We start from the raw sequence: 57,671 nt of genomic DNA on the forward strand, positions 1-57,671 counted from the left end.
TGCTCGGTTTGCATCAAACCGAATTCGACGGTAAACCAGTATAAGCGTGCAAGGTATACGCGATCTTTCTTCTCAGCGGCATAGCCTAGCTGACCATACTTGTGTGTAAACTCGGCGAATGCTGGATTCGTTAGCATTGCACAATGGCCAAAAATCTCATGGAAGATATCTGGTTCTTGCAAGTAATCAAATTCTTCTCTTGAGCGAATAAAGGTCGCTACAGGAAACTGTTTGTTGGCAAGTAATCGAAAGAACTCGTCAAAATCAATCAGTGCCGGCACTGGTGCTACCTGCCAACCCGTTTCTCTCGCCAGTGCTTCGTTTAACTCACTTAGTTGTGGAATGCGGTCTTTTGGTAAGTTAATTTTCTCAAGGCCCGCCAAATATTCATCACAGGCTTTGCCTTCGATACACGCTAGCTGACGTGCAACTAACTCCGACCAAATTTGATTCTCTTCATCTGTCCAAGCAATAACGCCATTTTCATCTGGCTGCTTAGATACATATTTACTTGCTTTAGCCATTTTACATTCTCACTTACTTCACCCCGAGTTTATGATCTTGCAATTTCAATTGCCGTCCTGTTGATGGTTCGGAGCGCTTCAACTTGTGACTTTGATACTAAGTAAAAGTGAAGGAAAGTTTAATAGTGAGCACGTTTATCACATTTCGCACAACAAGCATTTTCGTAAACTATAAAATACACATATGTAAAACAAAAATTACACACATAATAAAAAGGGGCTAAACTCAGCCCCTTTGTAAAAATTAACTTACAGCTATATTTTATCAAACGCCTGCTTAAGATCGTCAATAATGTCTTCTACGTCTTCAAGCCCCACTGAAATCCGAATTAGTCCATCAGAAATTCCCGCAGCTAACCTTTCCTCTTGTGTATAAGGAGAGTGTGTCATTGATGCCGGATGTTGAATAAGCGTTTCCGGATCACCTAGACTTACCGCTAACGTACACAGCTCAGTCGCATTGATAAATTGTTCACCCTGCTCTAGCGAGCCGTTGATTTCAAAAGCAATTACCCCACCAGCCCCTTTCATTTGTTCACCAAGAAATTGGTAACCAGGATGCGAAGGTAAACCAGGGTAGTAGACTTTATTCACTTTAGGGTGCGCTTCTAGGAACTCTGCTACCGTTTGTGCGCTTTGACAGTGGCGTTGTACACGCAAAGCTAAGGTTTTCAACCCTCGATTGATTAACCAAGCATCATGCGGACTGATTGTAGCGCCAATGTCTTTTAACACGGTTAATTTGATAAGTTCTATGTGCTCTTTTGAACCGCACACGAGCCCTGCTACCACATCCCCATGACCATTTAGGTACTTGGTTGCACTATGCACAATAAGATCAGCACCATAATTCACAGGCTTTTGTAAAAGCGGCGTCATAAAGGTATTGTCAACGACAAACAAGAGCTCGTGCTGTTTAGCGATCTCCCCTAACATTTTCAGATCTAATACCGTCATGTTGGGGTTGATCGGCGTTTCGGCAAACAATAGTTTTGTATTTTCCTGTACCGCATCACGTAACGCTTGCTCATCGGTTAAGTCAACAAATGACACCTCAATACCGAATTTAGGCAACATATGCGCAAATAGTGCGAAGCTACAGCCATACAATGCGCTTGATGCAATCATATGGTCGCCTTGCTGCAAAAAGCTCAGCACCGATGCAGACACGGCCCCCATACCAGTGGCGGTCGCCGCAGCATCTTCCATTCCCTCAAGTCGGGCTACTTTTTCTTCTAGCTCTCGCGTCGTGGGGTTGCCTAAGCGAGTATAGATATAGCCGGGCTCTTCACCGGCGAACCGTGCGGCTCCTTGCGCTGCGTCTTTAAAGTGGAATGTTGAAGTTTGATACAAAGGAGCGGTTAACGCCCCATGTGGGTCGTCAAAATGATTGGGTCCGTGAATACACTGACTGTCATCTCTTAATTTTTTCATACTTGCCTGCTGATTTTATTATTGCCAACCAAATAAACATGGTAGTGAATTGATTAGCGTCGTTTTTGTGTAATAACCAATATGTAGGGCAGTTTAGAAAAATAGACAAGCATGCCAGATGGGGAGACGGCTAGTTCACTTGTTGTGACTAGCCTGTTTTACTTAAAGAGGTGTATAAAATTGTTGCCGTTTAATCTTTTTTGCTACGCTTTAGTAGCACATCAACGACTGAGCTAATCGCACTTTTCAAAAGGCTTTGTTTGTGCTCCAAACGTGGCAATGGTCGACAAAGTTCCATCGCCTTGTAGCCCAAACGGGCTGTGAATATCCCGGCACTTAGGCCCTGTGCCGAACGGGTAGAAAGCTTGCCAAGTAATTCAGCCCCCACACTGGTCGCAGCAAGGTCGCTTACCAGTTCACTTGCGCCAACAAATACCATTTGCTTCAACAACATTTTATATAAGGTGATGCGGCTGCGATACGCTAATCGAATACCATAATGTTTGCTGATCTTTTCTACCAGCACGACTCCGCGCCAAAGCACCGCCAGCATATCCACAAGTGCAAGTGGACTTAAAGCAACTAAGAGCGCCGATGTTGTCGCATGCTCTTGAATTAGCTTTTTAGCTTCAGCATCTTGGCCTCGGAGCAAGGTTTTTTCATATAAAGTGATGACTTCTTTGTCTGTGTGGTGAGGCTGTAATGCCTCTTCAAATGCGGCAACCTTTTGCTCTGGATGCGCTTTTAATAGTGGTGCAAGCCAAGCTCGCGCCTCGCCAATTTGGTCACTCTGTAATAAGCGCTGGGCATCATGCTTAATTTGCTGATGTTGTTTAAGCTTGCTAAGTGCGATGACTTCTGAAAATAAGAATTTAAATAGCGCCAATAAACCAAGAGACAACACGGTGGTGTATAGACTAAACAGCAGAATATTTTGCTCATAGCTCTCTATCAAGGTCAGTGCTGCTTCCACAATGATAAGTATTAATAGCGCAAGCAAAAAGCTCTGCTTAAACCCAAATCGCCAAGGCGATTCGTAAATACGTTCAATTTTCGGTAACTCGGGTTCTGGCACAGTATCAAGGCTTTCACTCACAACCAGCTCATTGCCGAGAACTTTGCCTTCACCACCCAAATGTTGAGACTCATTTTGGCTTTCAGCGTCGATGTTTAAGCGCCTACCCGAACCTTGGTAAGATTTTGTCTGATCTGTCATCTTAATTTATCTCCAATTAAGAACTGCAAAGCATGATCAAGCCTGATATGCGATAAGTTTCCTTGCCTCGCAGGTAGCGGCTCAAACGCTAAAAACTCAAATCCATTTTGGGGCCAAGCCTGCGCTTTTGGAACGTGATCAGGCGGGTTTGGTGGCACATAATTAATAAACTGCTGCTCGCCGACTGGCTTGCCGTAGATACATTGCACATGTTGCATCTCCTCTTTCACCGCCCTTGACTCAACACTTCTCACCGAAGAAAGAGACATCGTATCCACAGTGACCCCGTTGAAGCGCAGCTCATTGGCACTGTCCACCAGCATTTCATTTAACAACCTTGTCAAATTGGTCTGCTGCTCGTTCAAGACCCCATCACATTTGTTGGCGGCAAATAGCACCTTATCTATTTTTGGGTTAAATAAACGAGACAAAAAGCCACTTTTACCATGAGAAAACATGGCGAGGATCTGCTTTAACGCAACTTCTTGCTCTTTCAGTGTGTCGTAGCCATCACTTAAGCTACCCAATAGATCAACTAACACGACTTGGCGGTCAAACTGGCAAAAGTAATCTTTGTAAAATGGCGCGATTACTTGCTTTTTATAGGCTTCAAAACGCTCCACAAGCTGTTGATATTGTGAATGCTCGGTAATGTCGTTTGGGTGAACTTGTACCGGGAAAAACAGCAATATTGGCGCTCCCTCAAGGTCACCCGGGATCAACGCTCGGCCAGGTTGCAAGTTAGATAAACGAGTGTCCCGCTGCAGCTGCGCTAAAAGCGCATGGTAACTTTGTGCAAGCATTTTCAGCTTACTTTCATCCACCGCTTCCGTCCCATCAAACTGCTCGAGGAGCTGTAAAAACGTTTGTGCAAATGGCTGATATTTTGGCTTATTTAATAATGCAAATTGCTGTTCACACCACTCGGGAAAAGTCATTTTAAGTAGCGGTAAGTCCATTAACCATTCACCTGGATAATCATATAGTTCAAGGTATAGTGTATGGGTTTGCGCTAAGTGCTGTTTGAGTCCACGTTCACTATGATACCTAAACGCTAGGGTTAAGGTATTGATACGTTTGGTCGACGCAGGCCATGTTGGCGGCTCTTCCAACAAACAAGTTATTGCTTGTTGATAGTCAAAAGTTGGTACCGCCAGCGCCTTCTGGGGCTCAGGGCGACACGCAACAAGACGACCTTCACTCACGACATCTAAAAACGGTAAGTTGTCGGTGCTCGTTTGAGTAGTCAGATGTTTGATAAGAGCCGTGATAAATGCGGTTTTTCCGCTGCCACTAAACCCGGTTACGGCAAGCTTGATATGCTTATCAAAAGAGCGGTGGAGCGTTTTTTTGGCTTGTTGTTTTAACTTATCTAAGGAAGATGGGGTTCGAAAACGTGACGTAGTCATAAGTAGAAAAGTGCCCCTCAAGAAAATGCCAAGGCGGCCAATACCGCCTTATAGCTTGTCAATTTCTCTGCTAACCGTAAATTCAGGGGAAGTTACGTAGCGTTCCATGTTCTGAATGCGACCATCAAGTCGTGATAATCTGTCTTTTAGGTCGTAAAGTGCCTGTCTTGGCGGCTCGCCTTTTTGCCACACCTTAAACTTCACCGATACTTTATCTTCATCTTTTGCATCAGGCGAACGGTTTGGTGTCACTTCACGTTTATCTAAAATAAACCAGCATGCCACATACACGACGATAAATAATGGACCACCTGATAATAGCACGGCCGTGATGAATAAGATCCTAACAAGCCATAACTCCATGTTGAAATAATCGCTAAGACCTGCGCATACTCCGGCTACCTTGCCGCGACTTGGGTCACGATATAGCTCTCGCTTTAGTCTACTCATAACTTGCGCCTCCATTGTGGTGACTCTTGATCAAGTAAAGCTTCTAACGTTTCAACACGATCTGCCATTTTTTCTGCCTTGCTGGCTAATTCGATAAGCTGACGATGCTCGTGTTCACTTAACCCTTGGCTTACTTGCTTTTTGCTACGGTAGTGCAAAATTAACCAAAGTGGTGCCACGATGACCATAAAAATAATCAACGGAGCCATCAAAACTTCTGCGTCAAACATAATCTTCTCCTGCCTTCAACCTAGCTGTTATTATTGTAGTTGGTTAGCACCTACCCTGACAGTAGGTGCGACTATTTTCACTTTTCAGCCATTTTCTTTTTCAGCTGTTCAAGCTCATCGTCAATCTTTTCGTTCTTTTGCAGATCAGCAATCTCATCCGCTAAAGATTTCTTACCTAGATCGTAAGATTCGATTTGTGACTCTAGGCCATCGATTTTGCTCTCATAACGCTCAAAGCGATTTAGGGCATCATCTACTTTACTGCTGTCTAGTGCCTTTTTCACCTCTAAACGAGATTCTGCTGAGCGCTGGCGTAGTACAATCGCTTTTTGGCGCGCTTTTGCGTCGGCCAGTTTATCTTGTAATGTACTGACTTCTTGCTGCAGCTTTTCAATGTGCGTGTCTACATGCTCTAGCTCTTTTTCAAGGGCTGCAACATCCTCCGCAGACTTTTGCTTTTCAAGTAAAGCAGCACGTGCTAAATCTTCACGTTCTTTACTTAGTGCAAGCTCTGCTTTGGTTTGCCAATCATCTACCTGTGCTTTTAGCTGATCTAGACGGCGTGTTAACTCCTTTTTCTCAGCGAGTGTTTTTGCTGAGGTCGATCTTACTTCGACTAGTGTATCTTCCATTTCTTGGATAATTAGGCGAACCATTTTTTCTGGATCTTCGGCTTTATCCAAAATAGCATTGATATTAGAATTCACTATGTCTGCAAAACGAGAAAAAATTCCCATAGTGGGTACCTCTTTGGTTAATAGCTAAATTGCTTACTTCTATGTATCAAATAGCTTGCCAACTTTAACAAAATTAAAAACACAATAAAATCATAAGGTTATTTTATTTTTAAAAAGCCTTTAGTTATCCCTTTTTTTGAAATACACTAGTTATTAGTAAAAACCACTAAGAGTTAGGCAATATGAGCCGTTTTCGCCAACAGGATAATTTATTAGGCCAATCTGACAGCTTTTTAGCTGTGCTAGACAAGGTTTCACAGCTCGCTCCTTTAGAAAAGCCCGTGCTTATTATTGGCGAACGTGGCACAGGTAAAGAGTTAATTGCGGCACGTTTGCATTATCTCTCAGAGCGGTGGGATCAGGAATACGTCAAACTTAACTGCGCAGCCCTAAACGAAAACCTCTTAGAGAGTGAGTTATTTGGTCATGAGAGCGGTGCCTTTACTGGTGCAAGCAAGCGCCATGAAGGTCGATTTGAACGCGCTAACAGTGGCACACTGTTTTTGGATGAGTTAGCCAATACTTCTGCAATGGTGCAAGAAAAGCTCTTGCGTGTAATTGAATACGGCGAGTTCGAGCGAGTTGGCGGCAAGCAAACTGTAAAAGTAGATACTCGACTGGTATGCGCTACCAATGAAGATCTTCCCTCTCTTGCCGATGCTGGAGAGTTCAGACACGACTTATTGGACCGCCTCGCATTTGATGTCATCACCTTACCGCCATTAAGAGCGAGAAAAGAAGACATCTTATTATTGGCCGAACATTTTGCGATAAATATGGCTCGGGATTTAGGATGGGAGTTATTTAGCGGCTTTACCCGTAAAGCCATCGAGAAACTGCTTGATTACCCGTGGCCCGGTAATGTACGAGAGCTCAAAAATGTGGTGGAGCGTAGTTTATATCGTCATGGCAATGACCAAATTCCGGTTCATGATATTGTGTTTGACCCCTTTGCTAGCCCATTTAGGCCGAGTCAACGGATCAAAGCGCCAAATGCCCAGCCAACAACTTCAACCACTCATAAAGTTGAGCCTTTGCCTGCTGCGCAACCGAGTAACGAACAGCGGGTAGATCCAACCCTCGAATTCGACTTCCCTTGTGATTTAAAATCGCTTTCCAACGACTATGAAATCACAATGCTGCAAAAAGCACTTGAATTTAGTCAATTTAATCAAAAGAAAACTGCACAAAACCTTGGTTTGACGTATCATCAACTAAGAGGTTATTTGAAAAAATACAACCTACTGGACCAAAACCAAAAACAAGAGGCATAGTGGTGCGTAAATTGTTTTTTGGTGTGCTGTGTACCGCTTTATTTGGCTGTACAGATCAGGCGCCAAATAAAGTGAATGATAAGTCACAAGGCTTAGTATATTGTGCAGAGGCGAACCCTGTGTCATTTAATCCACAAGTGACCACAACAGGGTCTACGATTGATATTATTGCCAATCAGCTTTATGACACCTTGATCAGTATTGATCCTGAAAGCGGCGAATTCTTACCAGAGTTGGCAACGTCTTGGCAGGTCAGCGAAGACGGTAAATCTTTCACTTTTACCCTGAGGGATGATGTTCAATTTCACGATACCCTCTATTTCACCCCTACAAGAAAAATGAATGCCGATGATGTGGTATTCTCATTTAACCGTTTATTTGATGTTTACAATCCGTACCACTTTGTTGGTGATGCAAATTATCCTTATTTTCAAAGTATTGGACTCGACCAACTGATCCGCCAAGTAAAAAAAGTGGATGAACATACCGTTCGCTTTGATCTGTTCAACGCGGAAAGTAGCTTTTTATCCAATATCGCCACTGACTTCGCCGTCATTCTTTCTAAAGAATATGCCGATAAGCTTATAGAGCTTGAACATAAGCAAGATTTTGATCAAAAGCCCGTCGGCACAGGTCCGTATAAGTACCGTGAATTTTTACGTGATAACCTGATCCGATATTATCGCCATGAGCATTACTGGAAACACCCGGTATACATGGAACAATTGGTCTACGATATCACCACCAATGGCACTAGCCGCATCGCGAAAATGCTAACTAAAGAATGTGATATTACGGCGCACCCCAGTGCTACCCAGCTCACCGTGCTTGAGCAAAGAAAAGACATAGAGGTTGAAAAGGCTGCAAATCTGAATATAGGTTACTGGGCATTCAACACCGAAAAACCACCATTTGATAATCCGCTAGTCCGCAAAGCGCTTGCGCACAGCATAGATTTTGAAAAAATCATGCAAGCGGTATTTTACAACAATGGGATTTTAGCCCGCTCAATGCTTCCCCCTTCTTCATGGGCATTTGAAGCGCAACAAAAAATGCCAACATATGACCCTGAAAAAGCCAAAGAGTATTTGAAACAAGCGGGTCTTGAGGATGGTTTTTCCATGACCTTATGGGCCATGCCGGTGTCGCGAATTTACAATCCTAACGCGCGGAAAATGGCAGAGCTTATTCAACGTGATTTACGTGATATTGGCGTTAATGCCAGGATCGTTGAGTACGAATGGAATACCTTTATAGAACGCGTTGGCCGCCATGAGCACGATAGCGTGTTACTAGGCTGGGCAGCAGATACGCCTGATCCAGACAATTTCTTCAGCCCATTACTGAGCTGCACTGCGACATTTAGTGGCAAAAACCCTTCCAACTGGTGTAATCCGGAGTTTGACTTATTGCTCACCCAAGCGTTAGACACCAACGATATGGAAGAAAGAAAATACTATTATCAGCAAGCACAAAAAATGGTCATTGAGCAGCTGCCTCTCGTTCCAATTGCGCACGGGCTAAGGTTCCAAGCAACTAGCTCTGATATCAAGGGCGTCTCACTACGTCCATTTGGTGGTATTTCGCTCGCTGAGGCAAGGAGAGACTAACATGTTCGCAAAATATGCTTATCGACGACTGAGCTTGCTTTGCTTTATGTTGTTTACCCTAACTATTTTTACTTTCGCCCTCAATTATCTGTTTCCAGGTGAGTTGATCACTAACTTCAGTGGCGAAGTCAACTCAAGTTATGCCCAAACGCAGGCGCTAGTTGAAAAATACCGTATTGAAGAAAATATCTTTGTGCAATATGGCGCGTTTATGGCTCGTATGTTTGAAGGCGACTGGGGTTTATCCTTATCATCGGGCCAGCCCGTGCTTTCTCATGTGAAACATCTATTTCCAGCAACGCTTGAGCTGTGTTTATATGCTTTGACGGTTGCTGTCGTGATTGGTGTACCAAGTGGAGTAATAGCCAGCGCTTATCATAAAAAGTGGCCAGATAAGCTCATTAACTCATTAAGCTTGATGGGATTTTCCATTCCAGTTTTTTGGTTAGCCCTGCTGCTCATTATGGCATTTTGTCTGGGTCTAGGGCTTTTTCCCATGTCCGGTAGAATTGGCTTACTTTATGAAATACAGCCCGTTACTCATTTTATTCTGATTGATATTTACCTTGAAGGTTTCCCCTATGGCGGTGCCGCATTTGGGGATGCACTTCATCATTTAGCGCTACCAACCGTTGTGCTGGCTATGTACCCAACGACAGTTTTGATCCGCTTTACTCGCGATTCTATGCTCGAAGTCCTCGACCAGAACTATATTAAAACGGCTAGAGCAAAAGGCCTTAATCGCAGCCAGCTTATCATTCACCACGCGCTGAGAAATGCGCTGCTACCAGTGATAAAACAAATTGGTCTCCAATTTAGCACGCTCATCACACTTGCGATGATCACTGAGGTGATATTCTCTTGGCCTGGGATCGGTCGATGGTTGATTGAAAGCATCTATCAACGTGATTTCCCAGCTATTCAAGGGGGACTGCTCGCGGTGTCTTTCTTCGTTATCATTGCCAACATGTTGTCTGATTTTATTCACTCGATACTCGACCCGCTCGCAAGGAATCAGGCTCATGGCAAAGTTTAATCTATTTACCGAAGAGTCTAATCGCTCACCTTTATTTAGGTTATGGCGTAAATTCCGCTCAAATCACGTTGCGCTAGTGGGTTTGTGGCTGTTTGTTGCCTTAACGGTATTGGCGTTAACAGCTCCGCTGATCGCGCCCTATGGTGTTAACCAGCAGCATGCTGATGCCCTGTTACTGCCACCTTCTTGGCATGATGATGGCGATGTGCGCTTTATACTTGGTACAGATGATTTGGGGCGAGACATCTTGTCGCGCTTAATGAACGGAGCAACATACACGTTTGGTTTATCTATCATTGCGGCCTTGGTTACCACGGCACTCGGCGTCGTACTTGGTACGCTTGCTGGCGCCAGCCGAGGCTTGAAATCTAGCTTTCTTAATCATTTATTGGATATTACGCTCGCCATTCCTTCGTTACTGCTGGCCATTATCATCATTGCTATACTGGGGCCAGGTTTGATGAATACGGTGTGGGCGATCATCTTCGCGCTATTGCCACAATACATCCACTCGATTAGAAACTTAGTGGTCACTGAGCTGAGTAAAGACTATATCATTGCCTTTAAGCTTGATGGTGCAACACGCTGGAAATTGCTCGTCCGTGGCATATTGCCTAACATTTACGAGCATATCGTGGTTATCTTCACCATGGCGCTGTCGACTGCTATTTTGGATATTGCCGCACTTGGTTTCTTAAAGCTCGGTGCGCAGCCTCCATCTACCGAATGGGGTGCTATCTTACAAGAAAACTTAAGTTTAATTTATCTCGCGCCTTGGACTGTAGGCCTCCCAGGTGTATTGCTCTTTTTGGCAGTACTGTCTACCAACTTAGTTGGCGATGGACTGCGTGAAGCGCTGAAACAACGTAAGGCAGATTAATGCAATTACTAGACATTAAGAACCTCACCATTGAACTACGTACCGAAGACGGTGTTATTCGCGCGGTTGATAAGGTCAACCTTAGCCTTAAAGAAGGCGAAGTGCATGCGCTTGTCGGTGAGTCTGGCTCTGGTAAAAGTCTAATCGCCAAGGCCATTGTGGGGGTGCTCAATCAGCGCTGGACAGTAACCGCAGATCGCATGCACTGGCGTGGTGTTGACCTGATGCGTTTATCTTCAGAAAAGCGCAGAAAGCTAGTCAGCCAAGACATTGCGATGATTTACCAAGAGCCAAGTCGAAGCCTTGACCCGACCGCCACTATTTTCGACCAAGTCGCGGAGTCTATTCCCGATAGCGTCTTAAAAGGTGGCTTTTTTGGTCGTAGAAAAGCACGAAAAGAAAAGGTTCGAGCACTATTGCACAAAGCTGGGATCCGAGACGATAAAAAGATCTGCAGCAGTTACCCACATGAGCTTTCTGAGGGAATGTGCCAAAAAATCATGATTGCGATGGCCATCGCCAGAAGCCCTAAACTACTTATTGCCGATGAGCCAACCACTGCACTTGAGAGCACCGCCCGCGCGCAAGTATTTCGATTGCTCAAGGCATTAAACCAACTTAAAAACATGTCGATATTAATGATTTCGCATGAGCTGGAAGAGATCTCCGACTGGTCCCATGCAATGCATGTGCTCTACTGCGGACAGATGGTTGAAGCAGGCCCTACTCAGGCTATTTTTAAACAGCCATTGCATCCCTACACCCAGGCGCTGGTTAAGAGTTTACCTGACTTTGGTCAAGGACTCGGTCACAAAGAAGCATTTTATGCCTTGAAAGGCACTATTCCCCCATTACAGCATTTACCCATAGGATGCCGCTTGGGCCCGAGATGCCCTCAAGCGCAAAAAGAATGTGTCGTCACGCCAAGGCAAAGTCGCTCGCATGGTCATAGTTACGCTTGCCACTTTCCGTTAATTAAGGTGAAGCAAAAATGCAACCCGTCTTAAAAGTACAGTCTTTAAACAAGTCCTACACTTCTCGTCAAGGACTGTTCAGACGCCGCTCGTTGCAGGTACTCAGAGATGTGTCGTTTGCGCTTGCTCCCGGACAAACCCTCGCGATCATAGGCGAGACTGGCTCTGGTAAAAGTACGCTCGCCAAAGTACTTGCCGGTGCCGACATGGCAGACTCAGGACAAATATTACTAAACGGCCAAATTGTAGAAGACGCTGGTATTCGCAATCATGACTGCCGTACTATTCGCCTTATCTTTCAAGACCCAACTCGCTCGCTCAACCCGGGTCTCACCATTGGGGATATGCTTGATGATTGCCTGCAATACAATACTGAACTCACCGAAGAGCAGCGTTATAAGAAAATCCGCATCACACTCGGCCGAGTCGGGCTACTTGGCGAACACATAGACTATTATCCTCATATGTTTAGTGGCGGACAATTACAGCGGGTTGCCTTAGCGAGAGCCCTTATTTTAGACCCTAAAGTGCTGGTACTAGATGAAGCGCTGTCATCATTAGACCCATCCGTACGTGCACAAACCGTAAATCTGCTGCTAGAGCTACAAGCAGCAACGGGACTTGCGTATGTGCTTATCACACATCATTTGAGTTTGGTTCGTCATATGAGTGATGAGATTTTGGTATTAAATCGCGGCAAAGTTGTCGAATATGGCGAAACGGAGTGTGTGTTCAATACGCCAAAATCTAAAACCATGCAGAAGCTGCTGTCAGCTTAATTTCGCGAGGGAATGAGAAGTGGATTTTAGTGCCCATCTGTTATTTTTCTTCTCACTAGTTGGAGTATTTAACGGCTTTATTCTCGGCGCCCTACTGCTAGTAAAATTTCAGGAGGCAAAAGCACTGCGCTGGGTGTCGGTGCTCCTCATTTTACTTTGTATTCGAATTGGTAAATCAGTCCTTTTTTACTTTAACCCAGAGCTGGATAAAACGATCCTGCAAATAGGTTTGAGTGCCTACTTTTTGCTTGGTCCCTGCCTGCTCAACTTTGTACTCGCAAGCTACAGTAAAACCAAAAATCGTTATCTAACAATACACTTTTTGGCATTAAGCGGTTTTATTATTGGATTTGGTATATTCATGCCCTATCAGCTTCACCCTGAAATTTGGCAAACGTGGGGTTACAAAGGCACATCCTATTTTTGGCTAGGTTATTTACTGATAAGTTCTTATACTTTTTATCGTCTAGCTACGGCCAAAAGCGCCAATAACAACGCCGAGTTTCATCTATCTATGGTTGTTATCTGCGGTTGCTGGCTCATTTGGGCCGCGTATTTCTTTTCGTCATTCACTTCTTACATCACAGGAGCACTCACCTTCAGCTTTGTGCTCTATTTAAGTATCCTTTTCGCACCCAAATTACTACGAAAACCAACTGCTAATGAAAAGAAATATGCCAATACGCACATAAGCGACGATGAGTACAATCAGCTCATAGCCAAACTGGAGTCGCTAATGTCAGAAAGCAAGCTATTTACTGAGCCGGATTTAACGCTACCCCGATTAGCCAAACGATTAGGCACGAGCCACAACAAATTATCGCAAATAGTAAATCGCCACTATCATTGTAACTTTAAACAATATCTCAATGGCTTGAGAGTTGAATATGCGAAACACTTGCTTTCGAGCACCAACATGCCGCTGGAACACCTTGCACTGGAGTGTGGTTTTAATTCTGCATCCACATTTTTTGCCGCATTTAAGAAGCTCACAGGGTACTCTCCAAATAACTTTAAGCACTCCGAAAACATACTCTCAGACTCCTAAAATATACTCTAGGTGACTGCTTTAATTAAATAAGTTTATGTTTCTTCTGAGTCATTACAGGAGAAACTTATGACCCTATCAAAACTAGTACCATTGTTATTTTTGCTACTTATCCAAACCAGCAGCGCTGTCGCTTTTGAGGATGAGACCGCTAAAATTACCGCTACATTAAACCACTACATCAGTGGCACCGCCAATAACCAGCCTGAAGTGATAAGAAAAGCGTTTCATCCCGACGCGATGCTTATTTTAGAAAAGTCAGACCAAGCGATGTGGCAAGTCCCGTTGAAAGAGTATTTGAGTTGGTATAAAGGCTCGAAAAAAGACACTGGCAGGCGCGCCAAAATTCTAAATATCAGCGTGAATGACCACCTTGCACAGGCCAAAATCCGTATTGATATATTGAAGTCAAACGTACAGTACATCGACCACCTACTCCTAAAGAAAATAGCTGGCACATGGCAAATCATCAGTAAATCTGCGCAGCAAACCACTCTAACTTCCCAGCAAGTAACGAACTTAGGTCGCCGAGTGCTCATTGTCGCATCAAGCAAGGCCTTTCACGGCGATAGTCAGCTGCCAGCTGGCACGAGCTTCGAAGAACTACTCAGTGCCTATGACGTATTTACCCAAGCTGGACTAATTGTTGATTTCGTCAGCACACAAGGTGGCGCTTTAAACCTGAGCTATATAAATACTTCAAACGGTGAACATAAAAAGTACCTTTACCAACCTGACTATATGTATGCACTCAGCAACACAATGCGCCCAGCTGAAGTCGACCCTAGCCAATATGCGGCAATCTATTATGTTGGCGGCAGCAATGCCATGTACGAAGTAGCGGAAAACCCTACTCTACAACATATAGCTATGCATATATATGAACAAAACCATGGTGTTGTTGCCGCAGTATGCCACGGCACAGCAGGTATCGTTAATTTGCGCTTGAAAAATGGCGAGTATCTCATCAAAGGAAAGCAAATTACCGGTTACCCTACCGCATTTGAAAATCCAGATAGAGCCTATTTCAAGCATTTTCCTTTTCAAATTCAGCCTAAAGTGGAAGAGCTGGGAGGGAGTTTTGAGTATGGGGAGCGGAATGCGTCTTTTATCAAGGTAGATAGCCGCATAGTGACGGGGCAGAATTATCAGTCTTCACAAGCGGTTGCAAGCACCGTACTTGAACATATTCAATAATACCAATCCCTGTGCTTAAGTAGTCACAAGGAATAAAAAAGGCGCCGTGTTGGCGCCTTTCTGCTATCTAAAAATGATTATTGCTGCTCTGCGACCTGAAGCTGTGGTCTTTTTACTTCAGACTTAGCTTCAAGTGCTGCTAGTAGCTCAAGATAGTTTTTGTTTGCGTAAGAAGCGGTGATTGACTGCTTCTGCTGCGCATCAACCTTGCCATCAACTTCAGGCGTGGTGACTGACTTCAGCACCACAAATGCCGAATCGCCATTACCAAGCTCTACAAGTGCAGATTCTGTTTCTGCCACACCCGGCTGAGGCAATTTAAATGCTTCAGCTGCAATAGCTGGTGGTACGTCGTAGCTACGACGCTTAAGCTCAGACACGCTCTTCACTTCGATACTTTGTGCTTTGGCAATCTCAGTTAAAGTAGAACCACCTTGTAGTTGCTCAAATAGTGACTGTGCTTTCTCTGCAATTAATGTCGAGGCTTTTTCATTGCTCAACTGCGTTTTGATCTGCGCGCTGACTTCCTCAAGAGGCTTAGTCGCTGCCGCTTTATGCTCAGCAACGCGAACCACCACGATATGCTCTGGTGCAACTTCTAACACTTCTGAGTTTACGCGGTCTTCTAGCAGCTCTGGCGTAAAGATAGTATTGCTTATCGCTGGTGAATTCAGTGGCTCAGGAAGCGCGTTACGACTTACCAGTTCAGTTGATTTGATCTCAACGCCAGCGGCTTCAGCAGCGTCTTGTAGCGAGTCGGCCATTTCAAAAGCAAGTTCAGCTACACGGGTTTGCTTTTGATAAAACGCATCGATCTTAGCTGCTTTTTCAAGCTCTGCACGAAGGTCGTCTTTTACGTCTTCAAAAGACTGTGCCTGTTGGCGCTGAATGTCTGTTAGCTTGATAATATGGAAACCAAACTCAGATTCAACCACTTCAGATACATCACCTACCGCGGCAAGCGCAAATGCTGCATCTTCAAACGCCGGATCCATCATGTCTCTTTCAATCCAATCTAGATCACCGCCAAGCTCAGCGCTCACCACGTCGTCAGATTTTTCTTCTGCAACAACGGCAAAATCAGCACCATTATTCAATTCAGCCAGAATTTCATCTGCTTTTTGTTTAGCAGCTTCAGCATCTTCACTTGCATCAACAAGAATGTGTGACACGCGGCGTCTTTCAGGTTCAAGATATTGGTTTTTTTGCTCTTCGTAATACGTTTTTAACGCTTCTTCAGTCACAGGTTCTGCAGGCGCTAAATCTTCAGCTTTTAGCTCGATATAGTTAACCGCCACCAATTCTGGAGCTTGGAACTGAGTTTGATTCAAGTCGTAATAGTTCTGAACTTCTTCGTCTGACACTGACACTTCATCTTTCACCAACTCTTTGCTTAATACCGCATAGTCGATAGCACGAGTCTGTTGCTGTAGCGCAATAGACTGCTGAAGTTCGTTTTTCAGTACAAAATCAGTGCCTGCAACCGCTGAGATTAACTGCGCACGAGTCATCTCGTCACGAAGATATTCACGGAAGCTATCTGGCTGGAAGTTCATTTGACGGATAACTTGTAAGTAACGGTCGTTACTGAATTCTCCACCAATTTGAAAATATGGCATTTCAACAATCGCTTTTTTAACCTGCTCATCGCTCACACGAAGACCAAGCTCTTTAGCTAGTTGGGTTTGTAATTCTTGTTGTACTAATTGATCAACAACACCTTGGCGAATTTGCGCCATATAATTAGGATCGGCTGCAATCTGTGCAAAGTATTCGCCAAACTGTTGCTCTAGTCGTGCACGTTCATTCGAGTAAGCACGAGAAAACTTAGTTTGTGAAATCTTTACTCCGTTCACTTCTGCGACAGGCTGCTCTGTGGTTTGACCTAGGTAACCACCGATCCCTGCTAACGCAAAAGATAAGATGACTAAACCTAATACGATTTTAGCCGCCGGGCCTTGCGAGCCTTCTCTGATCTTTTCAAGCATTTATTGTTTCTCTTATCTAAGTCAAAGCACCTAAGCACTTTGTGTTTGCTAGATTTGGGTTAAGCATTACACCAATCAGATTAGTGATGGTATAAAAAAAGCGTATCTTAGCAGATACGCCTTTTATCTTGAAGCAGTTCGCGATGACTCTGCACCGCCTAATTCAAATTGAATTAGTTTACTGCGTCTTTAAGCGCTTTACCCGCTTTGAAAGATGGGATGTTAGCTGCTGCGATTTGAATAGTCTCACCAGTTTGTGGGTTACGACCAGAACGTGCAGCACGCTCGCGCACTGAGAAAGTACCAAAACCTACAAGTGCAACAGAGTCACCGTCTTTTAGTGCACCCGTTACAGACTCAATGAATGAATCTAGCGCACGACCAGCAGCCGCTTTAGAAATGTCAGCATCAGCTGCGATTTGATCGATTAATTGAGATTTATTCACAATATCATCCTCTTCCATAGTTATTGTCAAAAGTTACTTCTTACTGGTAACTTTTGCTATTCATTTAGAGACATCACAGCGACTCTCTAATTCTCGAAATCTTTCTCAAGCCTAGTGATTACGGGGCTTCCGAACCAGTAGGCTTGAATACAGTGCCTAACTTAACACACCTTTTGGATTTGAAAAGCCTTTTCACTCAATTTTTTGGCTTTTTTCTTAGTTTTTTTGCGATTCCACGCTAAAACTGTCTATTGGGTGCGCTAACGCCAGTGATAATACCTCATCAATCCATGACACCGCATGAATATCAAGCCCTTCAAGAACATTCTCAGGAATTTCTTTTAAGTCACGCTCGTTCTTTTTCGGTATTAAAACTCGTTTAATTCCACCACGGTGCGCTGCCAATAATTTCTCTTTCAGACCACCGATAGGCAGAACTTCACCACGCAAGGTAATTTCACCTGTCATCGCAACATCTGCACGTACTGGATTGCCAGTAAGGCTTGATACTAAGCCTGTTACCATCGCAATACCGGCGCTCGGGCCGTCTTTTGGTGTTGCACCTTCAGGAACGTGAACATGAATATCACGTTTCTCGTAGAAATCGTCATTAATGCGTAGTTTGTCAGCACGGTTGCGTACTACCGTCATTGCCGCCTGAATTGACTCTTGCATCACATCGCCCAGCGAGCCGGTGTAAGCAAGTTTACCTTTACCTGGTACTGCCGCACATTCGATAGTGAGTAAGTCACCCCCTACTTCCGTCCATGCAAGACCGGTAACTTGACCAACTCTATCGCCGTCTTCCGCCTTGCCGTAATCGTGACGTTGTACACCTAAGAAGTCTTCAAGATTTTCTTGGTTAATCACAACTTGCTTAACATTTTTATCTAGCAAGATGTTCTTAACTGCTTTTCGGCATAACTTAGATACTTCGCGCTCTAGATTACGGACACCCGCTTCACGCGTGTAGTAGCGGATAATGCCAATGATCGCGCTGTCTTCTATATTGATTTCAGACTCTTTTAATCCATTGCGTTTCACTTGCTTTGGAATTAAGTGCTGCTTGGCAATATTTAGTTTTTCGTCCTCGGTGTAACCAGCAAGACGAATGACTTCCATACGGTCTAATAATGGACCTGGAATGTTAAAGCTATTAGAAGTCGCAACAAACATAACATCAGACAGATCGTAGTCCACTTCTAAATAGTGGTCCGCAAAGTTGCTATTTTGCTCTGGATCTAACACTTCTAGTAGAGCCGATGCAGGGTCGCCGCGCATATCCGATGACATCTTATCGATTTCATCCAACAAGAAAAGCGGGTTCTTTACGCCAACTTTCGACATGCTTTGGATCAATTTACCCGGCATTGAGCCAATATAAGTTCGTCTGTGACCACGAATTTCAGCTTCGTCGCGCACGCCACCGAGCGCCATACGTACGTACTTACGGCCAGTCGAACGCGCGATAGATTGACCTAAACTGGTTTTACCAACGCCTGGAGGGCCGACTAAGCATAAGATAGGACCTTTAAGCTTATTGGTGCGCTGCTGTACCGCTAGATATTCGATAATGCGGTCTTTCACTTTCTCAAGACCATAATGATCGGCATCGAGTATCTTTTGTGCACCAGCTAGATCTTTTTTCACCTTGGAGCGCTTTTTCCAAGGTACATTGATCATCGTCTCAATGTACGAGCGTACAACCGTCGCTTCCGCAGACATAGGTGACATCATTTTAAGTTTGTTAAGCTCTGAAAGCGCTTTTTCTTCCGCTTCTTGCGGCATATTCGCTTCGCTAATACGCTTTTTCAGGGCTTCAAATTCGTCAGGTACATCATCCAGCTCACCAAGCTCTTTCTGAATAGCTTTCATTTGCTCATTCAGATAGTACTCTCGTTGGGATTTCTCCATTTGCTTTTTAACGCGTGAGCGGATCTTTTTTTCTACTTGAAGTAAATCAATCTCGCCTTCCATCAACGCCATCAAATACTCGAGACGTTCGGTCACGTCGTCAATTTCTAGCACCTTTTGTTTTTCAGGTACTTTAATTGGCATATGAGCAGCCATCGTATCCGCTAAGCGTGCAGCTTCATCGATACCCGATACTGAAGTTAGTACTTCTGGTGGGATCTTTTTATTTAGCTTCACATAGCCTTCGAACTGGCTAATTGCGCTGCGAACTAATATGTCTTGCTCTTGCTCATCCACATCCTGAGATGGAATGTACTGAGCTTGCGCCAAGAAATATTCGTCTGTAATTAGAAACTCATCTATTTTTGCGCGTTGAGTACCTTCAACCAGCACTTTCACTGTGCCATCAGGTAGTTTGAGTAACTGTAGTACCGTTGCAATGGTACCAGTCTGATAGACATCATCAGTGCTTGGGTCATCAACTGAGGCGTCTTTTTGCGCAACTAAAAAGATTTGCTTGTCATTGTCCATCGCAGCTTCTAGGCATTTTATTGATTTTTCTCGGCCTACAAACAGCGGGATCACCATATGCGGATACACCACTACGTCGCGTAGCGCTAGCACTGGAATTTCTACTCGATCCGTTCTTTCAAGCGTCATTATGTTCTCTTCGCACTTCAATTAATTTTGGGAATACTGAGCTATATGGGGATAACGCAGATAAAGTTCAATAGTTTATAGTAATCCGCATCAAGTAGAGATCAATTTAACGGATAAAAAGCTTAGTTTTGACACTCAATTTACCGTGGTGGAATGTATAAAAAATTCCCCTAAAAACTTGTCTCACTATTGCCCTTTATTGTTATAGCAATCTGACTATATTGGTTTCTATCTGATGTTGACTAAGAAATAAAAAGGAGCGCTAGGCTCCTTTTTTCAATCTCATACTGAGCTATTCAGACGCCGCTTTTTCTTTACCATTATTTTCGTAAATCATAATAGGGTCTGATTCGCCTTTGATCACCGTTTCATCAATGACGACTTTACTCACTTCTTCTAATGAAGGAAGCTCATACATAGTATCAAGCAATACGCCTTCGACGATCGAACGCAGACCACGGGCACCCGTTTTACGCTCCATCGCTTTATGAGCAATCGCTCGTAGCGCATCTTCACGGAATTCAAGATCAACGCCTTCCATCTTAAATAGCGCCGCGTATTGCTTAGTGAGTGCATTCTTCGGCTCATTTAGGATTTCAATTAGTGCTTCTTCATCCAGTTCAGTCAAAGTCGCAACTACAGGCAAACGACCAATAAATTCAGGAATTAAGCCGTACTTAACTAAATCTTCAGGCTCTACGTCTTTAAATGTTTCGCTTAATGAGCGCTCAGAGTCTTTAGATTTAACTTCAGCACCAAAGCCAATTCCAGTATTTTTTGTACTGCGCTGTTCGATGACTTTATCTAGGCCTGCAAACGCACCACCACAGATAAACAAGATCTTAGAAGTATCTACTTGTAAAAACTCTTGTTGCGGGTGCTTTCTACCACCTTGTGGCGGAACAGATGCAACCGTGCCTTCAATCAGTTTTAGTAGTGCTTGCTGTACACCTTCACCTGACACATCACGGGTAATCGATGGATTGTCAGATTTTCTTGAAATTTTGTCGATTTCATCAATGTAAACGATACCACGTTGTGCTTTCTCAACGTCGTAATCACATTTTTGCAGAAGCTTTTGAATGATGTTTTCAACATCTTCACCCACATAACCGGCTTCGGTTAATGTCGTTGCATCTGCCATTGTGAATGGAACATCAAGTAAACGTGCAAGCGTTTCTGCTAGAAGGGTTTTACCACTACCCGTTGGACCGATCAGTAGAATATTACTCTTGCCAAGTTCTACATCACCTTTGCCGCCTTGGTTACGCAGGCGCTTATAATGATTATAAACCGCAACAGACAAGACTTTTTTAGCGTGGTCTTGACCTATCACATAATCATCTAAGTGATTTCTGATCTCTTTTGGCACAGGTAATTTATCAGACGCGTCATGCTTAGGCGCAATATCTTTGATTTCTTCCCTAATGATGTCGTTACAAAGTTCAACGCACTCGTCACATATATAGACAGATGGACCGGCAATTAACTTACGAACTTCATGCTGGCTCTTACCGCAAAATGAGCAGTAGAGTAGCTTGCTATTCTTATCGCCGTCTGTTGGAGTGTCTGACATTCAGCTACCTCATTCAATTGCTGTTATCTCTAGATAACATCGTATTTCTTTTAACTATACCAAAGAAATTTGGCTTTGGCACAGTAGAAGCCGATGAATTCAACTCATCGGCTAATTCATAATCACTTAAGCTCTCGACGAGAGTGAACTGCATCAATCAGGCCATATTCTAACGCTTGATCTGCAGTCATAAAGTTGTCTCTATCTGTGTCATGCGCAACCACATCATAAGGCTGACCGGTGTGATCTGCCATTAAGCGATTCAACTTCTCTTTAATCGCCAAGATTTCGCGGGCGTGAATTTCAAAATCAGAAGCCTGACCTTGGAAACCACCTAAAGGTTGGTGGATCATCACACGAGAATTAGGTAAGCAATAACGTTTACCTTTAGCACCGCCAGATAGCAAAAATGCCCCCATACTCGCAGCTTGACCAACACAAACCGTACTAACGTCAGGCTTGATAAAATTCATCGTGTCGTAGATTGACATTCCAGCGGTCACAGAACCACCTGGTGAGTTGATATACAGGAATATATCTTTGTCAGGGCTTTCTGATTCCAAGAACAGCATCTGCGCCACAATTAGATTGGCCATATGGTCTTCGACTTGACCAGTTAAGAAAATAATACGGTCTTTTAACAGTCGTGAGTAAATATCATAAGAACGCTCGCCTTTAGCCGTTTGCTCCACGACCATAGGTACTAACGCATTGATTGGATCGATCATACCATCATTCATGTTTTTTATTCCTTATTAGCACAGAATCTATTGCCTATTCGCAGCAACTTTATTGGACTTAGCGCGGTCCATAAAAACATTCTGTGATCGGTGTTTAGGCTAATACTTTTTTGAGCGAATTGAAACGAGTAGATATAACTGTAGCAGTAATACTCAACGAAACCTGACTCGTAAAATAAGTATAGCTAATAAAATAAGCCATGCCTCAAGATATAAGTACTTAATGCTTCAATATCAAGGCCTAAAAACAAAAATGGCCCGAATTCTCTATTAGAGTAACTCGAGCCATTTAAACTTCAGCTTAGCTGTAAGTCAATGATTTCTTCAAAGACTTATTGAGCAGCCTGTGGATTCATGATGTCGTCGAATGACTTTTCAACATCAGAAACAGATGCAGCAGCAAGTACTGCTTCAACTGCTAGCTCTTCCATCGCAACGTTGCGCATTTGCTGCATTAGTTGATCGTTTGCTTTGTAGTATGCCACTACTTCACTTGGATCTTCGTATGCAGAAGCAACTGTGTCGATTAGTTCAGCAACCTTATCTTCATCAACTTTGATGTCGTTCGCTTTGATCACTTCACCTAGTAGTAGGCCAGTTTTCACGCGAGTTACTGCTTGCTCGTGGAATAGCTCAGCAGGAAGCTCAGGCATGTTTTGTGCGTTGCCGCCAAAACGTTGTGCAGCTTGTTGACGAAGTGCATCGATTTCTTGGTCGATTAGTGCTTTTGGCACTTCAACTTCGTTAGTTTCTAGAAGACCTTTGATAGCTTGATCTTTCACGTTCGCTTTAACCGCTTGGTTTAGCTCACGCTCCATGTTCTTCTTAACTTCTTCTTTAAGTGCGTCAACGCCGCCTTCAGCAACACCAAACTTAGTTGCGAACTCGTCAGTTAGTTCAGGAAGCTCTTGAACTTCAACTTTCTTCACAGTGATTGTGAATTGAGCCGCTTTACCTTTTAGGTTTTCAGCGTGGTATTCTTCAGGGAAAGTTACGTCAGAAACAACTTCTTCACCTGCTTTTTTACCAACGATACCGTCTTCGAAGCCTGGGATCATACGACCTTGACCAAGCTCTAGAGGGAAGTCTTCAGCTTTACCGCCTTCGAACTCTTCACCGTCGATTGTACCAACGAAATCAACCGTTACACGGTCTTTTTCACCAGCTGCAGCATCGCTCTCAGTCCAAGAAGCGTGTTGCTTACGAAGCGTTTCAAGCATGTTCACTAGGTCTTCATCAGTGACAGAAACTGCCGGCTTCTCAACCGCGATTTTGTCTAGATCTTTAAGTTCAACTTCTGGGTATACTTCAAAAGTTGCATCGAATTCTAGATCTTTACCAGCTTCTAGTGACTTAGGAGCAAAAGATGGTGCGCCTGCAGGGTTGATTTTCTCAGCAATGATTGCTTCGATATAGTTACGCTGCATCAGATCGCCAGCAACTTCTTGACGTACAGCTGCGCCGTAACGCTTAGTGATGATTGACACTGGAACCTTACCAGGGCGGAAGCCATCGATACGCTGTGTTCTTGACAGTTGTTGTAGGCGTTTTTTAACTTCAGTCTCAACGTTCTCTGCAGGAACGGTGATGGTCAGACGGCGCTCAAGGCCTTGAGTCGTCTCAACAGAAACTTGCATGATTTACCTCAATCTTCATTTTTGGGCGACAAAGCGCCTTCCTTACTAACAAGACAACCATCATGCTTTTTATGGGCCTTCGGCTAAGTTGCCAAACTCTCCGTTGCATGTGACGCTTGTTGCCTGCCCTACGGGCACTACGTTAATTAATAGACGCGGCATTATAACCTATTCAACGACGGAGTCGAGCAATCAGGTTAAATAATTAGGCATATTGGTGCTAATTGATTAAAAGTTAGTAAATTTGAAATAAATGACTGAGATACTAGAGAGAAAGTGGTCGGCGATGCAGGATTTGAACCTGCGACCCCTTGGACCCAAACCAAGTGCGCTACCAAGCTGCGCTAATCGCCGAACATATATATTTTGTAGAAGTGGTCGGCGATGCAGGATTTGAACCTGCGACCCCTTGGACCCAAACCAAGTGCGCTACCAAGCTGCGCTAATCGCCGACTAATTTTGGCATGTAGATGGGGCGACTGATGGGACTTGAACCCACGACAACCGGAATCACAATCCAGGGCTCTACCAACTGAGCTACAGCCGCCACTACATGTGGATTAAAATAAGATGGCGCACCCTGAAGGATTCGAACCTTCGACCGACGCCTTAGAAGGGCGTTGCTCTATCCAGCTGAGCTAAGGGCGCAAACTCGTAAACATCTTCATGCTACTTTCTTATTTTAAAAGTGGTCGGCGATGCAGGATTTGAACCTGCGACCCCTTGGACCCAAACCAAGTGCGCTACCAAGCTGCGCTAATCGCCGACTGTGACCTTGGAGAACTAAGAACCTTTTTATCGGTGAGTCCTCGTTGGCAACGGGGTGCATAATAGTGATTTGCCCGAAGTAGGTCAAATATTTTTTTTAGTTTTTGTTTCAACTGCCTAATTTTGCCACAAATTGTTGATAAAACAGCTGACTTAAACAATTTTTGAACACTTCTTGTAGAACAGATCATGAAAACCTTTGCTTTTACGCAATGCAAACTTGGCGGACTGGCTGTTTTTTGAGAAAATAGCGGGCAAATGTCCTCCTTGGTAATAACTAAAGGGACATATAAATAGAGCGACCCCATTTTTCATCTGTATTAAGCAATCATTTCATCAATATATGAAAGTGCTTGTATAGAAGAATTTAAAGGCTCTATCATCGTTCAAGTTTTTTAACCCTTAATATAGGTCAATCATGACGGCAAACATCATTGATGGCAAAGCTATCGCGAAACAAGTTCGTTCTACTGTTGCACAACGAGTTCAAGACAGACTAGCGCAAGGTCTAAGAGCGCCTGGCTTGGCTGTGGTATTAGTAGGCCAGGATCCTGCGAGCCAAGTTTATGTTGGTTCAAAGCGTAAAGCCTGTGAAGAAGTCGGATTTGTTTCTAAATCTTTCGACTTACCAGGTGATACAAGCGAAGAGCAATTACTTGCGCTTGTTGATGAGCTTAATGCAGATCCTGAAGTTGATGGGATCTTAGTACAATTGCCGCTACCTGAAGGCCTAGACGCAGAAAAAGTGTTAGAGCGTATTGATCCTCATAAAGATGTCGACGGCTTTCACCCATATAACGTAGGTCGTCTTGCCCAAAGAATGCCAGCACTGAGACCTTGTACGCCAAAAGGGATCATCACCCTACTCGACTCTACCGGTGTGCGTTATAAAGGCATGCATGCTGTTGTGGTTGGTGCTTCAAACATCGTTGGTCGCCCTATGTCACTAGAGCTGCTACTTGCTGGTTGTACTACAACCGTTTGCCATAAATTTACGCAAGACCTCGAAACCCATGTGCGTCGTGCCGATCTACTGGTTGTGGCGGTCGGTAAACCTGAGTTTATTCCAGGCGACTGGGTTAAAGAAGGCGCGATTGTCATCGATGTAGGCATTAATCGCTTAGAATCAGGCAAACTGGTAGGTGACGTGCAATACGACATCGCAGAACAAAATGCGAGCTTTATTACCCCAGTGCCAGGTGGTGTGGGCCCAATGACCGTCGCAAGCTTAATCGAAAATACGCTAGAAGCGTGTGAAAAATATCACAGCTAAACGCTGTTCGTTTATAGCTATAATAAAAGCCTCAGTTGAGGCTTTTATTATTTTAAGCCTCACTAACTCATTAGCGTGTCCTTGTTCGCTCTGTTTTCTTCCTGAGTTACCGCTTCTCTCATCGCTTCTTGTAAGGCGGCCATCCGCTCTTCTAATTCTTCAGGTGAAATTTTTCCCTCAGCCGCAAGCTTTTCAAGTTCTGCCATTTTCTCTTTTAATTCGTCTATTTTCTCTTTATTTGCCCCTAAGCGGCTAAACATTACCGCTTCTCTCATTTTTTCGAGAAATGACTGATTACGCTCCACCACTTCATATTTATATGGCTCGTCGGCTTTATTATCGAGTACAGGGGATGATTGGGCTGCGATGTTAGCAGCCGCGACATAGTCTTGCTCCTGCGCAGCGGTATTAGCTCGTTTAGTTTGGGCAAGGCTTTGCTGCTCTGAAACGGACTCAGTGGTACGAATTGCGGAGTGGGTTTGGTAAGTGATCATGATTGCTCTCCTTGATTTGTCCAAGAAAAGCAATCACTGTGCCAAAATTAGCTTACTCGCTACTGGCTAGATATGACCAGGAATTGGCTTGTGCGGCAAATTGACGTCTTGGTTTTGACCTCGGTGACGTAATAAGTGATCCATGAGCGTAATAGCCAACATGGCTTCTGCGATTGGAATGGCACGAATACCAACACAAGGGTCATGACGACCCTTCGTCACAACTTCTTGCGGTTGGTTGTGGGTATCAATACTCTGTCCCGGCACCGAGATACTTGATGTCGGTTTTAGCGCAATTGATGCGATAATATCTTGCCCTGTAGAAATACCCGCTAAAACGCCGCCTGCATGATTAGAGGTAAAACCCTGTGGCGTTAGCTCATCTCTATGCTCAGAGCCCTTTTGCTCAACCACATCAAAGCCATCACCAATCTCTACACCTTTTACGGCATTAATGCTCATCAAGGAGTGCGCTATCTCAGCATCCAAACGATCAAACACTGGCTCACCTAAACCAACAGGCACATTTTTCGCCACGACTTTTACCTTTGCGCCGACTGAATCACCTTCTTTTTTCAGCGTACGCATATATTCATCTAGCGCTTCTAGCTTAGATTCATCGGGAAAGAAAAATGGATTGTTTTCAACCGCTGACCAATCATAATGCTCGGCTTTAATCGGGCCTAATTGAGAAAGACAGGCATTGATTTCGATGCCATGGACTTGCTTGAGATATTTTTTCGCGATTGCACCTGCTGCAACTCGAATGGCGGTTTCACGTGCCGACGACCTGCCACCACCACGATAATCTCTATGTCCGTATTTGTGCCAATAGGTATAGTCGCCGTGACCCGGACGGAACAAATCTTTGATGTTTGAGTAATCTTTTGAACGTTGATCGGTATTTTCAATCAACAATCCAATGCTCGTGCCTGTGGTCTTGCCTTCAAACACACCCGAGAGAATTTTTATCTCATCACCTTCTCGGCGCTGTGTTGTGTAGCGGCTTTGGCCTGGTTTGCGTCTATCTAAATCGATTTGTAAATCAGCTTCAGTGATCTCAAGCCCTGGTGGTACACCATCCACCACGCCACCAAGCGCGGCGCCATGGCTTTCACCAAAGGTCGACACCTTAAATAATTGGCCAATGCTATTGCCTGCCATCGTTTTTCCTCATTCCTAAATAGACGATAGAGAGCATTGGCTCCCTATCAGTTTTTAAAGTATTCCAATAGTTGTTGTTTGGATACGACAAAGACCCCTAAACCACCATGCTCAAAGTCTAACCAAGTAAATGGCGCTTCAGGAAATTGTTGCTCCATATGTACCATAGAATTGCCAACTTCGACAAATAACAAACCATCATCATTTAGATGATCGGCCGCTTCTGCCAGTAGTGTGCGGGTCACATCAAGGCCATCTTCTCCTGACGCCAAGCCAAGCTCTGGCTCATGATGGAACTCCTCTGGCAGATCTGACATGTCTTCTGCATCAACATAAGGAGGGTTCGCTACGATTAAATCGTACTTTTGACCCGGTACACCACTAAATACATCAGATTGGATAGCAAAGACTCTGTCTTGCATCATATGCTGATTGATATTGTGATCAGCCACTTCTAAGGCTTCAAAAGAAATATCGACTGCGTCTACTTGTGCGCGCTCAAATGCTTTGGCCAATGCAATCGCAATACAACCAGAACCCGTACACATATCTAAAATACGCGTTACTTTATTCGGTGCAGCTACCCAGGGGGCAAAATGTTTTGCGATTAACTCTGCAAATGGTGAGCGTGGTACTAATACGCGCTCATCAACATAAAACGGCATACCAGCAAACCAAGCTTGATTGGTTAAGTAGGCAACGGGAATACGCTGCTCAATACGTGCTTTGATAAACTCCATCAGATGCGCTTTTTCACTTTGTGTCATACGCGCATGCATGATTTCTTTGGGAGCATCAATTGGCATATGCAGCACCGGAAGCACTAAACTGACCGCTTCGTCCCAAGGATTATCCGTACCATGACCAAAAAACACCTCGTTACTCACAAACTGGCTCGCCGTCCAGCGTACCCAGTCCTGAATGGTATGTAAGTCTTGAAAGGCTTCAACGGCCATTTCTTCGGTAATAAGTGGTTGTGACATTTCCGTCATGGTGACTCTCTAAAGATCAAACTATATGGCGCTATTGTAGCGGTTTTTAAGCTAGGTTTTTATGCTTTTTTTATTTAAAATGCCATCATGAACAGAGAATCTAACACTAATGCTGACCTAAATGACGATTTCGCGATGTTTCGTGAGTCTTTGAATGGTGTAAAACCCCTAAAACAAGATCAGGTGCAGCTCAAACAAAAGAAAAAAATTCAGAGCGTTGAGCTGAAGCAACAGGTCAAGCAGCAGCAATCTGAGTTTTACTTTTCTGACGAGTATATTCCTGATATTGATACGTCAGGAACCATCAATTTCGTCAAGCCCGGAGCTGATCGCTATTTAGCAAAGCAGCTAAGGCGTGGTGACTACGCGCCCGAACTCATCTTAGATTTGCACGGGCTAAATAAAGAAACGGTAAAACAAGAACTAGCTGCATTAATTCATGCTTGTAAGAAGCAGCATATTGCTTGTGCATGCGTGGTGCATGGAATTGGTGAGCGTGTGCTTAAACATAAAGTACCGCAGTATCTTGTTCAGCATCCAGATATACTGGCGATGCACCAAGCACCTTTAGAATATGGCGGTAAAGGGGCTGTATTAATCTTGGTTGATTTACCTGATGACCCTAACTTTGGCCGTTAATTCGGCCCAAACATTGTTCTTCATCCTTTCTTACTTCGCTTAATCCAGCCTTAATAAATTTAACTAAATCTTAGCCATTTCACCCATCCTGCACTGGTCAAATTCACCACCCCATTAACTCCCCTATGCCAAGAAAAAATTAAAACACATAAAAATCAATAACATAAAAATTAAATTCATTTTGGCACAACCTTTGTAATAGTTATTGCGACTAACAAATTACAAGGAAACTTATTATGACTACTTTAGCGAAAATCACCATGACAACTTTATTGTTTACAGCAAGCATGACAACAACAGCTGCAGAAATTGATGCTTCATTACTTCAAGAAGTAAAAACCAAAGTAACGCAAGCTATCACTGAGTCAATCAAAGCGAATCTAGAAGAAATAAAAATTGAGACCAAACAGTCTTTAGAGACAGCGTTTCAAACAACCAATAACAACGAGCAAGAAAAAAAGGAAGAGGCTAATGATTAATGAACTCGAATTTCTGAGTCTGCTCGCAACTCCCGTGATCAGTTTATTTGCCGCTTACCTGAGCATTCAACTGATAAAATCACTGGGTCAGTTTATCAACTTTAACTAGCATGGCACTTGCTAAAGTAGGCAAGGTAGCCGAGTAGTCAAAGTTTTACCCTGAGAAAGCTATTGAGGTATCAGTAGCCATTAAAAAACCCGCCAATTGGCGGGTTTCTTTTTGATATCAGCGAGATATCACAAAGTCGACACTAAATTATAGTGCGCCTTCGTTTTCAGATAGGAACTTAGCAACACCTTCAGGGCTTGCATCCATACCTGCTTTACCTTCAGTCCAACCAGCTGGACATACTTCACCGTGCTCTTCGTGGAATGCTAGTGCATCAACCATGCGAAGCATTTCGTCGATGTTACGGCCTAGTGGTAGGTCGTTAACTACTTGGTGACGTACATTACCTTCAGCATCGATTAGGAAAGAGCCACGGAAAGCAACACCAGCTTCTGGATGCTCAACGTCGTATGCTTGACAGATTTCGTGCTTAACATCAGCGATTAGATCGTATTTAACTTGACCGATACCGCCTTCGTTTACTGGAGTGTTACGCCATGCGTTGTGTGAGAATTGAGAATCGATAGAAACACCGATCACTTCAACACCACGCTTTTGGAACTCTTCGTAACGCTTGTCGAACGCGATTAGCTCTGAAGGACAAACAAACGTGAAGTCTAGTGGGTAAAAGAAAACAACCGCTTTTTTACCTTTAATACGCTCGTGCAGGTTGTAGCTATCTACGATCTCACCGTTACCTAGTACTGCTGCTGCTGTAAAGTCTGGTGCCTTGCGGCCTACTAATACACCCATTTTTATCTCCAATAGTTAGGTTTATTTCCAATCTTATCTTGGTATCTCGTGTCGAGACCAAAATATCTTGTTCATAATATTGTGGCGTGCTTATGAAAAAACAACCCTAGCTAAATTCATAACTAAAGTCTCTTTGTCATTCTCACCGCCAAAAAAACTGCGCCTAGTGTATTTGGCAAGCGCCATAATTAACAATCGAATTTACCGATAGCACCAATCTATAAATTCGATGAGACAAAAATGCCTCCGCTCAAGATGCCATTCGGAGATCAAAAAAGGCTTCACGAAGAAGCCTTTTTAAGATGTCTATCACTCAGTGGACATTAGTCCATGATATTTTCAGGCATATCACCGCGGATCTGCTGCCAAATTTCACCCGATTGGTGACCATACTTACGCATCAATGAAATAGCACCATCGTGTTCTTGATTTTCTGCCAGTTTGGTTAAATCTGCATAGAACTGTCTCGCCAGTCCTCGTGTTCTTGAATCAGAAAAGTAATGGCAACCAATTTTTGAGTATAAACCTCTGAAGCCATTTAAAATAAGCACATAAATTTTGTTTTGCCCAGCACCCGCCAGCTCATGGTGAACTTGGTAGTCATAATCGGCAAACGCTTCTGCGGTGTCTTCTAGCTCTTCATGCTTAGACAAAATATCGATAACACGCTGCGGATTGAATTTTATCGCCGCACGCGTATAGATAGCACTAATATTGGTACGCGCTGACAGCAGCTGATCGGTCAGCTCAGGCATCTTATCTTCATCAAGACGCGCTAAGGTTTCTAAAATATTAAGCCCTGATGTTTCCCAAAAGTTATTTACTCGGGTTGGCTTACCATGTTGGATAGTCAACCAGCCATCACGAGCTAGCCTTTGTAATACTTCGCGCAGTGTTGTTCTTGTTACACCAATGAGTTCAGAAAGCTCACGCTCAGCAGGTAGAATGGATCCCGGAGGGAATTCACCGTTCCAAATTGACTCAACAATATATTCTTCAGCAAATCCAGCTGGGCTCTTGGCTTTGAAAATTCTCATCTCACACCACTTTATTATTACATCAATGCCTTGATTGGCAGGTTGTGCTTGTTAATCCACTGATTGTACCAGATGAAGCTCAACTAACAAGCTACAAATCGCCCTAGCTGAAAATAGCCATGTTTAATGCAGGTGAGATTGTGATGCGGCGTGAGGTTTAGGACTCACTTAAGGCGATATAGACTTGGCCATAACGGGCTCATTTTTGCTAAACACTGAGCTGTTAATGTAAACAAATTGCTCCTCATCAGACCATCCTACCTCTGCTTTCATTTTGTATAAATCAAATGCTTCACCTAAAGTGCACACGAAACGACTGCGAAATAAACAGACAAAGCGGCATGTAATAATGTTATTGGACATCTTTTGCAATTTACTTTCGAGCGTTGCTTGCAAACAACAAAGCAGCTTAAGGAAACCAAAACTCACAGGCAACAAAATCGAACCCTGTTTTTAAAAGCCAATATCAAAGTCTGCCGAAACACAGAACCCCTATTCAAGGAATCACCAAAAAAATTCGCTCCCTAGTTTTAAATCACAGAGCGAATTTTATGTATGAGTAACCTAACGTTTTAGAGCTCGTTCTGTCTGCTTTCAAGCTTATTCAGCCATGCTTGTTTAAATTCGTGGTCTGATGTCAAAGTGAGATAAAGATCCGTAGCAAAAAAACTATCATTGTAGTCGGGTAACCAGCCAGTGTTGAGCAGCTGCGTTAGCGCTTGTTGTGTTTCTGCTGCGTCATTGTTAAGTGCGGACCAATATGGAGATAAAGCTGCATCTAGCTGATTTCCTTGATTAAGGTATTGTTCTAACAACTGTGTTACCCGCTTAAGCTCGCTATCTTGACCAGTACGTTTCAGCATCAGGGCATAAGTAAGGTATTGCCCTACATTGCCTGCCTCTGGCAATGTAAGCGCCGCGATATCAGCAAAATGCTGTTCAAAAAGCGTTAGCGCGGGTTGTACTTTCTGCCGTGCAAGTAAAGCCAGAATATAGGGCATCACATAATGATTACCCTTTGAGTCTAGCTCGTATCGCTGCTTTAAGAGTCCTTCAGCCTTTTCTACATCACCTTGTCGCCATGCGATCCCGGCTTCAACATAGAGTCTAAATGCTGTAGAAATTGAACCTAAATTTGCGGCTTGCTGATATGTCTCCTCAGCTTCTTCTGCGCGCCCTAAACTCAATAACACCAATATGTGGCTCAACTGCTGCGCGGGGTACAATTTACTATGACTGATGTGATTGTTTTGGTACCACAGCAAATATTGGCTTGCTCTATTCTGGTTAAGCGGATAAAAGTCTAGCGCATAGAGCGGATTGTTTTTGGTGTGGGGGGCAACGGCAACGCTACGATCAAAATATTTTCGCGCGAGCACTAACTCTCTAAAATTCAAATAGGCATAGGCTAATCCTCGGATAATAACCGCATCGTTTGGTGCTAACTGATACGCTTGTTTATGCGCAGCAATTGCATCGGGTATTTTGTGTTGGTCCCGAAGAAATCGACCATACCAATGCCATAGGCGAGCATGCTTGGTTGAGAGCTCAAATCCGCGCTTAAAATAATCCTGTGCTTGCTCAATTTCACTCTCCATCACCGCAAAGCGCGCAAGAGAGGTTATCACTTCAATATTTGTATCATCTAAGATCCGTGCCTTTTCTAACAATGGCCGACACAAAGCAAGCGATTCATACTCTGACACCGCGCCATATACGCTAAGCCCCATAAAGACATTGCATAAGCCACTGAGTGCCTCGACATTATCACTTTGTTTAGATAACACTTGTTGATAAATCGTTTTCGCTCGCGCTAACTCCTCCACCGCTGTACTTTGAGATAGGTGTGTGGCAAGAGTGATCTCATCAAAATACGGGTTGTTTTGTGTCTTGTGCTTTTGATCAGTTTGAATATAAAAAGCAAAAAAAGCGATGAGCGCGAGCAATGTAATGGTGACACCAAACAGCCAAATTCGCTTTTTGCTCACTGGCATCACAGCCGCTTTATGCTCTCTAAGCGCAATGTTTGGATGAATACGGTAGCCTTGAGCTGATATTCTTTCTACATATTCTTCGTATTGCGGATCTGTGTTTAAAATCTTTCTTAACTGCGCCACAGCTTGATAGACCGAGTTGTCAGACACCACCTTCGGGTGCCAAACTAACTCGACGAGAGTATCAATACTCAGAGGCTCAGGTTTCGCATCGATCAGCACCAACAGTAATTTCATCACTTTTGGGGTGACGGTATATTCACGGCCAGTCGGATACTCCACAATCTGGTTCAATTTAGGCACAACAAGCCAATTTCCCAAAAGCAAATTTTTCAACCCCAGAACACCTTACATTATTGATTATTATAGTTTTAATTAAATTAAGAAAAATTTCAGAGTTAATTTATATGAAAATTAAAACACAAAGTACCTCGCCAGTTATGCTCGAAGGCATCTAATACAACACTAACTGGTTTTCATTATGAAAAAACAAACATTAATATTTGCGGCCTGTTGCGCCCTGTCTTCTCATGCATTATTTGCAGCAGTGGACCTTCGTATCGACAATGCTACCATTTTAAATCCTATTGATAAGCATCAAGTCAATATCATTTCCAATCATTGGCTCGCCATCCGAGATGGCAAAATTATACAAGTCTCTGACTCAAGTCAAAAACCGGATGCAGCAAAGGTTATTGATGCTCATGGTCAATACCTCATACCAGGGTTAACCGATAGCCATGTCCACCTAAAAACAATGCCGGGATTGCTTAACACTTCCCCTAGAGCTCGCCAAATGCAGGCAGCATTTTTACAACGGCAAGGCGCTAATTATCTTTACTATGGCGTCACGCAAGTTATTGATCCGTCAAACACTGCAACCGGCATGACCGAATTTACTGCAAATGGCCCCGCACCCGACGCCTACTTTTGTGGCGCAATGCCAGTTTACCAAGGGTACAACGCAGAAGGCCTTAGTTACTCAAAGCTACATCAACATAAACCCTACTTTGCTGCGCAACACAGCGATCCTGCTCATGAGCTAACGCCATCTCAAGCACATGCTCACCAAGGAGCTCAGCCCTTAACGCGAATGAAATCTGACGGTGCAACTTGTGCCAAACTGTACTTTGAAGATGGCTTTGGAGAAAACAGTGCTATACCGCTTATTAACCAAGAAACTGCCAAACACTTAGTCGAGTCCGCAAACTCATTGAAGTTACCCGTAATGGCACATGCGAATGCCATTGATATGCAACAACTTGCTGTAGATGCCAATATCAACGTTATGGCGCATGGACTTTGGAACTGGTTAGCGCCAAATACAGCCCCTAGCGAAAGCGAACTGCCAACCAATGTAAAAGCTGTGCTGGATACCATCATCGAAAAAGACATCGCCTATCAAGCCACATTAAATGTGATGAATGCTCTAGCGAAAGTGACTGACAACACTTTCACCTTCTCGTCTGAATATCGTACCGTATTACCTCCGTCTCAAATTGCTTGGTATCAAAGTGAACCTGGTCGCTGGTTTTCTCGAGAAATGGGGCAAGGCTGGGGTGAAATAAGTAATCAACAAAAGGTGGCTAAACTTGAGCAAGTTTTCTCTCAAGGGCAACGAGCACTACATTATCTATATAAAAATGGCGCAACCTTGCTACTTGGCTCAGATACGCCACCCGCACCAACTTATGTCTCGCAACCTGGCTTATCGACTTATCAAGAGTTAACAATGATGGATCAAGCCGGAGTAGGCCTCGTTAGCTTGCTATCTGCTGCAACCATTAATAATGCGAAAACATTTGCAATAGACAACCAGTACGGCAGTATCGCAGCTGGAAAAGTGGCAAATCTATTACTTTTAAATAGTAACCCTTTGCAGTCAGTCGCGGCTTACAACGATATTGAATACGTTATCTTACATGGCTCCGCCTTTGAGCGTGCGACTTTTCATATCGATGCCCTCGAGAAAAGTGAATGAGTAAATACGTCAGAATAGAAATACTGATAATGTCGGTCTCACCTCTATTGACTTAATCAAGTGATCTATTTTGATATTTTCGAACTTCTGCTGGTAACAAGAGTCGAAAAATCGTCGCAAAGATAGCGCACACCGCCGAAGTAAGGTTGCTCTAACACAGCCAGATAAAGCATAATAAAACAAAAAGGGTTTCTCTATAATGAAGATTTCATCTTTTCATCTCTCTAGGCAATCTTGGGGATTGCTAGCACTATCCGCTGCTATTTTTGAAGCCGTTGCACTGTATTTCCAATACGGTATGGGTTTAGAGCCCTGTATTATGTGCATCTATCAGCGTTTTGCTATGTTGGGTTTATTAGCAGCTGGTTTAATCGGTATGATTTCTCCTAGCTCTTTCGCACTGCGTAGTCTGGCATTTGTTTCGTGGGGTGTAGGCAGTATTTGGGGTTATTTTATCGCCCGTGAACATATCAGTATGCAAACCACAACGGATCCATTTGCTTTTACCTGTGACTTTGTACCAAACTTTCCTGCGTTTATGCCGCTGCATGAATGGCTACCAAGTTTCTTTGCTGCAACAGGTGACTGCGGCAACATAGATTGGTCTTTTGCAGGATTATCTATGCCTGGATGGATGGAAATTATCTTTGCATTTTATAGTGTTGCATTTATTCTTTTCTTATTTTTCCACGTTACCAAAAGAAGTTGAGATATCACATTCATGCATTTTAGGTTAAGCCAAATTGAGCAACTGAGAGCGTTTAAATTACGTGACAAGCAGATGATCTTACGTCTTGCACTTAGCCACCTTGATGCAAAAACAAAGGTCTTGTTAAGAATAGCCAAGTTGCTACTGCTCACACCATTTTTTGCCTCATTGGTCGTATTTGAAGGCTGGCTGTTATTACCTGTCTTATTGGTAGCAGGACTAATTTATCCGCTACTGACCACACCACTGGAAATACAGTTTGGCAAACCCAAGCTAGCTCAGGCAATCGCTGAGTTTAACGCCTCGAATAAGCCCTGATCTTCAATCTACCTGTGTGCGAGCAGCTAAGCTCGCACACAATAACTACGACTAGACTCTAATTTTTCCCTCCAGTTTTGCCAATATTCCTTTCCCAATTCCTTTTACTTCCAGCAACTCCGTTGTTGTTTTAAAGCGCCCCATTTTCTTACGGTACTCTACGATGGCTTCAGCTTTACGAATACCAATCCCTGGTAAACTTGAAAGCGCCGAAGCGTCAGCGGAATTAATATCGAGTACAGCACTTTGCTGCTGTGTTTGAGAGACTGACTTTGCTTGCTCCGCAGGTTTTGCGAGCACGCTTGAACAGCTTAAACCTAACGCCAATAAAATAGAAAGTATGGTGGGTTTATTGAACATATATACACTCCTTGTGCGTAAAAAGTATCCAAAGCTTTTTGCATTCCTCTCAATGGATGATTGCAGCAAGCTTATAAAATAACCTGAGCTTCGGATAATTAATGCCTTTCTAGCAGCTAGTTTTAGCGCTAACTGTGTTGAATTCACTTCCAATAGCCAGCTATTGGTGCGTAAATTCGCCTGGTTATCCCCAAAACTCTCTGGCTAGATAAAGGAAATAATTTAATGTGAGTTTAAAGCAATGAGCTAGCTCATTCCTTATCCAAACCTCAGGTTAAATAAAGATTGGAACATTGACTTTGTCAAAAAACATTCATTCTTTCAAAAATCAAAATAAACATTAAGATTTTGTTTTTAATGAATTTAATTAATTTCACTTCACTCAACAGCACTTGAAAAATTTTCAAAATAACTTGCTTAATCACTCAATTCGATTTACTGTATAAAAAAACAGTGACTAGGGGAATAACCATGGCCGTTATCATCAAATATGTTGTTGAAAGAAATGGAGTCGAGCGTATGACTTTCACGTCTAAAAAAGAAGCTGATGCTTATGATAAGATGCTAGATGTAGCTGAAGCATTGGAAGACATGCTAACGAAAGTTGACGTGCCGCTGAGTGAACAACAAGTTGAATCCCTAGCGCTTGAAATTGCAAAACAAAAAGATGACTTTGTGTCTGTGTTAAAAGGTGGCAAAGTAGCACCAAAGGCCAATACCAAAAACAAATCTGAAAACGAAAAAGCGTCAGATCCAGATAAAGTGACCAAAATTAAGCAAGCCTAAATGATAATAACCACTTATACCAATTGAATTAATTATCTAATCAATTTGAAGGGTGAAATAGCATATTAGCTTCGTTAAAAATTTCTCATTTAGAACAACTAAATAGCAAAATTTTTGCCTTGCTATTAAAGCTATTTCCCCGCTTCAAGATAGATCATTTACTTAATACAACTGGTATTACTCCAGTGGGTGGTTTAGGCTGAAAATAAAAAACCGCATGTTCTGCGGTTTTTTATTTTGTTCTGTGTAGCGTGGTATTATTTAATCACGCTTGCCACTGCTTCAGCAAAGTAGTCAATATTGTCTTTGCTTACGCCAGCTACGTTAACACGGCTAGAGCCTACCATATAGATAGCATATTCAGTGCGTAGTCTGTCAATTTGCTCTTTATTAATACCTAAGAAAGAGAACATACCGTGCTGACGGTCGATGAACGAGAAGTCTTGCTCAACACCTTTTGCAGCTAGGCTTTCTTTAATCAACGTACGTAGACCATTGATACGACCGCGCATTTCGTCAAGTTCGTCGTACCACATTTGCGTAAGTTCAGTACTGCTTAGAATGGTATTTACAATATCAGCACCGTGTGCTGGTGGCATTGAATAGATACTACGAACAACGCTAAGTAATACTGAGTTTGAAACATCAGCAGTTGCACTGTCTTTTGCAATGATTGAACACGCACCGATACGCTCGCGGTATAAACCAAAGTTTTTAGAGCAAGATGAACAGATGATCATTTCATCAACTGTATCCGCAACCGTTCTAAGGCCTTGTGCATCCTCTTCAAGGCTGGTACCAAAACCTTGGTATGCAATATCAATTAATGGCGTAAAGCCTTGCTCTTTCGCAAGTTCAGCAACCACTTTCCATTGCGCTTGATTTAAGTCCATACCACTTGGGTTATGACAACATGCATGAAGTAGTACTACATCACCTTTAGGTACTTGCTTCAGCGCATTGATCATCTCATCAAACAACAACCCTTTGTTTTCGTAGTCGTAGTAAGGATACTCTTTAACTGTTAGACCAGCTGCTTCAAATAGGCTGATGTGGTTTGCCCAAGTTGGAGTCGTAACCCAAACAGTTGCATTGGTGTTGCAACGTTTAATAAATTCGGCAGCAACACGTAATGCGCCAGTACCACCAGGTGCTTGCGCCGTACGTACGCGATTTGCCAATAATGTACTATGCTCTCCAAGTAACAGTGTTTCCATCTTTTGACAGAAGTCTAAGTTACCAGCCAAACCAATATAAGATTTTGTCGTTTCGTTTTCTAAACGAAACGCTTCCGCTTTTTTAACCGCTCTAAGTACCGGCGTATTTCCCTGCTCGTCCTTATAAACACCTACACCAAGGTCAATTTTGTTTGGGTTAGTGTCCTGTTTATAAGCGGCCATCAGGCCTAAAATAGGATCTGTTGGAAGTGGTTTTAGCTCTGAGAACATGGCTTATCTCTTTTATTTTAATTAATGCAAACTCGAGCGGCTGACGCCCGATTCCAGTAGACTTGATGGTAACATAGAGACTTGCATCTCAGTTACCATATTTATCTAGAATTTTATTCATTTTTGTAAACTTGGCAGCACCACAAAGGCGTCAAGTTTACAGCCGGACTATTCCGATAATTATTCGGGTAAATAGTCAGGAATTCTCGTACATGCCGCTGCAAGCAATGCTAAAATTTCTTCGTTGAAAAATGACTCAGAAAATGCTTCTGCATCAATAATTCCAATACAATTTTGAGCATCATCGAATAATGGCATACAGGTTTCTGCTTTCACCTTTGGATCGCAAGTGTAGTACTCCCCACCACTGGCGACATATTGAGGGATGTCATTAATCACTCGAGCTTTAGCACTTAATACCGTTTGAATATTATTTGACGTAGCGGCAAAAGCCTCCGTTATTGGGAATAGCGGTCTACTCGGCGCGCCAGAGTACGCTAATTTGAGAAGTTGTTTCCCTTCATTTGTCGCTCTTGCTTGGTATATGCCAAACCAATCAACAGCTGTAAATTCAACTACTGCTGACACTATCGTTTGCAGCTTAGCAAGCGATTGCTCATTCACCGTGTTCTTTTCAACGTGGTCACTTAATAAAAAAGGCGCTTCCTGAAGGTGCCCAAACAAGCTACAAGCGCCTCCTTCCCCAAGCTCAGGGATCTGATATGACCACACAGCAGGACTTGAGTTTTGCTCAATATAAGCATCTAGTTTTTTTAATTGCAGCAAAAGCAACTCGCGGGAGATAGATAATCCACTCAATGAAATATAATCTGACATTTTAGCCATCTAAACATCTAAAGTTAATGCAACTTTACCACGCTCTTTATACCTTGCCAACACTAAAAAACAGGTACATAGAGTAATAAGAGTAGATAGTAAACTAAAGCTGAGGTGAAATACGCTTGAGTGGAATTTAGACCGACTTAGAGGTGAGTGAATAGATCATTTCTACTTCATTTCCAGCACTGTTGTAGCTAACGCTCTGAGCTATTTCGTTAAGTAAGCTAACACCTCGACCATGGCTATGCTCTTGCTGTGCTTTGTTACGCTCACTTGATTCAAAACCATTACCTGAATCACAAATGTTGAAGTATAGCTTTAGCTCTTCAGGGCTGTAGCGCACAGAAATAATAATGAGCGCTTCTTTTAGCTCCTTCAGAACACTCTCTCGCAGACTGTAGAACTCAAAAAAGCCATCTTCTTTATTTTTAATCTCAGAATCTAGCCCCAACACACCGTGATCTAAAGAATTATTGTAGGCCTCGGAGAGTAGTAAGAAGATGTTAGAGCGATGCGCCGAAATACCATCAACCTCACTAAGCAAGTCCACCAGCTCAAGTACCGGATCTGTCGTTTTCATCTGTTTGGCATCTAAAGATAACGAAATATTAAACGGCAAGCTTGAATAATGGTTAGGCGCAGAAACAATTGACTCGCTGGCAACGCAATTAATAATCGCGATACTTAAGTCATCTTGTTGCTCCGTATTGCCAGAAAACTCGCGAACTTCAGAGATAATTTGATCGGTGGAAATATGCTGCCGACTCGCCAGCAAGCGCTTTAACCGTCGTTCGCCATACATTTCCCCCCGCTCAGACTCAGACTCGATGATACCGTCTGTCGCCATTACGAGGCGTTGGTCGGGGCTGACTTCAAAATGCAGCAGATTACGTTCAAATTCATCAACTTCTAGAATGCCGAGTGCCATATGTTGGCTCTCAATGGTTTTAATAAGGCTACCATTTTGGTCAATCAGATATAAATCTGGCAAACCACCAAGCCAGGCAGAAACACTTTTCCCTGAGCTGCTCAATTCAATGATCGCTGCTGCGCAAAACATGTGGCCGGGTAATAACTCATTAAGGGCGGTATTGAGCTCAACGGCTATATCACTAACCGCCATCCCCTTTTGCACCATAGTATAGAAAATGCGCGACGCGGGAAGCGCGCCGACCGCAGCTGCTAAACCATGACCAGTAAAATCACCCAGTAAACAATAAAAGCCACCCATTGGGCTCTTGGCCATTAAAAACATATCGCCGTTAAACATTGACGCAGGTGACAAGTGGTATTCACAAATCTCAGGATATTCAGATTGTTGTGCAAGCGCATTACTAAAGATGTGCTCAACAATCTCGTGCTCTCGCTCTATTTGGTTATAGTGATATTCCAGTTGTCGGCGTTGTTCGTTGCTTTGTTGGCTGAGCCTACGTGTCCTCGCATGCGCTTTGATTTTGGCTGATAAAATGACTTTATCAAACGGCTTATGAATAAAGTCATCACCTCCTACAGCGAGACATTTTTCAAAGCTGCTTTGATCTTCAAGTGCAGTGATAAAGATGATGGGGAGATATACGTCGCCCGCATATTGCTTTATTTTGGGGGCAGTCTCAAAGCCATCCATTACGGGCATGACAACGTCTAGCAGCACGATGTCGATGTCCTGACTTTCGAGAATTTTTAATGCATCACGACCATTATGCGCACAAAAAACGGTATAAAATTGTTGCTCAAGCATTGCCTTGAGCAGCTTACAGTTTAATACCTGATCGTCGACTACCAAGATATTCATGAAGGGCTAATCTATCGGCGATCAGTCAATATCAAACTTCTTATCAAAACGAGAGATCTGGAGGATTTTCTTAAGTTGTGGACGGCAGTTACTAATTTGAATGCTAGAAACTGAGCTTCCTAGTGTTTTTTTCATATTTAACAGCATTCCCAAAGCGGAGCTGTCCATATAATCGGTTTCACGCAGGTCAACAACAACCTTTTCGGTTTGATCATTCACCTCCGCATACGCCTGACGAAACGATTGCACCAAATTAAAGTCGAACTTACCTCTAATTTGAATGGTTAGTGTCTTACCGTCAGCAGAAGCGTTTTTACTCAAGCTCATCATTAAGCTCCTAAATTATTTTGATTTGTTTCCCCTCACCAATTTAAATATAACGCTTAAAAATCATTTAGCAAAAAATAAAAAACATCTAATCTGCTTTTTGCTATGATCTCTGCAAAGAACCCGCAAGAGGACCAGAATCAATGTCAGAATCAAGACTTGTGTACTCCACAGATGTAGGCCGTATTGACACCAAAGAGCCAAAGCAAGAAGTTCAAGGGAAAGTTTTTAAAGACGGCGCCGTTCGTATTGAAAGACAAACTAAAGGGCGCAAAGGTAAAGGCGTTATGCTTGTCGTTGGCATAGATAGTGAACAGCATGATCTAAAGAAATTGGCAAAAACGCTTAAATCAAAAATGGGTCAAGGTGGCGCAGTTAAAGAAGGCGTTATTGAAATTCAAGGCGATGACAGAGAAAAGCTTAAGCAATTATTAGAAGGCCAAGGCTTCAAAGTGAAAATCGCAGGCGGTTAGGCGCTTATTATTTTCAGCCCCATGCCTTGGGGCTGAGCCGCTATACTGCTGGGGCAAACCGCAAAATCTCGGCTTCACTCAACGGCGGGCTATAGTAATAACCTTGTACAATATAGCAATTATTTTTCGCCAAGAACGTCATCTGAGCCTCAGTTTCCACCCCTTCAGCAATAACCTGCAAATTTAATTTTTGCGCCATCGCAATGATAGCCGCGGTGATTTCCATATCGTTCGGATCTTCAGGGATATCCTTTACAAAGGAGCGGTCGATTTTAAGTATATCAACTGGGAAACGCTTAATATAACTTAAAGACGAATAGCCTGTACCAAAGTCGTCAATAGACAGTGAAACGCCAAGCGCTTTGATATCTCTAAGTTGTATGATTGCCGCTTCTACGTCTCCCATCAGCATACTCTCAGTAAGTTCAAGGTGTAGTAGAGTCGGCTCCATCTCAGTTCTGTCAATAATATCTGACAGCGTACGGATCAATTGTGCGTCTTTAAACTGTCTCGCAGAAAGGTTGATGGATATGTTGGCAATCTTGCCCGCGGCTTTTAAACGACGAGAAAAATGGCACGCTTCTTCTAACACCCATGCACCAAGCTCTACGATTAGGCCTGTCGCTTCAGCAATTGGAATAAATTTACTTGGCGGAATGGTTCCTTCGCTTGGGTGGAACCAGCGAATAAGCGCTTCATAGCCTACAACCTCTCCACTTTCACTGTTCACTTGTGGTTGATAATGCAAGGTAAATTGTTGCGCTTTAATTGCTATACGCAGCTCGTTTTCTATATATAGGCGCTCGTTAGCGGCTTCGTCTAAATCTTGGCTATAGAAATGGTAAGTGTTCCGCCCTTTTGCTTTGGCCTGATACATTGCCAAATCTGCATGTTTCAGCAGCTGCTCTTCTTCTTTACTGTCAAACGGAGCCATCGTAATGCCAATACTTGCACTGACGATCACTTCGTTATTCCCCAGCTTTATTGGTTCTGCCAGTGTCTTTTGAATGATATTGGCAACTTCCATGGCATTTTCTCGCTCATTGATGCCACTCAGTAACACCGCAAACTCATCCCCACCCAATCTGGCAATGGTATCTTCTGCACGGAGGCGCTTTTTCAATCTCGTCGCGACTTCAAGCAATAAGCGGTCACCCGCGTCATGTCCCAAAGTATCATTGATGCGTTTAAACTCATCTAAGTCAAAGTAAAATAGAGCAAAGGCGTAATGACCACGTTCGGCAAGCGCCATGGATTTACGTAACTGCATCCTGAAAAACGTTCGGTTGGCAAGGCCAGTTAAGGTATCAAAGTAAGCCAACTCTTCCATTTTACGCTGGCTTTCTTTTACAAACGAAATATCTTGGGCTGAGGCGACATAACTTGAAATTGCGCCGCCTTCTTCACGGATCGGTGACACGCTCAAACTGACCCAAATAGGCGCCTCTCTGTTACCCGCCAACATGGTATCCCCGCGCCAATGATTGCGACTGCGTAAGTCAATATCGATATCATCAATGAGAATTGCCATGTCTTTTGAAATAATACTCAAAAGCGGAGAGCCAATAAAATGCTGTTCATCATAGCCCGTCATTTCCTGCATTTTTGGATTGACGTACTCAATTTGAAAATGCTCATTGGTCAATACAACGCCAGTACCAGAGAAAGCCACAGCTTTTGACAAACGGTTTGCCGCCTTTTCAGCGATTTCCTTTTCTGTAATACGTTGATTTAGGCCATTTACAAGTTGTTTTATCTCAACACTCATGTCATTAAATGAGGCGTTCAATTGACCTATTTCGTCATCGGTATGCGGCAAGGTTGGCGTATCCCACTGCCCTCGACCAAATCCCTTCACTGCTTTAACGAGCGCATTGATGCGTTTGAGTACTAATTGATATAGAACCTGATGCAGTAATATCGCAACAAAAATGGCATACAGAATAAACAAACCAAAGAATTTAACTTTAAGCTCTTCAATGGCCGAGATAGCCGACGCCCGCTTCTTGTAGATCCCAATGTACCAATCTAAATTGGCAATATGGGTCACGTGCATAATATGCCAGTTGTCTTTATATCTAAATTCATCTTGGATATTTGGCAGCTTAGTAATAAGTGCAGTTTGTACTATTTTACTCAAATCTTCCGGTAGCTTGTTGTGGTCCAATAGCTGCCCAGTCGCAGCGGTGGTTTTAAACAGGCCGGGAGCTGCCAATAATCGACCCTGTTTATCAAAAACGATGAAACCTTGCTGATGGTCAGATTTAGGTAGTTTTTCGAGTAAGGTGGTCAACTCTATATCGCTACCCGTTAACCCAAGGTATTTGTCATGTAAGTATAAAGGCACCAAAATACTGACCACCCATTTGTTCCAAACCCTATCAAAATACACGCCCGACCATACCGCTTCCCTCGTTGGGTTTTGTTCAGCATGTAAAACAGGCAAGTTATGAAGCTGATTATTTACCAGCCTCGGGTCTTTCGCTAATAGGGCATTAGGAGGTGCAACACGGACAAATCCGTCTTTTGTAGAGAGGTAAAAATTAAAGAAATCCTGTAACAGCGGGGGCGCAAGAATATTCCAAAGCAATTCAGATTCAGAAAATAACTTTTGCACTGACTGCAATTTTAAATCGCCAGTATACATAGCTGCAGAAAGGCCATTTTTGGCTGTACTCGCTAAGTTTTCGCCACGCTTGTCGACACTCGCTTGTGCGCCAGATAAATCTTGAACACCGTAAAGTAAGTGTTTGGAAACTACTGAATTGGCTTGTTCGGCCAAGTTGGCTTTAAGATCGAGGTAATTTGAGAACTGATTGTTCACCTGCGCACTAAAACGCTTAAGCTCATCATACTCTTCATAGATCAACTGCTTTTCTTCAGATTTTAGCATCAATGCTGCAGCAAAAACGCCCGCGATCAAACACACGGCCGAAATCAACATCGACAGCTTTACACTTAAAGAGCTTGCACCATATCTTGATGGGGGACGACGATTGCCCACAAGTTAACCTATTCTTCTATTTACAGTGGTGGTGTTGCCTGAATATACCAGAATATTTTTCGACTCGCCAATAAGTTACGTTTGATTAACGTACTTAACTCACTGAGATTGGTAACTTATCTACTAAATAACTTAGGTTTTTGCCAATACGTCCAAAGTAGTACTTGTTTTCTCGTTTAGTTCTATGCTAATAATGTATTCAGTTTCAAAGTAAGGTTTGAATAAATGAATTTCATCACACGCAACAGCAACACATATTTCTTTTTTAGCTTCTTTAGGTGAAGAGGCTTGACTGTTCGCGAGTGAAAAAGAATAGCTAAGCCTCCCAACTTCGGGAGGCTTTTTTTTTGGCTAAATGGGAGTGAGGACCTATGACACAAAATACATTAGATGCCCTTAGGCATGACATTAATGAGATAGATTCGGAATTACTGATTTTACTGGCAAAGCGACGTCGCATTAGTCATGGCGTGCTGGAATATAAGATTGCCAACAACAAACCTATCCGTGATGAAGCACGTGAGCAGGCACTACTAGAGAAACTGATCCGTTATGGTAAATCTCTAGGTCTAGATGCCTTTTATATAAACAGCGTTTTCCAAACTATCTTAGAAGACTCTGTGTTAAACCAGCAAGCCATGCTGCAAAAGAACTTAAACCCCGATGCCGTAGGTGATACACACCGCGTTGCCTACTTAGGTGGACAAGGCTCTTATAGCCAGCTTGCTTGTCATAAATACTTCAGCCGTCGTCCCGGTAAGCTTGTGGAAATGGGTTGCCAAAGCTTTGAGCAAATCACCGAGCAGGTCGAGAAAGGCCAAGCGGACTTTGGTATTTTACCTATTGAAAATACCAGTTCAGGTAGTATCAACGAAGTATTCGATTTATTGCAACATGCGCAAGTATCTATTGTGGGCGAAGTAACGCATACCGTAGAGCATTGCCTCCTAGCTTTGCCAGACACTGAATTACAAGCGATCGACAAAATTTATGCGCACCCCCAACCTTTTGCCCAGTGCAGCCGTTTTATTCAAGGTCTTGGGGATATTCAGCATGAAACTTGCGACTCTACCTCTAGTGCATTAAAAGAAGCAGCAGAGCACCCAAACAGTGCCGCGATTGGCTCTGCACAAGCTGGTAAAAATATGGGTCTAGAAGTGGTGAAGTCTGGCCTTGCGAATCAGACCGAAAACCATAGCCGCTTTATTGTAGTAGCAAGAAAAGCACTTCAAGTATCTACTCAAATCCCAACGAAAACCAGCTTAATTATGGCCACCAAACAGCAAGTAGGCTCACTTGCTGACGCGCTGATGGTATTTAAACAGCACAATATCAATATGGTTAAGTTAGAGTCACGCCCAGTACCTGGTAACCCTTGGGAAGAAGTCTTTTATGTAGATTTGCTTGCCAATATTGCAGACTCACAAGTCCAAGCAGCACTTGAAGAATTAAAAGATCATACCCAGTTTGTACGCTTACTGGGCTGCTACCAAAGCGAGTCTTTGCAAGCCGTAGATGTGTTGTAATCAATCATACTAAGTCACTCCCATAGAGACAAATAAAAAGCCAGAGCGCAAATTGCATTCTGGCTTTTTTGGTTGAGATTTATTTAACTCAGGTTATTTAGGCTATTCGTCGCTAAGACCAAGGAGCTCAATTTCTGAGACTTGTACTAGGCCATCGTTATTCGCATTTTTGCTAATATTTAGACGATAGCTGCTATAGGCAAAAGCATTGGAGAAAGTAAACGCTCTTCGTTGTAAGCGCTCATCCCAGCTCTCACCCACCCAAACCGCGACTTCTGTCCACGTCTCACCGCCATCATTAGAACCGAGTAATTGGAAATTTTCGGGATCGCGCTCTGGTGCATCATTGGCACTGATGATTGCCAAACCACTCACAATCTGTGGCACAGTAAAATCAGCTTGGATCCAAGATGGTGATTCCTCTGTTGGCGGGCCTTGCCACTCATTGTGATCTAGCCATTTTGTCTCGATATCATTATCAAACGCCTTTTGTTCACTTTCCGCATCTCCAATACGATTACGCGCGGTAAAGCTTGTTCCAGCCAAGTCAGACAAATCTTCAAGTGCATACTGAGGTCCAGCGAGTTCAATTTCAGCTACTTGCACTAATCCATCATCATTCGCATTTTTACTGATAGACAAGCGATAATGTGAGTAAGCCAAACCATTAGCAAACGCGAAGGCACGACGTTCAAAACGCGATTCAAACGATTCCCCTACCCAAGTATTTAATACTTGCCACACTTCCCCATCGTGAGATGCTAAAAGTTGGAAGTTTTCAGGGTCACGCTCCGGCGCATCATTGGCGCTGGTAATGTACAAAGTATTTACCGCTTGCGCTTGCGGCAAGCTAACTTGAACCCAAGCCGGATTTTCAACCGTGGGTGGCCCCTGCCAGTCGTTGTGATCGAGCCATTTAGTCTCAACATTTTTATCAAATGCTTGCGCTGCGCCCTCTGAATCACTAATGCTAAAACGCGCCGAGTAACTCGCACCTTGTACTTGTGCATGATCTAATCCAGAGATTTCTGGACCGATTAATTCAATCTCAGCAAGCTGCATCAAGCCATCATTATTTTTGTTCTTGGTTATCTCAAGGCGATAGCTTTGGTATGGCAATTGATTCGCTACCGCAAAGCTTTGGCGCTTCCCTCGCGCTTCAAAAGACTCACCAATCCAATTACTCAACTGCTGCCATGTAACCCCATTATCGTTAGAGCCAAACAAAGCAAAGTTCTCAGGATCTCGCTCTGGTGCATCATTGGCGCTCGTTATCGCAAGCTGATTAACCGCCACAGCCTCATTAAAATCTACTTGGATCCATGAAGGCACTTCGACGGTAGGTGGGCCTTGCCAATCATTATGATCTAGCCACTTAGTGGTAGGGTCGTTATCAAATGCCTTATCTTGGTTTTCCTCCTCACCGATACTGTTGCTTGCCGTGACCGCAAACGTCTCAGTATCAGTATGGTCAACGCTCGGATAAACCGGCCCGACAAATTGAATTTCTCCAATTTGCAGTAAGCCATCGTTATTTTTGTTCTTTGTCACTGCAATTCGGTAGCTTGTATACTTTTGCGCATTACCAAATACAAAGCCTTGACGTTCAAAGCGCGCTTCAAACGACGCCCCAACCACATTACCCAAATTAACCCAACTCGCACCCTCATCATTAGAAGCTAATAAAGAGAAGTTTTCAGGGTCTCGCTCTGGGGCATCATTAGCACTGGTAATGTAAACACCGCTAATTGCTTGTTGAGTGGGAAAATCCACCTGGATCCAAGATGGCGCTTCCTCAGTAGGTGGCCCCTGCCAGTCATTGTGGTCAAGCCATTTAGTTTGTGGATCGCCATCAAATGCTTTGTCTGCACTCTCAGCATCACCAATAGCATTTCTTGCTGTGATAGTGGCACCTGATGTCACGACTTGCTGCATGGGTCCCGTGGATACTGGCTCATCAAATAATGGTAACGCTAAGTCCATAATACTATCGGCACTAAGATCTAGCTGCGCAGTTAATGGGTGAGCTTGAAGCGCGTTGTAAATTGGCAATCGAAGCGCTTCAAGTGCAACTTCATCACCGCCAAGTGCGGCGCTAAGATTGCTAGCAGAGTTGCTTAAAACGCCTTGCAAAGAGCCTTGCTCGTCAAACTGGGCAAATGCAGCATTGAATAGAGAAAGCTTTTGAACACTTTCGGAAACATACGTCATCTCGCAATTTTGCTCACCAGAGTCAGAGGTTGTGCAAGTTTCCCCTAATTCAAAATTCGTTAATTGATCGGCGCTAACCACAGGTAACTCAAAAACATTGGTGTTCCCGGTTTGCCAGCCAAGGGCCCGAAGCAATAACGCAGACATCTCCACTTTTGCCAATGCCATTAATTCGGGCGTAGAGACATTACGCCCCTCAGCAATTTGCTGCTCCACCAGCATGGTTGCTAGTGTCGTCAAGGCGTTGATTTGTAAGGTAGCATCAGCACTGCCATCGGCATTTGAACCAAACGGCACGGCGACATGACTCAAGGTAGCCAAAGTCACACCAGCAATGTAATCGCCACTTACCTGCTCCCCAATTCCTGCAGAACCACAGCGACTGGCGTCGCAGCGCATCTGCGAGCCTTCGCTCGTTGTGGCGGTCACTTTAATGGTGGAATTAATGCCAAACCCGGCTTTACCCGTCAGTTCTATAAACAACTCCCCCGATTGACTGGTTGCCGAGTTCTCATCCATCATCATGCTAGAGCCATTGAGCGCCGTCACCGAAATGCGGGCTTGGCTCAACGCGCCTTTTATCACTGAACCTGATACTTCTGCCGTCGTCACAGCAGGGGTTACTGGCACTTCTTCAACTTTTGGGTCATCGCTCCCGCCGCCACATGCAGCCAATAAACTGCTAACGGCAATGAGCGGGATCGCATTTCTTATTTTATTTAACGTTTTCATATTTATCCCTTCTTACATATCAACCAACTCGTGTGACTAGGTTGATATAAACGCACCACAAGCAGGTGATAAGCCGTGATATTGTTTCTCGTTGTACTGACACGACTTCACCCTGTTTGCATTACTTTATGGTTATCGCCAAAGTTAAAATCGATAGGTGATCCCGGCATAGTAGCGCTGCCCGGTGTAGCTGCTGCTGCGCAATCTCGCTTTAGAATCTTCACCATAAAAGGTTCTCGGTTCTTCTTTGGTTAGGTTGATCACAGACGCGGTTAGGATCAGGTTTTCCATCAAGTTATAAGAAGCGTTCACATCAACTTGTTGGTATGGTTCCTGATATACAGTGAGCCCGTCAGCAAGCCCCAGAGCGGTTTCTCCTCGGCGGTTATATGATGCTCTGACACTAAAGGTGTCATTCTCGTAATAGGCGGAGAAGTTAAATTGATTATCGGCACTGCCAACAAGCGCAGACTCACCGACCTTTTCACCGTCTACGCTAATGTCTGCCTGATTAGTATCGTTTAGGGTGTAGTTAACGTTGAGACCAAAGCCATTGTCGAATGCATGTTGTGCAAACAGCTCTATTCCCCGAGAGGTTGCATTTGTACCATTGGCGGTGGTGGTAAACGGCGTGACGGTAATATCACCCGGCGGCACAATTTCAACACCGGTAAAAGGATTATTAAAGCCCTCAAACGGCCTTACTGAGGTAATGATCAAGGGCACGATAAAGTTATCTACGTCTTTGTTGAATACCGCAATCCCAACCGCAGATCCTTCGCCATAATAATACTCCGCAGATAAATCCATCTGTACCGATTCAAATGGTTTTAGCGCCTTGTTACCACCGGAGCCGCGCCACCCTGGCTCCACAGGGTTGCCTCTAAACTCTAGTCTATCATCAGCCCATTCTTGAGAGATAAAGGTCAGCTGCTCTGGCGCACCCATGTCGTTGAACGGAGCTCGAGACATCGTTTTGGCGATAGCACCACGTATAACAAGATTGTCGCTGGCATCCCAGACAATATTGAAACTAGGTAAAAATTGCGAGTCGGTTACGGTACGCACGGTGGTGGTTTCAACGTCAATAAGGCGCTCATCACCTAAAATATCCTCTTCGGTGACATCATCAATGTCATCTAAAAAGTAGTTAATTTTATCCGATGACATAATCTGCGTTTCAGTCTCGACATAGCGTACCCCGATGTTTCCTCTAAAATCTCCAAAAGAAAAATCGGCCTGTAGATAGGCGGCCATGATCTCTTCTTCTATGTCGAACACAAAATCAGGCTCACGGCGCGTGTGCTTAACATATTCACTGGTCACGATTTCACGGTATCTATCCCAATTGATCGTGGGCATCGCATTTACTTCAAAACCGCCTGGGATATTTTGTTCAGACGTTGCGTTCAAAATATCCTCCAGTTTTGGCATACCACCAATCCACTGATAAGACACCTCATCAATGGCACCTTGACTGAATGGATCAAGCTCGCCACTGGCAATTCTGTCAGCCCCATCTTGAGTGATGAAGAAGGTGTTGTTGGTTTCGCGATGCAGTGTCGCTTTACGATATTTAGCACCGACACGCAGCGTATCAACGATGCCGTACCCGACGCGATAATCAAGGTCTAACTGAGCATAGTCCTCTTCTAAGTCACTGACGACAAAGCTTGAACCTGTCGACCCCGGATCGGGATCGCCGGCAATACCAGCCTGAAGGTTAGACAACAAAGCGGGATCGGCGTACAGCGACACTCTGTCACCTAATCGCCACCCTGCAAATGAAGCGGCGTTTTCAACCAGCCCGGAATCACTACGACTCGCAGGTTGCCCGCTTTTATACGCCGCACTCCAAGATTCTGAAGGGCCCCCGCTGGCTTCAGTGTGACCAAATTTACCGCGCAAATCATATAAATCACCAGCATATTCAAAGGCAAAGTCGTAGGTATCCGAGGTATCCTTTTCTACCGTATAACTACCAATGATCCAGGGGAATTCAAGATTCCCTTCAGTGCCACCAGCGCCACTGGTAAAATCCATGCCTGTCACAATCGTACCGGTTTCGTCTAGGGTAATACCGGTCAGATAATCTGGGTTGTACTTCCATTCTGGGATCCACATTTGTGACGTGGTGCGATTTTGCCCAAGCTCAAAATGAAAATGATTGAATGTTAAAGATAAATCATCTATTGGACGCCATTGAATGGTGGCTTGTAACCCCTGACGTTCACGTTTTTCTTTGGTTACCCCAACACCTGCAACTTGCGGTGCCCAAACACCATCATAAACGTTACCATAAGCATCTTCTAACGCTGCAAATCGGCGTGTACTATCAGCAATCACATTGCCCGCCGTGTCCGTTGCTGGCAAGTCTGAACTTGTTGCCCAACGCCAACCGCCACCGCCCGACATATCACCGCCTAAAGAGCGGTTGGTGCGGTCTTGTTTGGTATAACCAACTAGCAAGCCAAAAGTTTCTTCTTCGTTCTTCCAAGAATAAACGCCGCTAAAATTAGGCTCGTACTCTTCAGTCACATCAGCGTAGGTATATTCAACATTCAACGCCCCAGAATTTGCCTCCATATCCAGTGGTTTGCGGCTGTGAAGAATAACCGTGCCGCCAACCCCACCTTCATCTAAACGCGCCTCTGAAGACTTAAAGACTTCAACCGATTGCACCATGGTAGAAGGCAACAAAGAGTAACTAAAAGAGCGCGACGGCGAGCCCGGAGAAGAAGCGATAAAATTGCCGTTTAACTGCGTAAAAGTAAGATCAGAGGAAAGACCACGAATACTGACGTTTTCCCCTTCCCCGCCACTACGAGAAATCACCACACCGGGTACGCGTTGCAGTGAATCCGCCACATTTTTATCGGGAAACTTGCCGATGTCTTCTGCTGTAATGGCATCCACAATCGCGTTTGATAAACGCTTAATCGCCAAGTTTTCGGCCATAGATGCGCGGATCCCACGCACCTCAATTGTTTCGATTTCCTGCGCTTCCTCTTTTTCGGTTTCTTCAGCCATTGCCCAGTTAGTAGCTGATAACATAGCGAGGACCAGTGCAGACTTGCTAAATTGCCGTGACCTTCCTGTCACATGGCGTCTGTTATTATTATTGGCCATTCCTATCTCCAAGTTTTTTATAATTTGTAAAGCCACGACGTCCCTTGCTGCTCCATGACGCATGACTTTGTGACGACCCTTTTTTGTTTCCCTATAGGGGTTAATGGTTTGTGAAACACTCGTTCAGAATAGGAGCGCTCTACAAAAAGTGATAATAGAATTTCGGTTTGCACTAAGACAAAATCGGCGTTTAGGTCAAAAAAAGATCCAATTTCAATTTCCTTGGTTTATAGTCTGATTAACATAAAAACTCATTATTAGTTTCTATATTAGGCAATTTAAAAACGTTCCAAACATGTGTAACCAAATGTTTTTATTGAACTAATTAAATATTCAAAACCAAGCATTTTAAACTTTAAAATTATTCAACTTCAAGAGTGAAATATGAATTTGGCAAACTATTCAGGTAAAAACTTGGAAATATGCCTCAGCAGCGATAATCCTCATTTGTTGCAGCGAAATGCACAAATTGCTTTTGCATCTGGGGCAACAAGGATAGAACTCTGTGGTGTACTGAGTTGCGGTGGCTTGACCCCAAACCCGACGGCGATAGCGGCAGTTGCCCAGTATTTACCAAGCTTTGGCGAATGTATTGTGATGTTACGCCAAGCACCGCATTTTTTTATTGATGACGCCATGCTATATCAGTTACAAAAAGGGATAGATGGCATTGCTTGCGCTGGCGCAACTGGTATTGCGCTTGGTTTTATCGACGACAATCAAGAGATAGCGACTGACCATTGTCGAGCACTCATTGCCACGGCAAAATCCTTAGGCCTTTCTGTCACCTTTCATCGCGCCTTTGACGCCGCTGCAAACTGGCAGCAGGCAGCCGAGACGCTGCTAGAGTTAGGCGTTGAGCGGGTCTTAACCGCCGGCAATACATGGCAAAGTGGCAAAGGCGCAGCGTTTGGTACCAGTCAGCTTATTGCCTTACTGAAAAAACTCAATGCTGAAATCGAAGTTGTGATTGGTGGAGGGGTCAACACGATAAACGCAGCGGATCTTTGGCTTTTAAGTGAATTTGGTCCACTCTCTCTACATACTCACTCTGGCGTGCATCATGGCGATGAAGTTTGCCCAAGGCTAGTTAATGCAATACTCACCGGATCAGAAAAGGCAATACAATGACAGCATCGAAGCTATTTTTAGGGATTGATGGTGGCGGGACGAAATGTAAAGTCCGCCTCGAGGATCAACATGGACAGCTCCTTGCCGAGGCCACCAGCGGCCCTGCAAACATAGCAACATCAATACATCAGGCCCAAGAGTCAATGTTGAGCGCAACAATGACAGCGCTGACAAATGCAAAAATCCCCCATCACGATATTGCTAACATCAGTGCCTTTGCAGGACTTGCCGGCGCGAACGTCACGACGGCTTGTGAGGCGATGCAGCAATGGCGTTCCCCTTTTGCCCGTTTTCAATTTTCAACCGATGCACACATTGCTTGCCTTGGTGCGCATCAACACCAAGATGGCGGTGTAATCATTCTTGGCACCGGATTTTGCGCGGGTCTGGTGACGCATGGACAATTTAGGGAGTTCGGTGGTCACGGGTTATTACTCAGTGATGGTGCAAGTGGCAGTTGGATCGGTTTGAGTTTAGTGAAGCATGCCATCGAGGTGCTTGATACACTTTCCCCTAGCAGTCTGATGATTGAGTCGCTTTTGGCTGCCATGAATTGCCACAGTACCGAACAGCTAGTCAAACTCACGCTAAACGCCACTCCCCAGTATTTTGCCCAGTTTGCTCAACATGTTTTTGCTACGCCAAACGATCCCTATGCCGAGCAGATCTTAAGTAGCGCGGCACGGTTTATTGAGCGCTATGTCCGTCATTTGCAGAGCTTAGGGGCACAGAAAGTCGCGCTAGTTGGGGGCATTGCTATGCCTATACGTCCATGGTTAGCTGCCGAATACGAAAATGCGCTGGTAACACCAGCATTATCACCAGAAGTCGCAGCGTTAACGCTCGCTCGACGTTAACTCCTTACGTAATTGCGACGGGATTTCACCAAATAAACGACGAAACTGCTTGCTAAAATAACTTGGCTCTGAAAAGCCACACTGATAAGCGACTTGTGATACTGGTAAGCGTGTTTCGACCAATAATTTACGGGCATTTTCCAATCTCACTTCGTTGATAAATTGATTCGGAGTTTTGGCTAAATGCTTCTTAAATCTGCGTTCCAGTGCGCTTACCGACAGGTGAGCAAGTTCCGCCAATTCTTCGATACAAATATGACGATGGTAATGTGCCCGAATAAATTCAACGGGCGCTTCAATGGCTCTTACGTGAGACAACGCCTTTGACGTTTTCGCTAGATGTCGCGTAACACCATAAGTGCCCATAATCGCATTTTCGCCGTCAAGTAACACTTTTTTTGACGTGGAAAACCATGCCAATTCCCCATTTGCGGTTTGGTTGAGTTCTAATCTATCCGTCACGATAAAGCCTTCCATCACTCGTTTATCATCGTTAACGTATTGGAATGCCAAGTGTTGCGGTGAAAAGTCAAAATCGGTTTTCAGTAAGATTTGATCTAGGGTTTTATAGCCCTGATGTTCAACAAAGTGTTGGTTCGCATGCACTATTCTACTTTTTGTGTCTTTGACCCAAAAGAGGATGTCCGGGATCAGATCAAATGCTGCAATCAATTGATTTACGCCAGCTTTATTCAATATTGTTTGCTCTTCCATTGCCCTATTTACCGCCTTTTTATAATTATAATAATTTATTTTAAACGCCGATTTTGTTGCATTGTCAACCGAATTTTTATTATCACTTTGGCGCCACTGTTACCTATTATCAATAACATCAGATTAACTTACCTCGATAACTCGACGGAGCTAAACGATGGATAATAACAAAATCCGCATGGCCATGATCGGTGGTGGAGAAGGCGCTTTCATAGGTGCAGTGCACCGCATAGCCGCGCGTTTAGATGGTCAAATTGAACTTGTTGCAGGCGCATTTAGCGCCCAATCAAACAAAAGCCTAGCAATGGGCCAGCAACTCGGGCTTAACCCAGCACGTTGCTATGCCAGCTACCAAACACTCTTACAACAAGAGGCGGAATTACCAGAGTCGGAGCGCATCCACTTTGTTGCCATCGTGACCCCAAACTATTTGCATTTTCCGATTGCCACAGCCGCTATCGAACACGGCTTTCACGTCTTGAGTGATAAGCCTGCAACACTCAATTTATCTGAGGCTCTACGTCTACAAACACAGCTTCAAAAGAGCAATTGCTTGTACGGATTAACACACACCTATACCGGCTACCCGATGGTGAAAGAAGCGCGTCACCGCATCGCAAACGGCGAACTTGGCAAAATACGCAAAGTCGTCGTTGAATACAGTCAAGGATGGCTTGCAAGTGCTGATGACGAAAACAGCAAGCAAGCCAGCTGGCGACTAGATGCAAGCAAATCTGGCGTGAGTTGTTGTATGGGCGACATCGGTGTACACGCAGCGAACCTTGCCGAATATGTGAGTGGCTTGGAGATTGAGGCGCTTTGTGCGGATTTAAACACGGTTGTGTCCGGCCGACAGCTCGACGATGACGGCACAGTGTTACTGCGCTTTGGCAACGGTGCCAAGGGCGTGTTGATGGCAAGCCAAATAGCACTAGGCGAAGAAAATAATCTCACCTTAAAAATCTATGGTGACAAAGCCAGTATCGAATGGTCGCAAATGGAACCTAATAGTTTGTGGTTACGTGCGGCAAATGCTCCAGCTCAGTTGATCCGCACAGGAGTGGGCTCACTTAGCCAAGCAGCCATTAGCGCAACCCGTGTGCCAGCAGGTCACCCTGAGGGGTATCTGGAAGCATTTGCAAATATCTACCTTAACTTCGCCAACCTTATTCGTGCACACCAGCAGCAAGCCAATGTGCAACACGAAGAATTTGACGTGCCAAGTATTAATGCTGCAGTCCGTGGCATGGCATTTATTGAAAACGCGGTCGCAGCTAGTGCAAAAGACACTAAGTGGCACCCCTTTACCATTGGATAAAATAAGAATGAAGCAAATTAAAGGACCCGCTATTTTTCTCGCGCAGTTTGTCTCGGACGAGGCGCCATTTAACAATTTTAATAGTATTTGCCAGTGGGCAAGTAGCCTAGGTTATAAAGGTATTCAGCTACCAAGTTGGGAACAGCGACTGTTCAATCTGCAAAAAGCCGCTGAAAGCCAAGATTATTGCGACGAGATCACTGGTATTGCCGCAGAGCATGGCCTTACTATTTCAGAGCTATCAACCCATTTGCAGGGTCAATTAGTGGCGGTGCATCCAGCTTATGACCAAATGTTTGATGGTTTTGCACCAGCAAAAGTGCATGGCTCTCCTCAGGCTCGAATGGAGTGGGCCACAGAGCAACTAATGCTAGCAGCCAGTGCCAGCGCTAAGCTTGGGCTAACCAGTCACGCAAGCTTTTCTGGCGCCTTGCTCTGGCATACCTTTTACCCGTGGCCACAACGTCCAAATGGCTTAGTGGAACAAGGGTTTGAGGAACTCGCAAAACGCTGGTTGCCTATTTTAAACCGCTTTGACGAGGTTGGCGTGGATG

At 43.9% G+C, this 57,671-nt stretch carries 49 protein-coding genes and 5 tRNA genes (2 of these 54 running past the window's edge); 21 read left to right on the plus strand and 33 right to left on the minus strand.

All coding sequences use genetic code 11. The features are described 5' to 3' along the window. From phhA to pspA, 7 genes are all read right to left on the minus strand, one after another. Positions 1 to 524 carry the 5' portion of a phenylalanine 4-monooxygenase gene (gene phhA / locus MHN30_RS13225; protein WP_045989993.1) on the minus strand. Its footprint begins 274 nt before the window's first position, so only the first 524 of its 798 coding nucleotides appear in the window; the start codon lies at positions 522 to 524; its stop codon lies off the left edge, out of view. 255 nt (positions 525 to 779) lie between these two features. After that, complete coding sequence (locus MHN30_RS13230; protein ID WP_010606739.1) at positions 780 to 1,958, minus strand: aminotransferase class I/II-fold pyridoxal phosphate-dependent enzyme; 1,179 nt, start codon at positions 1,956 to 1,958, stop codon at positions 780 to 782. Between the two features lie 190 nt (positions 1,959 to 2,148). Continuing rightward, complete coding sequence (locus tag MHN30_RS13235; RefSeq protein WP_239359940.1) at positions 2,149 to 3,174, minus strand: TIGR01620 family protein; 1,026 nt, start codon at positions 3,172 to 3,174, stop codon at positions 2,149 to 2,151. Continuing rightward, positions 3,171 to 4,583, minus strand: a complete 1,413-nt coding sequence (locus tag MHN30_RS13240) for a YcjX family protein (RefSeq protein ID WP_130163765.1) — start codon at positions 4,581 to 4,583, stop codon at positions 3,171 to 3,173. The genes MHN30_RS13235 and MHN30_RS13240 overlap by 4 nt, the downstream gene beginning before the upstream one ends. A gap of 48 nt (positions 4,584 to 4,631) precedes the next feature. Beyond that, positions 4,632 to 5,033 (minus strand): envelope stress response membrane protein PspC, encoded by a 402-nt coding sequence (gene pspC / locus MHN30_RS13245; protein WP_010371193.1) that lies wholly within the window; start codon positions 5,031 to 5,033, stop codon positions 4,632 to 4,634. Further along, positions 5,030 to 5,263 (minus strand): envelope stress response membrane protein PspB, encoded by a 234-nt coding sequence (gene pspB / locus MHN30_RS13250; protein ID WP_010371190.1) that lies wholly within the window; start codon positions 5,261 to 5,263, stop codon positions 5,030 to 5,032. Before pspB ends, pspC begins: the two co-directional genes overlap by 4 nt. Before the next feature lie 77 nt (positions 5,264 to 5,340). Continuing rightward, positions 5,341 to 6,000 carry a phage shock protein PspA gene (gene pspA, locus MHN30_RS13255; RefSeq protein WP_010371188.1) on the minus strand — a complete coding sequence of 220 codons (660 nt, stop codon included), beginning with the start codon at positions 5,998 to 6,000 and terminating at the stop codon, positions 5,341 to 5,343. Between the two features lie 182 nt (positions 6,001 to 6,182). Here pspA and pspF point away from each other — a divergent pair, with 182 nt between their 5' ends. The 8 genes from pspF to MHN30_RS13295 all read left to right on the plus strand — a co-directional run bounded on the left by pspF (position 6,183) and on the right by MHN30_RS13295 (position 14,798). Continuing rightward, entirely contained in the window at positions 6,183 to 7,274 is a 1,092-nt protein-coding gene (gene pspF, locus MHN30_RS13260) for a phage shock protein operon transcriptional activator (protein WP_130163764.1), read from the plus strand. A 26-nt stretch (positions 7,275 to 7,300) separates the two neighbouring features. Then, complete coding sequence (locus tag MHN30_RS13265; protein ID WP_239359963.1) at positions 7,301 to 8,884, plus strand: ABC transporter substrate-binding protein; 1,584 nt, start codon at positions 7,301 to 7,303, stop codon at positions 8,882 to 8,884. A gap of 1 nt (position 8,885) precedes the next feature. Continuing rightward, complete coding sequence (locus MHN30_RS13270) at positions 8,886 to 9,920, plus strand: ABC transporter permease subunit (protein ID WP_239359942.1); 1,035 nt, start codon at positions 8,886 to 8,888, stop codon at positions 9,918 to 9,920. After that, positions 9,907 to 10,800 (plus strand): ABC transporter permease subunit, encoded by an 894-nt coding sequence (locus MHN30_RS13275; protein WP_010371175.1) that lies wholly within the window; start codon positions 9,907 to 9,909, stop codon positions 10,798 to 10,800. Before MHN30_RS13270 ends, MHN30_RS13275 begins: the two co-directional genes overlap by 14 nt. Continuing rightward, on the plus strand, positions 10,800 to 11,807 hold the full coding sequence (locus tag MHN30_RS13280; protein ID WP_010606731.1) for an oligopeptide/dipeptide ABC transporter ATP-binding protein: 1,008 nt from the start codon (positions 10,800 to 10,802) through the stop codon (positions 11,805 to 11,807). Before MHN30_RS13275 ends, MHN30_RS13280 begins: the two co-directional genes overlap by 1 nt. Beyond that, positions 11,792 to 12,553 carry an ABC transporter ATP-binding protein gene (locus MHN30_RS13285; RefSeq protein WP_045989988.1) on the plus strand — a complete coding sequence of 254 codons (762 nt, stop codon included), beginning with the start codon at positions 11,792 to 11,794 and terminating at the stop codon, positions 12,551 to 12,553. The genes MHN30_RS13280 and MHN30_RS13285 overlap by 16 nt, the downstream gene beginning before the upstream one ends. A gap of 19 nt (positions 12,554 to 12,572) precedes the next feature. Continuing rightward, on the plus strand, positions 12,573 to 13,601 hold the full coding sequence (locus MHN30_RS13290; RefSeq protein WP_239359944.1) for an AraC family transcriptional regulator: 1,029 nt from the start codon (positions 12,573 to 12,575) through the stop codon (positions 13,599 to 13,601). A 69-nt stretch (positions 13,602 to 13,670) separates the two neighbouring features. Beyond that, positions 13,671 to 14,798 (plus strand): nuclear transport factor 2 family protein, encoded by a 1,128-nt coding sequence (locus MHN30_RS13295; RefSeq protein WP_130163761.1) that lies wholly within the window; start codon positions 13,671 to 13,673, stop codon positions 14,796 to 14,798. A 77-nt stretch (positions 14,799 to 14,875) separates the two neighbouring features. Here the strand turns inward: MHN30_RS13295 and MHN30_RS13300 are convergent, their stop codons facing one another. The 11 genes from MHN30_RS13300 to MHN30_RS13350 form a co-directional block, all read right to left on the minus strand. Beyond that, positions 14,876 to 16,786 (minus strand): SurA N-terminal domain-containing protein, encoded by a 1,911-nt coding sequence (locus MHN30_RS13300; RefSeq protein ID WP_239359946.1) that lies wholly within the window; start codon positions 16,784 to 16,786, stop codon positions 14,876 to 14,878. 173 nt (positions 16,787 to 16,959) lie between these two features. Continuing rightward, complete coding sequence (gene hupB / locus MHN30_RS13305) at positions 16,960 to 17,232, minus strand: nucleoid-associated protein HU-beta (RefSeq protein WP_010371157.1); 273 nt, start codon at positions 17,230 to 17,232, stop codon at positions 16,960 to 16,962. 216 nt (positions 17,233 to 17,448) lie between these two features. Beyond that, positions 17,449 to 19,806: an endopeptidase La gene (gene lon / locus MHN30_RS13310; protein WP_239359947.1), complete on the minus strand. Its 2,358-nt coding sequence runs from the start codon at positions 19,804 to 19,806 to the stop codon at positions 17,449 to 17,451. A gap of 292 nt (positions 19,807 to 20,098) precedes the next feature. Then, positions 20,099 to 21,382, minus strand: coding sequence for an ATP-dependent protease ATP-binding subunit ClpX (gene clpX, locus MHN30_RS13315; protein WP_010606725.1), 1,284 nt, complete (start codon positions 21,380 to 21,382; stop codon positions 20,099 to 20,101). Positions 21,383 to 21,504: 122 nt separating this feature from the next. Further along, positions 21,505 to 22,122, minus strand: a complete 618-nt coding sequence (gene clpP / locus MHN30_RS13320; RefSeq protein WP_010606724.1) for an ATP-dependent Clp endopeptidase proteolytic subunit ClpP — start codon at positions 22,120 to 22,122, stop codon at positions 21,505 to 21,507. A gap of 332 nt (positions 22,123 to 22,454) precedes the next feature. Then, entirely contained in the window at positions 22,455 to 23,759 is a 1,305-nt protein-coding gene (gene tig / locus MHN30_RS13325; protein WP_239359948.1) for a trigger factor, read from the minus strand. 277 nt (positions 23,760 to 24,036) lie between these two features. Beyond that, a tRNA-Pro gene (locus MHN30_RS13330) sits at positions 24,037 to 24,113 on the minus strand. A 21-nt stretch (positions 24,114 to 24,134) separates the two neighbouring features. After that, positions 24,135 to 24,211, minus strand: a tRNA-Pro gene (locus MHN30_RS13335). Between the two features lie 19 nt (positions 24,212 to 24,230). Then, positions 24,231 to 24,306: transfer RNA gene (locus MHN30_RS13340), tRNA-His, on the minus strand. A gap of 24 nt (positions 24,307 to 24,330) precedes the next feature. Beyond that, positions 24,331 to 24,407, minus strand: a tRNA-Arg gene (locus tag MHN30_RS13345). 41 nt (positions 24,408 to 24,448) lie between these two features. Next, positions 24,449 to 24,525: transfer RNA gene (locus MHN30_RS13350), tRNA-Pro, on the minus strand. Positions 24,526 to 24,945: 420 nt separating this feature from the next. Between MHN30_RS13350 and folD the strand changes: the two genes are divergently transcribed. Further along, the gene (gene folD / locus MHN30_RS13355) at positions 24,946 to 25,800 is read left to right on the plus strand and encodes a bifunctional methylenetetrahydrofolate dehydrogenase/methenyltetrahydrofolate cyclohydrolase FolD (RefSeq protein WP_010371140.1); all 855 of its coding nucleotides are present in this window, start codon (positions 24,946 to 24,948) and stop codon (positions 25,798 to 25,800) included. Positions 25,801 to 25,862: 62 nt separating this feature from the next. Here folD and MHN30_RS13360 read toward each other — a convergent pair whose 3' ends face one another. The 3 genes from MHN30_RS13360 to prmB all read right to left on the minus strand — a co-directional run bounded on the left by MHN30_RS13360 (position 25,863) and on the right by prmB (position 28,441). Further along, positions 25,863 to 26,294, minus strand: coding sequence for a hypothetical protein (locus MHN30_RS13360; RefSeq protein ID WP_239359949.1), 432 nt, complete (start codon positions 26,292 to 26,294; stop codon positions 25,863 to 25,865). A 66-nt stretch (positions 26,295 to 26,360) separates the two neighbouring features. Further along, positions 26,361 to 27,458 carry a chorismate synthase gene (aroC, locus tag MHN30_RS13365; protein WP_010371135.1) on the minus strand — a complete coding sequence of 366 codons (1,098 nt, stop codon included), beginning with the start codon at positions 27,456 to 27,458 and terminating at the stop codon, positions 26,361 to 26,363. A 47-nt stretch (positions 27,459 to 27,505) separates the two neighbouring features. Then, on the minus strand, positions 27,506 to 28,441 hold the full coding sequence (gene prmB, locus MHN30_RS13370) for a 50S ribosomal protein L3 N(5)-glutamine methyltransferase (RefSeq protein WP_026000853.1): 936 nt from the start codon (positions 28,439 to 28,441) through the stop codon (positions 27,506 to 27,508). A gap of 96 nt (positions 28,442 to 28,537) precedes the next feature. On the opposite strand from prmB, the gene smrB reads away from it, so the two are divergent. Next, positions 28,538 to 29,089 carry an endonuclease SmrB gene (gene smrB, locus MHN30_RS13375; RefSeq protein ID WP_130163757.1) on the plus strand — a complete coding sequence of 184 codons (552 nt, stop codon included), beginning with the start codon at positions 28,538 to 28,540 and terminating at the stop codon, positions 29,087 to 29,089. A gap of 236 nt (positions 29,090 to 29,325) precedes the next feature. Then, the gene (locus tag MHN30_RS13380) at positions 29,326 to 29,568 is read left to right on the plus strand and encodes a hypothetical protein (RefSeq protein WP_130163756.1); all 243 of its coding nucleotides are present in this window, start codon (positions 29,326 to 29,328) and stop codon (positions 29,566 to 29,568) included. A gap of 256 nt (positions 29,569 to 29,824) precedes the next feature. Here MHN30_RS13380 and MHN30_RS13385 read toward each other — a convergent pair whose 3' ends face one another. The 3 genes from MHN30_RS13385 to MHN30_RS13395 all read right to left on the minus strand — a co-directional run bounded on the left by MHN30_RS13385 (position 29,825) and on the right by MHN30_RS13395 (position 33,797). After that, positions 29,825 to 30,430 carry a peroxiredoxin C gene (locus MHN30_RS13385; protein ID WP_010371125.1) on the minus strand — a complete coding sequence of 202 codons (606 nt, stop codon included), beginning with the start codon at positions 30,428 to 30,430 and terminating at the stop codon, positions 29,825 to 29,827. A gap of 323 nt (positions 30,431 to 30,753) precedes the next feature. Then, on the minus strand, positions 30,754 to 31,467 hold the full coding sequence (gene fadR, locus MHN30_RS13390; protein ID WP_010371123.1) for a fatty acid metabolism transcriptional regulator FadR: 714 nt from the start codon (positions 31,465 to 31,467) through the stop codon (positions 30,754 to 30,756). 572 nt (positions 31,468 to 32,039) lie between these two features. Beyond that, a complete protein-coding gene (locus MHN30_RS13395; protein WP_239359950.1) occupies positions 32,040 to 33,797 on the minus strand; it encodes a winged helix-turn-helix domain-containing protein in 1,758 nt (585 codons plus the stop codon). A gap of 145 nt (positions 33,798 to 33,942) precedes the next feature. Here MHN30_RS13395 and MHN30_RS13400 point away from each other — a divergent pair, with 145 nt between their 5' ends. The 3 genes from MHN30_RS13400 (at position 33,943) to MHN30_RS13410 (ending at position 36,469) form a co-directional block, all read left to right on the plus strand. Next, positions 33,943 to 35,442 carry an amidohydrolase family protein gene (locus MHN30_RS13400; protein ID WP_239359951.1) on the plus strand — a complete coding sequence of 500 codons (1,500 nt, stop codon included), beginning with the start codon at positions 33,943 to 33,945 and terminating at the stop codon, positions 35,440 to 35,442. 199 nt (positions 35,443 to 35,641) lie between these two features. Continuing rightward, positions 35,642 to 36,151: a disulfide bond formation protein DsbB gene (gene dsbB / locus MHN30_RS13405; RefSeq protein ID WP_239359952.1), complete on the plus strand. Its 510-nt coding sequence runs from the start codon at positions 35,642 to 35,644 to the stop codon at positions 36,149 to 36,151. Positions 36,152 to 36,163: 12 nt separating this feature from the next. Beyond that, a complete protein-coding gene (locus MHN30_RS13410; RefSeq protein ID WP_045990792.1) occupies positions 36,164 to 36,469 on the plus strand; it encodes a hypothetical protein in 306 nt (101 codons plus the stop codon). 51 nt (positions 36,470 to 36,520) lie between these two features. Here the strand turns inward: MHN30_RS13410 and MHN30_RS13415 are convergent, their stop codons facing one another. Beyond that, positions 36,521 to 36,829, minus strand: a complete 309-nt coding sequence (locus MHN30_RS13415; protein WP_010371108.1) for a helix-hairpin-helix domain-containing protein — start codon at positions 36,827 to 36,829, stop codon at positions 36,521 to 36,523. 471 nt (positions 36,830 to 37,300) lie between these two features. Between MHN30_RS13415 and MHN30_RS13420 the strand changes: the two genes are divergently transcribed. Next, positions 37,301 to 37,615, plus strand: a complete 315-nt coding sequence (locus MHN30_RS13420; protein WP_010606713.1) for a YebG family protein — start codon at positions 37,301 to 37,303, stop codon at positions 37,613 to 37,615. A gap of 257 nt (positions 37,616 to 37,872) precedes the next feature. On the opposite strand, the gene MHN30_RS13425 is transcribed toward MHN30_RS13420, so the two are convergent. The 4 genes from MHN30_RS13425 to MHN30_RS13440 form a co-directional block, all read right to left on the minus strand. Beyond that, positions 37,873 to 39,063 carry an amino acid aminotransferase gene (locus MHN30_RS13425; protein ID WP_239359953.1) on the minus strand — a complete coding sequence of 397 codons (1,191 nt, stop codon included), beginning with the start codon at positions 39,061 to 39,063 and terminating at the stop codon, positions 37,873 to 37,875. A 180-nt stretch (positions 39,064 to 39,243) separates the two neighbouring features. Continuing rightward, positions 39,244 to 39,909: a GAF domain-containing protein gene (locus MHN30_RS13430; RefSeq protein ID WP_130163751.1), complete on the minus strand. Its 666-nt coding sequence runs from the start codon at positions 39,907 to 39,909 to the stop codon at positions 39,244 to 39,246. Between the two features lie 127 nt (positions 39,910 to 40,036). Then, complete coding sequence (locus MHN30_RS13435) at positions 40,037 to 41,695, minus strand: fused response regulator/phosphatase (protein ID WP_130163750.1); 1,659 nt, start codon at positions 41,693 to 41,695, stop codon at positions 40,037 to 40,039. Positions 41,696 to 41,716: 21 nt separating this feature from the next. Next, a complete protein-coding gene (locus tag MHN30_RS13440; protein ID WP_010371095.1) occupies positions 41,717 to 42,022 on the minus strand; it encodes an STAS domain-containing protein in 306 nt (101 codons plus the stop codon). A gap of 143 nt (positions 42,023 to 42,165) precedes the next feature. Between MHN30_RS13440 and MHN30_RS13445 the strand changes: the two genes are divergently transcribed. Continuing rightward, on the plus strand, positions 42,166 to 42,495 hold the full coding sequence (locus MHN30_RS13445) for a translation initiation factor (protein ID WP_017216143.1): 330 nt from the start codon (positions 42,166 to 42,168) through the stop codon (positions 42,493 to 42,495). 40 nt (positions 42,496 to 42,535) lie between these two features. Here MHN30_RS13445 and MHN30_RS13450 read toward each other — a convergent pair whose 3' ends face one another. Then, positions 42,536 to 45,499, minus strand: coding sequence for an EAL domain-containing protein (locus MHN30_RS13450; RefSeq protein ID WP_130163749.1), 2,964 nt, complete (start codon positions 45,497 to 45,499; stop codon positions 42,536 to 42,538). Positions 45,500 to 45,870: 371 nt separating this feature from the next. Between MHN30_RS13450 and pheA the strand changes: the two genes are divergently transcribed. Beyond that, positions 45,871 to 47,025: a prephenate dehydratase gene (gene pheA / locus MHN30_RS13455; RefSeq protein ID WP_039497031.1), complete on the plus strand. Its 1,155-nt coding sequence runs from the start codon at positions 45,871 to 45,873 to the stop codon at positions 47,023 to 47,025. A gap of 102 nt (positions 47,026 to 47,127) precedes the next feature. Here pheA and MHN30_RS13460 read toward each other — a convergent pair whose 3' ends face one another. Continuing rightward, on the minus strand, positions 47,128 to 49,968 hold the full coding sequence (locus tag MHN30_RS13460) for a discoidin domain-containing protein (protein WP_130163747.1): 2,841 nt from the start codon (positions 49,966 to 49,968) through the stop codon (positions 47,128 to 47,130). Positions 49,969 to 50,112: 144 nt separating this feature from the next. Continuing rightward, positions 50,113 to 53,097 (minus strand): TonB-dependent receptor, encoded by a 2,985-nt coding sequence (locus MHN30_RS13465; protein ID WP_045989976.1) that lies wholly within the window; start codon positions 53,095 to 53,097, stop codon positions 50,113 to 50,115. Positions 53,098 to 53,481: 384 nt separating this feature from the next. On the opposite strand from MHN30_RS13465, the gene MHN30_RS13470 reads away from it, so the two are divergent. Further along, the gene (locus tag MHN30_RS13470; protein WP_130163745.1) at positions 53,482 to 54,228 is read left to right on the plus strand and encodes a copper homeostasis protein CutC; all 747 of its coding nucleotides are present in this window, start codon (positions 53,482 to 53,484) and stop codon (positions 54,226 to 54,228) included. Next, positions 54,225 to 55,085, plus strand: a complete 861-nt coding sequence (locus MHN30_RS13475) for a BadF/BadG/BcrA/BcrD ATPase family protein (protein WP_239359954.1) — start codon at positions 54,225 to 54,227, stop codon at positions 55,083 to 55,085. The genes MHN30_RS13470 and MHN30_RS13475 overlap by 4 nt, the downstream gene beginning before the upstream one ends. On the opposite strand, the gene MHN30_RS13480 is transcribed toward MHN30_RS13475, so the two are convergent. Beyond that, positions 55,065 to 55,799: an AraC family transcriptional regulator gene (locus MHN30_RS13480; RefSeq protein ID WP_010606702.1), complete on the minus strand. Its 735-nt coding sequence runs from the start codon at positions 55,797 to 55,799 to the stop codon at positions 55,065 to 55,067. The two genes, MHN30_RS13475 and MHN30_RS13480, sit on opposite strands and share 21 nt — an antisense overlap. Positions 55,800 to 55,956: 157 nt before the next feature. On the opposite strand from MHN30_RS13480, the gene MHN30_RS13485 reads away from it, so the two are divergent. Both MHN30_RS13485 and MHN30_RS13490 read left to right on the plus strand, forming a co-directional pair. Next, the gene (locus tag MHN30_RS13485) at positions 55,957 to 57,117 is read left to right on the plus strand and encodes a Gfo/Idh/MocA family oxidoreductase (protein WP_239359956.1); all 1,161 of its coding nucleotides are present in this window, start codon (positions 55,957 to 55,959) and stop codon (positions 57,115 to 57,117) included. Positions 57,118 to 57,124: 7 nt separating this feature from the next. Then, on the plus strand, positions 57,125 to 57,671 hold the 5' portion of the coding sequence (locus MHN30_RS13490) for a sugar phosphate isomerase/epimerase (protein ID WP_239359957.1). 509 nt of this gene lie beyond the right edge of the window; the window shows 547 of its 1,056 coding nt (coding positions 1–547); it begins with the start codon at positions 57,125 to 57,127; the stop codon falls past the right edge of the window.

The organism is Pseudoalteromonas sp. OF7H-1 (assembly GCF_022347825.1).
Lineage (GTDB): Bacteria > Pseudomonadota > Gammaproteobacteria > Enterobacterales > Alteromonadaceae > Pseudoalteromonas > Pseudoalteromonas maricaloris.

Coding starts and splice junctions, on each gene's coding strand:
- MHN30_RS13230 (WP_010606739.1), bottom strand. CDS start 1,958: ATGAAAAAATTAAGAGATGACAGTCAGTGTATTCACGGACCCAATCAT.
- MHN30_RS13235 (WP_239359940.1), bottom strand. CDS start 3,174: ATGACAGATCAGACAAAATCTTACCAAGGTTCGGGTAGGCGCTTAAAC.
- MHN30_RS13240 (WP_130163765.1), bottom strand. CDS start 4,583: ATGACTACGTCACGTTTTCGAACCCCATCTTCCTTAGATAAGTTAAAA.
- pspC (WP_010371193.1), bottom strand. CDS start 5,033: ATGAGTAGACTAAAGCGAGAGCTATATCGTGACCCAAGTCGCGGCAAG.
- pspB (WP_010371190.1), bottom strand. CDS start 5,263: ATGTTTGACGCAGAAGTTTTGATGGCTCCGTTGATTATTTTTATGGTC.
- pspA (WP_010371188.1), bottom strand. CDS start 6,000: ATGGGAATTTTTTCTCGTTTTGCAGACATAGTGAATTCTAATATCAAT.
- pspF (WP_130163764.1), top strand. CDS start 6,183: ATGAGCCGTTTTCGCCAACAGGATAATTTATTAGGCCAATCTGACAGC.
- MHN30_RS13270 (WP_239359942.1), top strand. CDS start 8,886: ATGTTCGCAAAATATGCTTATCGACGACTGAGCTTGCTTTGCTTTATG.
- MHN30_RS13275 (WP_010371175.1), top strand. CDS start 9,907: ATGGCAAAGTTTAATCTATTTACCGAAGAGTCTAATCGCTCACCTTTA.
- MHN30_RS13280 (WP_010606731.1), top strand. CDS start 10,800: ATGCAATTACTAGACATTAAGAACCTCACCATTGAACTACGTACCGAA.
- MHN30_RS13285 (WP_045989988.1), top strand. CDS start 11,792: ATGCAACCCGTCTTAAAAGTACAGTCTTTAAACAAGTCCTACACTTCT.
- MHN30_RS13295 (WP_130163761.1), top strand. CDS start 13,671: ATGACCCTATCAAAACTAGTACCATTGTTATTTTTGCTACTTATCCAA.
- MHN30_RS13300 (WP_239359946.1), bottom strand. CDS start 16,786: ATGCTTGAAAAGATCAGAGAAGGCTCGCAAGGCCCGGCGGCTAAAATC.
- lon (WP_239359947.1), bottom strand. CDS start 19,806: ATGACGCTTGAAAGAACGGATCGAGTAGAAATTCCAGTGCTAGCGCTA.
- clpX (WP_010606725.1), bottom strand. CDS start 21,382: ATGTCAGACACTCCAACAGACGGCGATAAGAATAGCAAGCTACTCTAC.
- clpP (WP_010606724.1), bottom strand. CDS start 22,122: ATGAATGATGGTATGATCGATCCAATCAATGCGTTAGTACCTATGGTC.
- tig (WP_239359948.1), bottom strand. CDS start 23,759: ATGCAAGTTTCTGTTGAGACGACTCAAGGCCTTGAGCGCCGTCTGACC.
- folD (WP_010371140.1), top strand. CDS start 24,946: ATGACGGCAAACATCATTGATGGCAAAGCTATCGCGAAACAAGTTCGT.
- MHN30_RS13360 (WP_239359949.1), bottom strand. CDS start 26,294: ATGATCACTTACCAAACCCACTCCGCAATTCGTACCACTGAGTCCGTT.
- aroC (WP_010371135.1), bottom strand. CDS start 27,458: ATGGCAGGCAATAGCATTGGCCAATTATTTAAGGTGTCGACCTTTGGT.
- prmB (WP_026000853.1), bottom strand. CDS start 28,441: ATGTCACAACCACTTATTACCGAAGAAATGGCCGTTGAAGCCTTTCAA.
- smrB (WP_130163757.1), top strand. CDS start 28,538: ATGAACAGAGAATCTAACACTAATGCTGACCTAAATGACGATTTCGCG.
- MHN30_RS13380 (WP_130163756.1), top strand. CDS start 29,326: ATGACTACTTTAGCGAAAATCACCATGACAACTTTATTGTTTACAGCA.
- MHN30_RS13385 (WP_010371125.1), bottom strand. CDS start 30,430: ATGGGTGTATTAGTAGGCCGCAAGGCACCAGACTTTACAGCAGCAGCA.
- fadR (WP_010371123.1), bottom strand. CDS start 31,467: ATGAGAATTTTCAAAGCCAAGAGCCCAGCTGGATTTGCTGAAGAATAT.
- MHN30_RS13400 (WP_239359951.1), top strand. CDS start 33,943: ATGAAAAAACAAACATTAATATTTGCGGCCTGTTGCGCCCTGTCTTCT.
- dsbB (WP_239359952.1), top strand. CDS start 35,642: ATGAAGATTTCATCTTTTCATCTCTCTAGGCAATCTTGGGGATTGCTA.
- MHN30_RS13410 (WP_045990792.1), top strand. CDS start 36,164: ATGCATTTTAGGTTAAGCCAAATTGAGCAACTGAGAGCGTTTAAATTA.
- MHN30_RS13415 (WP_010371108.1), bottom strand. CDS start 36,829: ATGTTCAATAAACCCACCATACTTTCTATTTTATTGGCGTTAGGTTTA.
- MHN30_RS13420 (WP_010606713.1), top strand. CDS start 37,301: ATGGCCGTTATCATCAAATATGTTGTTGAAAGAAATGGAGTCGAGCGT.
- MHN30_RS13425 (WP_239359953.1), bottom strand. CDS start 39,063: ATGTTCTCAGAGCTAAAACCACTTCCAACAGATCCTATTTTAGGCCTG.
- MHN30_RS13430 (WP_130163751.1), bottom strand. CDS start 39,909: ATGGCTAAAATGTCAGATTATATTTCATTGAGTGGATTATCTATCTCC.
- MHN30_RS13435 (WP_130163750.1), bottom strand. CDS start 41,695: ATGAATATCTTGGTAGTCGACGATCAGGTATTAAACTGTAAGCTGCTC.
- MHN30_RS13440 (WP_010371095.1), bottom strand. CDS start 42,022: ATGAGCTTGAGTAAAAACGCTTCTGCTGACGGTAAGACACTAACCATT.
- MHN30_RS13445 (WP_017216143.1), top strand. CDS start 42,166: ATGTCAGAATCAAGACTTGTGTACTCCACAGATGTAGGCCGTATTGAC.
- pheA (WP_039497031.1), top strand. CDS start 45,871: ATGACACAAAATACATTAGATGCCCTTAGGCATGACATTAATGAGATA.
- MHN30_RS13460 (WP_130163747.1), bottom strand. CDS start 49,968: ATGAAAACGTTAAATAAAATAAGAAATGCGATCCCGCTCATTGCCGTT.
- MHN30_RS13465 (WP_045989976.1), bottom strand. CDS start 53,097: ATGGCCAATAATAATAACAGACGCCATGTGACAGGAAGGTCACGGCAA.
- MHN30_RS13470 (WP_130163745.1), top strand. CDS start 53,482: ATGAATTTGGCAAACTATTCAGGTAAAAACTTGGAAATATGCCTCAGC.
- MHN30_RS13475 (WP_239359954.1), top strand. CDS start 54,225: ATGACAGCATCGAAGCTATTTTTAGGGATTGATGGTGGCGGGACGAAA.
- MHN30_RS13480 (WP_010606702.1), bottom strand. CDS start 55,799: ATGGAAGAGCAAACAATATTGAATAAAGCTGGCGTAAATCAATTGATT.
- MHN30_RS13485 (WP_239359956.1), top strand. CDS start 55,957: ATGGATAATAACAAAATCCGCATGGCCATGATCGGTGGTGGAGAAGGC.